Annotated in this window: 68 protein-coding genes, 1 tRNA gene, 1 other RNA gene and 2 pseudogenes (2 of these 72 cut by a window edge); 13 read left to right on the forward strand and 59 right to left on the reverse strand. The window is 36.3% G+C overall.

Annotated elements, in window-relative coordinates; translation table 11 throughout:
- The 22 genes from B5E95_RS00355 to B5E95_RS00460 all read right to left on the reverse strand — a co-directional run.
- Positions 1-251: the 5' portion of a hypothetical protein gene (locus tag B5E95_RS00355; protein ID WP_087235375.1), read on the reverse strand. The gene continues 214 nt to the left of window position 1, outside the view; 251 of the gene's 465 nt are visible here — the first part of the coding sequence; the start codon lies at positions 249-251; its stop codon lies beyond the left edge, outside the window.
- Between the two features lie 18 nt (positions 252-269).
- Positions 270-530 (reverse strand): hypothetical protein, encoded by a 261-nt coding sequence (locus B5E95_RS00360; protein WP_087235376.1) that lies wholly within the window; start codon positions 528-530, stop codon positions 270-272.
- Between the two features lie 134 nt (positions 531-664).
- Entirely contained in the window at positions 665-1,246 is a 582-nt protein-coding gene (locus B5E95_RS00365; protein ID WP_087235377.1) for a nucleotide modification associated domain-containing protein, read from the reverse strand.
- Between the two features lie 170 nt (positions 1,247-1,416).
- Positions 1,417-1,620 carry a hypothetical protein gene (locus B5E95_RS00370; RefSeq protein WP_087235378.1) on the reverse strand — a complete coding sequence of 68 codons (204 nt, stop codon included), beginning with the start codon at positions 1,618-1,620 and terminating at the stop codon, positions 1,417-1,419.
- A gap of 11 nt (positions 1,621-1,631) precedes the next feature.
- The gene (locus tag B5E95_RS00375; RefSeq protein WP_087235379.1) at positions 1,632-2,009 is read right to left on the reverse strand and encodes a hypothetical protein; all 378 of its coding nucleotides are present in this window, start codon (positions 2,007-2,009) and stop codon (positions 1,632-1,634) included.
- A 149-nt stretch (positions 2,010-2,158) separates the two neighbouring features.
- A complete protein-coding gene (locus tag B5E95_RS00380) occupies positions 2,159-2,347 on the reverse strand; it encodes a hypothetical protein (RefSeq protein WP_087235380.1) in 189 nt (62 codons plus the stop codon).
- Positions 2,328-2,666 (reverse strand): hypothetical protein, encoded by a 339-nt coding sequence (locus B5E95_RS00385; protein WP_087235381.1) that lies wholly within the window; start codon positions 2,664-2,666, stop codon positions 2,328-2,330. The genes B5E95_RS00380 and B5E95_RS00385 overlap by 20 nt, the downstream gene beginning before the upstream one ends.
- Before the next feature lie 19 nt (positions 2,667-2,685).
- Positions 2,686-3,114 (reverse strand): single-stranded DNA-binding protein, encoded by a 429-nt coding sequence (gene ssb, locus B5E95_RS00390; RefSeq protein ID WP_087235382.1) that lies wholly within the window; start codon positions 3,112-3,114, stop codon positions 2,686-2,688.
- A complete protein-coding gene (locus tag B5E95_RS00395; protein WP_087175687.1) occupies positions 3,104-3,301 on the reverse strand; it encodes a hypothetical protein in 198 nt (65 codons plus the stop codon). The genes ssb and B5E95_RS00395 overlap by 11 nt, the downstream gene beginning before the upstream one ends.
- The gene (locus B5E95_RS00400; protein ID WP_087175686.1) at positions 3,294-3,668 is read right to left on the reverse strand and encodes a hypothetical protein; all 375 of its coding nucleotides are present in this window, start codon (positions 3,666-3,668) and stop codon (positions 3,294-3,296) included. Before B5E95_RS00400 ends, B5E95_RS00395 begins: the two co-directional genes overlap by 8 nt.
- The gene (locus B5E95_RS00405; protein ID WP_087175685.1) at positions 3,661-3,942 is read right to left on the reverse strand and encodes a hypothetical protein; all 282 of its coding nucleotides are present in this window, start codon (positions 3,940-3,942) and stop codon (positions 3,661-3,663) included. The genes B5E95_RS00400 and B5E95_RS00405 overlap by 8 nt, the downstream gene beginning before the upstream one ends.
- Complete coding sequence (locus B5E95_RS00410) at positions 3,935-4,126, reverse strand: hypothetical protein (protein ID WP_087235383.1); 192 nt, start codon at positions 4,124-4,126, stop codon at positions 3,935-3,937. Before B5E95_RS00410 ends, B5E95_RS00405 begins: the two co-directional genes overlap by 8 nt.
- Entirely contained in the window at positions 4,126-4,998 is an 873-nt protein-coding gene (locus B5E95_RS00415; RefSeq protein ID WP_087235384.1) for an ATP-binding protein, read from the reverse strand. Before B5E95_RS00415 ends, B5E95_RS00410 begins: the two co-directional genes overlap by 1 nt.
- A 12-nt stretch (positions 4,999-5,010) precedes the next feature.
- Positions 5,011-5,847, reverse strand: coding sequence for a conserved phage C-terminal domain-containing protein (locus B5E95_RS00420; protein ID WP_087235385.1), 837 nt, complete (start codon positions 5,845-5,847; stop codon positions 5,011-5,013).
- 9 nt (positions 5,848-5,856) lie between these two features.
- A complete protein-coding gene (locus tag B5E95_RS00425) occupies positions 5,857-6,672 on the reverse strand; it encodes an ERF family protein (protein ID WP_087175681.1) in 816 nt (271 codons plus the stop codon).
- Positions 6,673-6,682: 10 nt separating this feature from the next.
- Positions 6,683-7,171 carry a siphovirus Gp157 family protein gene (locus B5E95_RS00430; protein WP_087175680.1) on the reverse strand — a complete coding sequence of 163 codons (489 nt, stop codon included), beginning with the start codon at positions 7,169-7,171 and terminating at the stop codon, positions 6,683-6,685.
- A 24-nt stretch (positions 7,172-7,195) separates the two neighbouring features.
- Complete coding sequence (locus B5E95_RS00435; protein WP_087175679.1) at positions 7,196-7,417, reverse strand: hypothetical protein; 222 nt, start codon at positions 7,415-7,417, stop codon at positions 7,196-7,198.
- A gap of 34 nt (positions 7,418-7,451) precedes the next feature.
- The gene (locus B5E95_RS00440; protein ID WP_087175678.1) at positions 7,452-7,676 is read right to left on the reverse strand and encodes a hypothetical protein; all 225 of its coding nucleotides are present in this window, start codon (positions 7,674-7,676) and stop codon (positions 7,452-7,454) included.
- Positions 7,677-7,689: 13 nt separating this feature from the next.
- Positions 7,690-8,121, reverse strand: coding sequence for a hypothetical protein (locus B5E95_RS00445; RefSeq protein ID WP_087175677.1), 432 nt, complete (start codon positions 8,119-8,121; stop codon positions 7,690-7,692).
- 2 nt (positions 8,122-8,123) lie between these two features.
- Positions 8,124-8,894, reverse strand: a complete 771-nt coding sequence (locus B5E95_RS00450) for a phage antirepressor (protein ID WP_087175762.1) — start codon at positions 8,892-8,894, stop codon at positions 8,124-8,126.
- Between the two features lie 16 nt (positions 8,895-8,910).
- Entirely contained in the window at positions 8,911-9,225 is a 315-nt protein-coding gene (locus B5E95_RS00455; protein WP_087175676.1) for a DNA-binding protein, read from the reverse strand.
- The gene (locus B5E95_RS00460) at positions 9,226-9,444 is read right to left on the reverse strand and encodes a helix-turn-helix domain-containing protein (protein WP_087175675.1); all 219 of its coding nucleotides are present in this window, start codon (positions 9,442-9,444) and stop codon (positions 9,226-9,228) included.
- Between the two features lie 254 nt (positions 9,445-9,698).
- Between B5E95_RS00460 and B5E95_RS00465 the strand changes: the two genes are divergently transcribed.
- The 4 genes from B5E95_RS00465 to B5E95_RS00480 all read left to right on the forward strand — a co-directional run bounded on the left by B5E95_RS00465 (position 9,699) and on the right by B5E95_RS00480 (position 12,419).
- Positions 9,699-10,028: a helix-turn-helix domain-containing protein gene (locus B5E95_RS00465; RefSeq protein ID WP_087175674.1), complete on the forward strand. Its 330-nt coding sequence runs from the start codon at positions 9,699-9,701 to the stop codon at positions 10,026-10,028.
- Positions 10,012-10,443, forward strand: a complete 432-nt coding sequence (locus B5E95_RS00470; protein ID WP_239442370.1) for an ImmA/IrrE family metallo-endopeptidase — start codon at positions 10,012-10,014, stop codon at positions 10,441-10,443. Before B5E95_RS00465 ends, B5E95_RS00470 begins: the two co-directional genes overlap by 17 nt.
- A 36-nt stretch (positions 10,444-10,479) precedes the next feature.
- Positions 10,480-11,163 (forward strand): hypothetical protein, encoded by a 684-nt coding sequence (locus B5E95_RS00475; protein WP_087235386.1) that lies wholly within the window; start codon positions 10,480-10,482, stop codon positions 11,161-11,163.
- 149 nt (positions 11,164-11,312) lie between these two features.
- Positions 11,313-12,419 carry a tyrosine-type recombinase/integrase gene (locus tag B5E95_RS00480; RefSeq protein WP_162606859.1) on the forward strand — a complete coding sequence of 369 codons (1,107 nt, stop codon included), beginning with the start codon at positions 11,313-11,315 and terminating at the stop codon, positions 12,417-12,419.
- A 99-nt stretch (positions 12,420-12,518) separates the two neighbouring features.
- Here B5E95_RS00480 and ssrA read toward each other — a convergent pair.
- From ssrA to B5E95_RS00540, 12 genes are all read right to left on the reverse strand, one after another.
- Positions 12,519-12,886: a transfer-messenger RNA gene (gene ssrA / locus B5E95_RS00485) on the reverse strand.
- 51 nt (positions 12,887-12,937) lie between these two features.
- A complete protein-coding gene (locus B5E95_RS00490) occupies positions 12,938-14,122 on the reverse strand; it encodes an acetate/propionate family kinase (protein WP_087235388.1) in 1,185 nt (394 codons plus the stop codon).
- A 45-nt stretch (positions 14,123-14,167) separates the two neighbouring features.
- A complete protein-coding gene (locus B5E95_RS00495) occupies positions 14,168-15,169 on the reverse strand; it encodes a class I SAM-dependent methyltransferase (RefSeq protein ID WP_087235389.1) in 1,002 nt (333 codons plus the stop codon).
- 170 nt (positions 15,170-15,339) lie between these two features.
- Entirely contained in the window at positions 15,340-15,840 is a 501-nt protein-coding gene (locus B5E95_RS00500; protein WP_087235426.1) for a ComGF family competence protein, read from the reverse strand.
- A gap of 7 nt (positions 15,841-15,847) precedes the next feature.
- Entirely contained in the window at positions 15,848-16,117 is a 270-nt protein-coding gene (locus B5E95_RS00505) for a hypothetical protein (RefSeq protein ID WP_025005116.1), read from the reverse strand.
- Positions 16,114-16,545, reverse strand: a complete 432-nt coding sequence (locus B5E95_RS00510; protein WP_025005117.1) for a prepilin-type N-terminal cleavage/methylation domain-containing protein — start codon at positions 16,543-16,545, stop codon at positions 16,114-16,116. The genes B5E95_RS00505 and B5E95_RS00510 overlap by 4 nt, the downstream gene beginning before the upstream one ends.
- A complete protein-coding gene (locus tag B5E95_RS00515; protein WP_025005118.1) occupies positions 16,514-16,861 on the reverse strand; it encodes a prepilin-type N-terminal cleavage/methylation domain-containing protein in 348 nt (115 codons plus the stop codon). Before B5E95_RS00515 ends, B5E95_RS00510 begins: the two co-directional genes overlap by 32 nt.
- Positions 16,862-16,871: 10 nt before the next feature.
- The gene (locus tag B5E95_RS00520; RefSeq protein WP_025005119.1) at positions 16,872-17,873 is read right to left on the reverse strand and encodes a type II secretion system F family protein; all 1,002 of its coding nucleotides are present in this window, start codon (positions 17,871-17,873) and stop codon (positions 16,872-16,874) included.
- Complete coding sequence (comGA, locus tag B5E95_RS00525; protein WP_025005120.1) at positions 17,842-18,816, reverse strand: competence type IV pilus ATPase ComGA; 975 nt, start codon at positions 18,814-18,816, stop codon at positions 17,842-17,844. Before comGA ends, B5E95_RS00520 begins: the two co-directional genes overlap by 32 nt.
- A 146-nt stretch (positions 18,817-18,962) precedes the next feature.
- The gene (locus B5E95_RS00530) at positions 18,963-19,691 is read right to left on the reverse strand and encodes a YebC/PmpR family DNA-binding transcriptional regulator (protein ID WP_003626106.1); all 729 of its coding nucleotides are present in this window, start codon (positions 19,689-19,691) and stop codon (positions 18,963-18,965) included.
- 90 nt (positions 19,692-19,781) lie between these two features.
- A complete protein-coding gene (locus B5E95_RS00535) occupies positions 19,782-20,297 on the reverse strand; it encodes a VanZ family protein (RefSeq protein WP_056945447.1) in 516 nt (171 codons plus the stop codon).
- A gap of 94 nt (positions 20,298-20,391) precedes the next feature.
- Complete coding sequence (locus B5E95_RS00540) at positions 20,392-20,577, reverse strand: type Z 30S ribosomal protein S14 (protein ID WP_025005122.1); 186 nt, start codon at positions 20,575-20,577, stop codon at positions 20,392-20,394.
- A 356-nt stretch (positions 20,578-20,933) separates the two neighbouring features.
- On the opposite strand from B5E95_RS00540, the gene B5E95_RS00545 reads away from it, so the two are divergent.
- The gene (locus B5E95_RS00545) at positions 20,934-22,559 is read left to right on the forward strand and encodes an APC family permease (protein WP_087235390.1); all 1,626 of its coding nucleotides are present in this window, start codon (positions 20,934-20,936) and stop codon (positions 22,557-22,559) included.
- 40 nt (positions 22,560-22,599) lie between these two features.
- On the opposite strand, the gene B5E95_RS00550 is transcribed toward B5E95_RS00545, so the two are convergent.
- The 4 genes and pseudogenes from B5E95_RS00550 to B5E95_RS00565 form a co-directional block, all read right to left on the reverse strand.
- Positions 22,600-23,556 carry an alpha/beta hydrolase gene (locus B5E95_RS00550; RefSeq protein WP_087235391.1) on the reverse strand — a complete coding sequence of 319 codons (957 nt, stop codon included), beginning with the start codon at positions 23,554-23,556 and terminating at the stop codon, positions 22,600-22,602.
- Positions 23,557-23,711: 155 nt separating this feature from the next.
- Complete coding sequence (locus B5E95_RS00555) at positions 23,712-25,187, reverse strand: glycoside hydrolase family 1 protein (protein WP_087175665.1); 1,476 nt, start codon at positions 25,185-25,187, stop codon at positions 23,712-23,714.
- Between the two features lie 47 nt (positions 25,188-25,234).
- Entirely contained in the window at positions 25,235-27,259 is a 2,025-nt protein-coding gene (locus B5E95_RS00560; RefSeq protein ID WP_087235392.1) for a beta-glucoside-specific PTS transporter subunit IIABC, read from the reverse strand.
- Between the two features lie 131 nt (positions 27,260-27,390).
- A pseudogene (locus B5E95_RS00565) lies at positions 27,391-28,211 on the reverse strand (PRD domain-containing protein).
- A gap of 214 nt (positions 28,212-28,425) precedes the next feature.
- Between B5E95_RS00565 and B5E95_RS00570 the strand changes: the two are divergent.
- A complete protein-coding gene (locus B5E95_RS00570; protein WP_087235393.1) occupies positions 28,426-29,580 on the forward strand; it encodes a glycerate kinase family protein in 1,155 nt (384 codons plus the stop codon).
- Between the two features lie 4 nt (positions 29,581-29,584).
- Here the strand turns inward: B5E95_RS00570 and B5E95_RS00575 are convergent, their stop codons facing one another.
- The 12 genes from B5E95_RS00575 to murB form a co-directional block, all read right to left on the reverse strand.
- The gene (locus B5E95_RS00575) at positions 29,585-30,052 is read right to left on the reverse strand and encodes a low molecular weight protein-tyrosine-phosphatase (RefSeq protein WP_087235394.1); all 468 of its coding nucleotides are present in this window, start codon (positions 30,050-30,052) and stop codon (positions 29,585-29,587) included.
- Positions 30,053-30,055: 3 nt separating this feature from the next.
- Entirely contained in the window at positions 30,056-30,769 is a 714-nt protein-coding gene (locus B5E95_RS00580; RefSeq protein WP_087235395.1) for a hypothetical protein, read from the reverse strand.
- Between the two features lie 9 nt (positions 30,770-30,778).
- Complete coding sequence (locus B5E95_RS00585; protein WP_087235396.1) at positions 30,779-31,606, reverse strand: Cof-type HAD-IIB family hydrolase; 828 nt, start codon at positions 31,604-31,606, stop codon at positions 30,779-30,781.
- Between the two features lie 9 nt (positions 31,607-31,615).
- Positions 31,616-32,431, reverse strand: coding sequence for a Cof-type HAD-IIB family hydrolase (locus B5E95_RS00590; RefSeq protein ID WP_087235397.1), 816 nt, complete (start codon positions 32,429-32,431; stop codon positions 31,616-31,618).
- Positions 32,432-32,524: 93 nt separating this feature from the next.
- Positions 32,525-33,877, reverse strand: a complete 1,353-nt coding sequence (glmM, locus tag B5E95_RS00595; RefSeq protein ID WP_087175660.1) for a phosphoglucosamine mutase — start codon at positions 33,875-33,877, stop codon at positions 32,525-32,527.
- A gap of 30 nt (positions 33,878-33,907) precedes the next feature.
- Positions 33,908-34,867: a CdaR family protein gene (locus B5E95_RS00600; RefSeq protein ID WP_087235398.1), complete on the reverse strand. Its 960-nt coding sequence runs from the start codon at positions 34,865-34,867 to the stop codon at positions 33,908-33,910.
- On the reverse strand, positions 34,864-35,706 hold the full coding sequence (cdaA, locus tag B5E95_RS00605) for a diadenylate cyclase CdaA (protein ID WP_025005134.1): 843 nt from the start codon (positions 35,704-35,706) through the stop codon (positions 34,864-34,866). The genes B5E95_RS00600 and cdaA overlap by 4 nt, the downstream gene beginning before the upstream one ends.
- A gap of 57 nt (positions 35,707-35,763) precedes the next feature.
- A complete protein-coding gene (locus tag B5E95_RS00610; RefSeq protein ID WP_025005135.1) occupies positions 35,764-36,837 on the reverse strand; it encodes an ABC transporter substrate-binding protein in 1,074 nt (357 codons plus the stop codon).
- Positions 36,834-37,649, reverse strand: coding sequence for an ABC transporter permease (locus tag B5E95_RS00615; RefSeq protein ID WP_087235399.1), 816 nt, complete (start codon positions 37,647-37,649; stop codon positions 36,834-36,836). Before B5E95_RS00615 ends, B5E95_RS00610 begins: the two co-directional genes overlap by 4 nt.
- Entirely contained in the window at positions 37,646-38,458 is an 813-nt protein-coding gene (locus B5E95_RS00620; RefSeq protein ID WP_025005137.1) for an ABC transporter permease, read from the reverse strand. The genes B5E95_RS00615 and B5E95_RS00620 overlap by 4 nt, the downstream gene beginning before the upstream one ends.
- Positions 38,448-39,545: an ABC transporter ATP-binding protein gene (locus B5E95_RS00625; RefSeq protein WP_014919107.1), complete on the reverse strand. Its 1,098-nt coding sequence runs from the start codon at positions 39,543-39,545 to the stop codon at positions 38,448-38,450. Before B5E95_RS00625 ends, B5E95_RS00620 begins: the two co-directional genes overlap by 11 nt.
- A gap of 64 nt (positions 39,546-39,609) precedes the next feature.
- Positions 39,610-40,506 carry a UDP-N-acetylmuramate dehydrogenase gene (gene murB, locus B5E95_RS00630; RefSeq protein WP_025005139.1) on the reverse strand — a complete coding sequence of 299 codons (897 nt, stop codon included), beginning with the start codon at positions 40,504-40,506 and terminating at the stop codon, positions 39,610-39,612.
- 97 nt (positions 40,507-40,603) lie between these two features.
- Here murB and B5E95_RS00635 point away from each other — a divergent pair, with 97 nt between their 5' ends.
- On the forward strand, positions 40,604-41,137 hold the full coding sequence (locus B5E95_RS00635; RefSeq protein ID WP_012211636.1) for a 3'-5' exonuclease: 534 nt from the start codon (positions 40,604-40,606) through the stop codon (positions 41,135-41,137).
- A 42-nt stretch (positions 41,138-41,179) separates the two neighbouring features.
- Here B5E95_RS00635 and tsaE read toward each other — a convergent pair whose 3' ends face one another.
- From tsaE to B5E95_RS00650, 3 genes are read right to left on the reverse strand one after another with little or no spacing between them, the layout of a single operon-like run.
- On the reverse strand, positions 41,180-41,659 hold the full coding sequence (tsaE, locus tag B5E95_RS00640) for a tRNA (adenosine(37)-N6)-threonylcarbamoyltransferase complex ATPase subunit type 1 TsaE (protein ID WP_087235400.1): 480 nt from the start codon (positions 41,657-41,659) through the stop codon (positions 41,180-41,182).
- Positions 41,659-42,648, reverse strand: coding sequence for a phosphate acetyltransferase (gene pta / locus B5E95_RS00645; RefSeq protein WP_087235401.1), 990 nt, complete (start codon positions 42,646-42,648; stop codon positions 41,659-41,661). Before pta ends, tsaE begins: the two co-directional genes overlap by 1 nt.
- Before the next feature lie 11 nt (positions 42,649-42,659).
- Positions 42,660-43,358, reverse strand: coding sequence for a uracil-DNA glycosylase (locus tag B5E95_RS00650; RefSeq protein WP_087235402.1), 699 nt, complete (start codon positions 43,356-43,358; stop codon positions 42,660-42,662).
- Positions 43,359-43,426: 68 nt separating this feature from the next.
- Between B5E95_RS00650 and B5E95_RS00655 the strand changes: the two genes are divergently transcribed.
- The 3 genes and pseudogenes from B5E95_RS00655 (at position 43,427) to B5E95_RS00665 (ending at position 46,421) form a co-directional block, all read left to right on the forward strand.
- Positions 43,427-44,308: a Cof-type HAD-IIB family hydrolase gene (locus B5E95_RS00655; protein WP_087235403.1), complete on the forward strand. Its 882-nt coding sequence runs from the start codon at positions 43,427-43,429 to the stop codon at positions 44,306-44,308.
- Positions 44,309-44,314: 6 nt separating this feature from the next.
- On the forward strand, positions 44,315-44,836 hold the full coding sequence (locus tag B5E95_RS00660; RefSeq protein ID WP_012211631.1) for an LURP-one-related/scramblase family protein: 522 nt from the start codon (positions 44,315-44,317) through the stop codon (positions 44,834-44,836).
- Between the two features lie 154 nt (positions 44,837-44,990).
- A pseudogene (locus B5E95_RS00665) lies at positions 44,991-46,421 on the forward strand (transposase).
- A 289-nt stretch (positions 46,422-46,710) separates the two neighbouring features.
- On the opposite strand, the gene tpiA reads toward B5E95_RS00665, so the two are convergent.
- From tpiA to B5E95_RS00685, 4 genes are all read right to left on the reverse strand, one after another.
- Positions 46,711-47,469 (reverse strand): triose-phosphate isomerase, encoded by a 759-nt coding sequence (gene tpiA, locus B5E95_RS00670; protein WP_023061659.1) that lies wholly within the window; start codon positions 47,467-47,469, stop codon positions 46,711-46,713.
- Positions 47,470-47,494: 25 nt separating this feature from the next.
- Positions 47,495-48,706: a phosphoglycerate kinase gene (locus B5E95_RS00675; protein ID WP_025005144.1), complete on the reverse strand. Its 1,212-nt coding sequence runs from the start codon at positions 48,704-48,706 to the stop codon at positions 47,495-47,497.
- A 112-nt stretch (positions 48,707-48,818) separates the two neighbouring features.
- Entirely contained in the window at positions 48,819-49,835 is a 1,017-nt protein-coding gene (gene gap, locus B5E95_RS00680; protein WP_025005145.1) for a type I glyceraldehyde-3-phosphate dehydrogenase, read from the reverse strand.
- A 55-nt stretch (positions 49,836-49,890) separates the two neighbouring features.
- A complete protein-coding gene (locus B5E95_RS00685) occupies positions 49,891-50,922 on the reverse strand; it encodes a sugar-binding transcriptional regulator (protein ID WP_025005146.1) in 1,032 nt (343 codons plus the stop codon).
- 246 nt (positions 50,923-51,168) lie between these two features.
- Between B5E95_RS00685 and B5E95_RS00690 the strand changes: the two genes are divergently transcribed.
- A tRNA-Arg gene (locus B5E95_RS00690) sits at positions 51,169-51,240 on the forward strand.
- Between the two features lie 44 nt (positions 51,241-51,284).
- Here the strand turns inward: B5E95_RS00690 and B5E95_RS00695 are convergent.
- On the reverse strand, positions 51,285-52,772 hold the full coding sequence (locus B5E95_RS00695; protein WP_087235404.1) for an LBA0864 family S-layer associated protein: 1,488 nt from the start codon (positions 52,770-52,772) through the stop codon (positions 51,285-51,287).
- Between the two features lie 155 nt (positions 52,773-52,927).
- Between B5E95_RS00695 and B5E95_RS00700 the strand changes: the two genes are divergently transcribed.
- Together B5E95_RS00700 and B5E95_RS00705 are read left to right on the forward strand one after the other, a co-directional pair.
- Positions 52,928-54,361, forward strand: a complete 1,434-nt coding sequence (locus B5E95_RS00700; protein WP_087175649.1) for an APC family permease — start codon at positions 52,928-52,930, stop codon at positions 54,359-54,361.
- 84 nt (positions 54,362-54,445) lie between these two features.
- Positions 54,446-55,261: a Cof-type HAD-IIB family hydrolase gene (locus B5E95_RS00705; protein WP_087175648.1), complete on the forward strand. Its 816-nt coding sequence runs from the start codon at positions 54,446-54,448 to the stop codon at positions 55,259-55,261.
- A gap of 55 nt (positions 55,262-55,316) precedes the next feature.
- On the opposite strand, the gene B5E95_RS00710 is transcribed toward B5E95_RS00705, so the two are convergent.
- Positions 55,317-55,327, reverse strand: the end of a protein-coding gene (locus B5E95_RS00710; protein WP_087235405.1) for an SH3-like domain-containing protein. 1,615 nt of this gene lie beyond the right edge of the window; only the last 11 of its 1,626 coding nucleotides appear in the window; the start codon falls outside the window, past its right edge; it ends in the stop codon at positions 55,317-55,319.

The raw sequence follows: 55,327 nt of genomic DNA on the forward strand, positions 1-55,327 counted from the left end.
TGATGGTCGTAAAAATACTTTAACTGTCTTTGAGTAACTCGCTTACGGCAATTAACACTAATCACCGCATACCATTTATTACTTTTCTTAATTTTAAAAATATTTTTACCGGCATTTTTAGCTATATAACCACGTTTATAGCCTAAAAAGTCATCAACTTGCTCATAATTTTTGAACGTAATGTCATCATCATCCAAACCGTAATAATGCAATTCTCTTAGAACTACTATCCTGTCTTTTTCTTCGACCACAACTAGACCTCCTTAAACCTAATCAATGGTTATACCGTACTTATTGGTAAATCTCTTAACTAACCATTCCTTCTTCGCGTCTGCGGATAAATTAATATTATTAACTCTGTTCTGTCTATCTATTTCTATCTCGATAATTCGAGTCAGTAGCAATTCTTCGTTGCAGTTTCCGGCATTGTTTTCTATATTCGTCTCTAGGACCGCTTTCAACTCTGATAATCTTTTTGCGCTCCAATCCTGCACGTTGTCGGGCGTAACTTGTACTCCATCTACTAACATGGCCTTTCCCTCTTAATTCATTAATTGCGTCGTTAGCTAGTAAACCAACCCAGTACACGACACTAATAGTTCCAATAACGATTATTAATTCCAGTAATCCCCTAATAAAACTCACTCTCATACTCCTATAATTACTATTTAGCGTTTAATTCATCTTTGTGTTCTTTTAAATACTTGATTCCTAATACAGCGTATCCGGCTAAATCTAGTAATGTATCCTCTAAACTTTCATCATTTTCTTTGAGTTTTCCTTGTTTAACCAGGGATGCAATTCGGCTAAGCTTGTCACTTAATCTAATACCTAGTGCTTCTAAGCCCCAGTTATCCATAGTTTTGGTAAAGGAATCGCCATAGGCTAAATTCTTTTCCTGGAGAGTATCAGCTAAATAGTTTGTATATTCGATAAATTTATTATTGTCTGACTTTTCTGTAGTAATATCATCATCGCCTTCAGTAGTGTTTACGGTATTGAATAGATCGTCTTCATTAAGAAATAACCCGTTTTCTACTAATAAGTGCTGCAATTGTTCTCGTTCGTGATCGCTTAAGAGTTTTTGAGTACAGCATTGCCATCCAACATCAATATCAAAAATCACATAGTAATGTAGCCGCGGAACTATGGATCCTCTATCATAAATAATTTGTTTTACCTTTCCCTCATTGGAAATTACAGCTAAAAAGGGATTGATTTCCTCTAGCTTTTTCTTTAAATTCATCTATATTCATAGCTGTCTTTTCTCCATTTTGTTCTATGCCCAGTTTGGTTAAGAAATTTAATGTCCCTAACCTTGCTGTTAGACTTATTTCGTTATCGCCAATTATTTATTGCCTACAATCTTCTTCATTTTTTCATTCGTAAATTACCTTGTTTTTAACCATGTCATTCTTACCCCATGTAATAACCGCGTTTCTTAACAACTGTCCATTCTTCAGCAGAAAATATTTTATGTACTTGTTGTACATTACCGTAGCAATCAACTTTACCTTTAAATTCGACAAATCCTTCATCATCATATTCAAAAGGGACTTCTTCACGTGACATCTTTCTTACTTGATAGCCAGGTAAAATATAATTTTCTAGTAAATTCATTGCTTTATTACCTACCGGACGAAAATAATAGCTTCTAGTACTCTAATTTGTCGATAATCGCCAAACCACGCGTCTTTAAAGTAAGTCTTATATTTATCATCAAATGGCTTCCAGTCGTCGAATTGCTCCTCATATTGCTCTTTTAATTCTTTTTCATGCTCGAAATCTAACAATAGTTGTGCAGCACCCCAGAAAGTTAGAATTGGTTCTCCAAGAGCATTTTCATTCCAGATATGATTAATAACCCAATCAACACGATCTTGTACATATTCTGGCAATTCAAAGCGTTTAGGAGATAAAGGTTTACCATCTTTATCAATAGTCCAGCCAAAAGTATATTTGCTTTCAAGCTTTCCTTGCTTTCTAACCATTTCTTTGTAGCTAACCATTATTTATCCTCCTCAAAAATATTTAGTACTGTATTTTTCATTTGATTCATAGTAAAAACGCAATCTGAAATATCAAAACTTACTTGTCTTTGATAAAGTCATTGATTTCTTTTTCAAATTCATCATGTCCATATGATTCAGCAATATATTTAACTTTCATCCTCATACTCCTTGGAATATTTCTTTATAAATTCTTCAGGCGTTAAACCATACCATCCATAAAATTCACCATCTAGTGCGCAATCCGATCTTACTCGCCAATCCATTGACATTAACTCCCGAGCATATTTCAAAGCTCGTTTAATGTCGTCGTCATTTTTATCTTTTGATTTCTTCATCTTCATGCTCCTTCATAAACTTATTAGCAACTTTTAGCATACCGATATATACGTGAAGACCATTTGCAGTAACTGCCGTAATGTCTCCCTCAAAATCTACATACCAGCAATTAATCCCGTCTTTTCGAGGTGGAACAAGAGAAAATATCAATCGTTCATCGATATATACACGAACAGTACCGGCATAAGAGTTCCCTAGTACTAGGCCATTGGAATCATGCCTTTTTACGCGAAACATATTTTTCTTTTCTTCCTCAACATGAACCTTTGAATCACTTGCACCGTGTTGAAGTTCTTTTTCAAATTCTTCAATCGTCATCTTAAATACCTCTCAATTTCTAAAATGGTAAATCGTCTTCAGTAATCTCAACAGGTCCGCTATTTCCCTCAAACGGATCATTTTTAGCAGTGCTATTGTTCCCAGCGTTACCAGTATTGCTATTAGCATCTTTTTTTGATTCTAAGAAGGTAACGTTTTCTACTACGATTTCTGTAACGTAAACTCTATTACCAGCTTTATCATCGTAGCTTCGTGTTTGCACACGGCCATCAATACCAACTAGAGAACCCCTATGAAAATAAGTACTAATTAGTTCCGCCGTCTTTCTCCATGCCACACATGAAATAAAATCGGCTCCACTTTCTTTGCCTTTATAGTGTGGACGGTCAACAGCTAATACGAATTGAGTTACAGATATACCGCTACCTGTGGTTCTTAACTCCGGGTCACGTGTTAATCTTCCGGTTAATACTGTTCTATTTATCATTTCTTAGCTCCTTGTATTCAATAAAAAGATAAAATTGTAATTTTTGATTGCCTAAAGTATCAGCGGGCGTCCAATCTTTAGTAAAAATGCGATTAATAATTTTTATATTGGAATGCTTTGCCAACCATTCATTTACTAAATTGTCAAAATTATCTGAATAAGCATAAAAAGTTTTAACTTTAATCATCACTTTCACTTCTTTCGTCTGTCATCCATGTCATTTCACCTGCTAAATGATTTAAGCCAAACATGCGCCAACGCAATTTATTTTCTTCGTTGATTTGAATTTCGAGGATTTTCCACTCAATAGCTCGATTACGCCCGATATACCAGTAAGTAGGAACGGCTTTATCTAGTTGTTCGGCATTCCAATACGGCTCGTTAGAGCTGCCTATCCACTCCCAGGATTCAACACTTTCTAGATGTCGTTTAGCAAAATCGTTGCTCTGCTTTAGGAGCTTATAAACTCCTATGCCATCTAATTCCTTCTTTTCTTGATTCATTTTTTCTTTTAAACCAAACTTTGCTTTTAAAATTTCTTTTTTACTAAGCATGTACTTCCTCCTGCACTTCTAGCATTGCTGTTAAATCAGCATTAATAGTAAGAATTTTTGACAAATTAGCACTAAATACAGTACCGGCTTCTATCTGCTCTTCTAGGCTGTTCTTAATGCTTAAAAGTACATATTCTTCACTCTCACCACGCAATTTTGCTAAATTTTTAACTTGTTCACTGATATACAAGCGGCGAAAATGGCTTTTCTCAATGATGCAACTTGCAAAAATGCGATTTAAGTACTTTCTTTGTAACTTGTCTTCTTTAGTCATCGTTTTCTTCCTCTTTGGTTTGATCCTGACTGCTTTGATTCATTAAGCAGGTAAAAACATGATCTGCTACCTTGTATGGGTCTTCTCCTAAAGGAGTGTGATGTTTGGCATATTTAAGAATGCTCAAATATTGCATCACGCTAGATTCAAACGCTATTTCTATTTCTGTTCTTTTATTTGTCATTAGAGTCCTCTCTTATCACTGATACCTGAAAAATCGATTCTGCGTCCATTTGAGTCAGACAGTAAACGGCTTACGATTTTAGGGTTATAAACTTCTTTTAGCTGCTGCAAAGTCAAATTCGTAGTTACAATAAGACGCTTCTGATTATCAAAAATCTGCTTTAAAATGTCTTGCCTAAATTGCGTAGCATTAGTTGTAACGCTGGTCATAGAGCTTTCGCTTCCTAGATCATCCAGGACTAGAACATCAACACCAGTTAGTAATTTTTGAGCGTTAAACTCTGTCCACCAGCTATTAGGATTCTGCTTACTTTCGTAAATTTTTCTAAAAAGAGTACTAATATCAATGAATAAACATTTTTGATCGCTCTTTTTATTAATCTCGTTAAGCATTGCCATAGCTAAATGAGACTTACCTTCTCCTGGAGTTCCATATAGTAGAGCTGTCAATGGCTTACCATGTTCTAACGGCAATAATTCCATTTTTTTGCGCTTACGTTCTCGATTTTCTTTTTTTATCCAAAAGTCCTTATATTTATGGCTCGGATTATCGATAAACTCTTTAGCGATTAAATAGGTTCCATTGCCTACTTGAGCTTCTTTGCTACCTTTTTCAGCTTTAAAATTAGCAAAAGTATTTTTAAAATCCTCTGGATCACTAACTAAACTGCGAGTAGTAAGCACTTCTTTAACTTGTCGTGTTTTAAAACTGGATACTAAGTCCTGCTGCTCTTTTTTTACTTTTTCTTGCGTGCATTTCAGGCAAAACGGCTCCCCTTTGCCATAGGAATCAACAATCAGGTTAATTCCGTGAATAGGGCATTTATCCGCTACTTTTTTGGTTTTAATCCTAATATCTGATAATCCTTGCATTTAGCTCACCTCCTAAAAAGGTAAATCATCGTCATTGATAGCTCGTATACCTAAATCGCCACCATAACCACCGCTAGATGGTGCACTATCAGGCTTACGCTTATTAGCGTTTAAGTAGTCATCAAAGTGACTAGCAGCAAACAAGGTTCTAGGGACCATGTATTTCCAAAACTCGGTACCTTGCCATTCAAATGCCTTATTATCGATAACAGTTTTAAAGTCTTTTAGCGTGTAGCCTTCATTCCATCTTGCTTTAATCAAACGTTGATAAGATTTAGTAGTAGAGTGTAGGTTTTGACCGGTCTTTTTATTGAGATAATCGATAATTTCTTTGTAAGGAATCGGCTCGGCACTTTGTGACGTGCCTTTTTTATTATTTTTACTCTTACCTAACCTAACCTTACCTAACCTAACCTCGGTATCCATTTTGTTATCATCTTGTATACATGATGTATCCACTCCGCTAGCATTCTCTTGAATCGTTGATTCAACAGGCTTTTTAGCTGGTTGAAGTTCATATTGCTTAGCATTGCTTAACTTTAATTTTTGTTTATCTTTCTCGTAGACCGTAGGATGATATCGGTCTTTTTGAATGTAATTATGTATATGCCAATCTCGTATAACTGCTACACCATCTGGAAAAATTAGAATAAATTGTTTTGCTACTAAAACTTTTAAGTCGTCTTCACTAGCACCGATCATTCTTCTGATAGTTTTCGCATTTCCTAAAAAGCCATCATCGTCTGCGTGCATATTCAGATGGAAATACAGGTTTTGCGCCGTGGCTGGCATATCTAAAAACGCATCTGTATCTGTAATCTGCTTACTAAACATTCTTCTTTGTGCCATATCGTTTCCCTACTTCATATTTTTTAATAGATAATTAAGGACTTTTGCGCTCTTATCATCTAAGCTATTAGCCCATGCTTTTGCATCTTGGTAGTGTGGTCCATTTTTATTTGAGAGATAAGTGGCCATAACCCCGACTGTAGTTTTTTTGCCTTTATAAGTCGTTGACCAGTTTTTTGCTTGTTGCAGCTTATTTTTATAGTTACTGTATTGTGCGTTTTGTGAATTTTGTTTCACACTTCGGCTCTTCTTATAACTCTCATTGCTGTCTGGATCATCTTGCCGGTTATCTAGCATAAAGAAACCGTCTAGTGCTCTTTTACGTGCATAACTGGATGATGAACCGGATAGCTGCGGCGCATCCATGCCTTTTCGTGTGTCATCTTCTCTTGCTACAGCACTAAAACGTTTAACTTCACCGCTTACCAAATCTTTAATAATCCAATTAGACTTAATGTAGTTAAATTTGCCTACACATATCGGTTCTTCATTTTCCATACGGACCATAACTCTTAGATCCTTTTCAAAGACTTTGAGCTGACTTTCAATGTCTTCTGCAGTCCGGTATTTAAAGCCACCGTAGTCATTGTCACGATCCTTAGGTACTTTTAGCAGGTATTGAATAGATACAATCTTTTCATCGAGCGTTAAAGTTTCTGCCTTACTCTTTTTAGGTGACTGTTTAAGTTTCTCTTTTACCTCTGGCTCGTTTTTTGGAGCTTCTTTGGTATCTTTATCAGATTTATTTTTATCTTTGTCAGTAGGCTCTAAATGAGTTGTTTTAGTTAGAGCATTGTCTAACTCTTTCTTCTTTTCAGCATCCATAGTTGACCTCCTACATGATTGTTGTCTTGCGGTTAGGCTCTAGGTGGGCACCTGGAACTAGTTTCCCGGCTGTTAGATCCGCATAAATCAATTTCTTATCAATCTTTTCAACTGTTTCCGTCTTCTTAAAGTCTTTAGGAATTAGCGCTTCATCATCGATGTAAGTAGAAGCTCTATAATTACGTGGTTTAAGAATATGGTTAGTAGTCTTAATCTGCTTAGCACCACTGGCATCAATGGTGTCTGTCATGTAAGACATGATTCTAGTGTTAAGATTTTCAAGACGCTTTTTTTCTTTAGACAGCGTTTTAATTTTTTCGGTTAAGAAGTCTTGAGTAGCTTTGTTGGAGTCATACCAGCCGGCTAACCCGTCTAACTTGTCATCTCTAGTAGCTTCTAGGCTATCTAGTGTGTCAATTAATACGGCAGGATCTAAATCGCCGTTGTCCATTTTTTCTTTGATTTTTTCGATAGAAGCGTTAATTTCAAATAAATTCATGTTATAATCTCCTTAGTTTTTCTGTTACCTAATAGGTAATTCGTAAGGATTCACTTGTACCACGAGTGAGTCCTTTTTTGTTTCATCAAATTCTAGTAAGTCCCGTTTAAAAATTCGGTGGGGTTGTTGACTAGATAAACTAGCAGTAGTCCCAAAACTATTGCTATTCCGCAAAAGATTAGCAACGCGCTTTTTTTCGTAACGGTCTTGTCTACGTCGAAGTAAGTATTGATGAAATCTGTCCATTTTTCTAAGCCTCTTTCTAAAATTCTCATTGTTGTTAGCCTTTCTTCTCTGCAAGCATTAATAAATTCCACTTAAGCCCTAAATCTAGTCCCTTATCTCTAATCTTGATAAGCTGATTAATAGTTAGGTTTAACTTTTCTAATGCACTTGGGTCATCTTCTACTTCTTTAAGTTCTCTTCTAGCCCTAAGAACTCCGTTAGCCCAAGCTACGCCTTGTTTTGTTATTTCTTCTTCGCATTTTTTAAGTTCGCTCTTCATCGTGCATCCCTCCTTAAATATCCTTAGTGTTAATGTGGTCTTCAATGAACTTGAAGGCTTCATAAGTACCAGCCCGTTTGCTTTCATCTTTTAATTGCTGATAAAGAGCAAGGACAGCAGCCGTAGCGTTAATGTTAGTAGCGTGGCTATTAGTTTGCATAGCAGGCAGATTTTCATGATTACCAGCTTCATAGAGCCGAACTATGATATATTCATCATGATTTTTAATAATCTTCTTAGTCATATCCATTAACTGACTATCTGGTAGTTCTCTAGTTTTGTCTTGTTTCCAGCAATCTTTAATAAAAGAAATCGCTTGAAAGTTAATGTCTTGTAGTTCTTTTAAAGAAGCTGCGTGTCCATCAACCATTAAGGCTCCTGGTTTATCTGAATCATTGATACTTAAAAGCCAGTTGAATGTTTCTTCAATACTGTTAAATTGCATTTTTATACCTCTTCCATTTCTGCTTTCAAAAACTTGTTAACAAAATACTGTTGTCCTCGACCGGTGACTTTAGGTGTTTTACTAATCGAAGTAGCACCGTTTGAGTGATTGATAGTAGTTTCTTTGATCTTGAATAATCCCATATTCATTGCTTTTTGAGTTGGCATATTCCAGTCACTACCTTTTCTATTAATGAGATAGCCATTTTCACGGAGCCACTTAAAAAGTCTTGTTGCTCCGATATCTACACCGTTACCGCGTAAGATTTTGGCGAGTTCTCCAACCAAAACAGTCGATTTACTTGTTGCTACCGAGTCAGCGAACAACGCCTTAGGCTTCATTTTTTCGATTTGAATATCTTTTTGTCGGAGTTGGTCGGCGGCTTGTTGTAGTAAACTTGCTAGGCCATCTTTGTTGTTCACAACGTCAAACGCCTTTTCATCTGTCATATATGCGCCATGTCTTCTAATTGTTGGCAGTACTTCAGAAGTTACCCAGCGCTTAAATCTTTTAGCGTTTGGCATTTTGCTTGCTAGGATTAAGCTATATAATCCGGATTCGTTAATAATGGTTAAATTTTGTTTTCCGCCAGGGGTCTGTATTTTACCGACCCCTTTATCTTCTTCATCAACGTGTTGTTTTATAGCATCTGCTGTTCTAGAATAGCCAAGAATTGCAGCTACATCTTTACCGACGAAGTAAGGCTCACCATCAATTTTTAAAGTTCTTACTTGCTGATTTTCAAAATTAAAAAGTTGAATTTGATCTTCCATTTTCTTTTCCTTTCCACTACGCATAACCCTTCACACAATTATTTTCGGCAAATCTTATTAAGTCCGATTTTTTATAACGCTTCATTCCGTCCATTACATAAACTGGCACGTTGTATTTTTGACGAATACGCCAAAATTGAGTCACGCTCATTCCCAAGACACTAGCTGCATCTGTAGCATTAAGAAATTCCATTAAGGTGTATTGCTTTGTGTATTTTTCAATAAGCTTTACAGCATCCTTTTTATTCAATAAGTTTTGCTCTCGTTTAGGTTGAGTGCGTTTAACTTCCTGCACAACTAGCTGATATATGCCTTTTTGCAAGTCATTCATTTATTTCATCCCCTCAATATTGAGAATTTGATAAATTTTCTTTCTAAGTTCGATTGACTTAGGGGCAGAGTCACCTTTGATCGCTCTATTTACTTGCTGTGGATTTTCTTTTATAAGCTTAGATAGTTCTTTTTGTGTCATTCCTCTATCTAAAAGAGCAATCTTGATCTTTTTTTCCAAGTTTTTACGTGATTCTGCTAAAGCTTCTTCAATTGGCATTAATTTCAACTCCTTATTTAAAACGGTTATTTTTTAATCAAATAATTGACAAATATTATCGAATTCAGTACTATTAACTTAAAAATAAAAGGGCTTAAACGCCTATTATTCTTATGTTTGGCTTAGTCACTGTTTCTTAGTTATTTGTTTATTAATTACTTGACGATTAAATAATAACTGAATTCAGTACTTTAGTCAATACATTTTTATCGAAAACAGTAATTTTATTTTTTAGAATGTGATGGAATGTTGACATGGAGCTAGTTGAGCGAATTAAAGAAATTGCTAAAAATAAAAAAGGATGGAGTTTAAAAGAAACCGCTCAACATGCCGAAATTGGTGAAAATAGTATTTATAGATGGAAAAAGCAAGTTCCAAATATGAATTCTCTTGCCAAAGTTGCGGATGTGTTGGGAGTTTCTGTTGACGAATTGCGAGGTATCGATCAAAAAGAAACGATTACTAACACTGATTTAGAAGAAATGTTAGATACTGCTCATTCTTATGATGGAAAGATAATGACTGAACACGACCGTGAAATAATCAAAAGTTACCTTAAAGGATATTTTGAAGGCAAGAACTAAGGTGAAAGTTATGCGTGCTCGCATCAAACATTTACTTAATAAATATCATTTGAAACTGGTATACAAAGATATTGAGGGCAAAGGATATATAATTCATACGCCTGCTAATGTACCTGATTTTATTTTTGTTAAAGAAAATCTATCCGATGAGGAAACAGAAAAAGTCATATTACACGAAGTTGGTCACGCTGAAAATGATGATAATGTGATTGGCAATTATAAAACTAACAGTCGTGCGCATGACTGCTATGAAAGTGGAGCCAATAAGTTTGTAGTTAGTGAGAAGGTTAAAGAATATGCTAATTTAGGCTATGACACTATGAATGCTAACTGGCTAAATTTAGCGCAGTATATTGGAACTGATAATTATTGGTTAGTTCGTGAAGAACTGCAAAAATATAGATTTAAAGGATAAAGATTAATTCTGTAATCTAAATGGAGGTTATTTACTATGATTTATGTTCTTGTTGCATTTTTTGACATTATTGTTATCGCATCAATCGTAGCTGCTATAGTTTTCTGGCGACGAAGTAAAAAATACAAAGATAATAAACAAGAAAAGAAGAAAGCGCTTTACTCTATCGTGACTGCTATTATTGCGTTTGTACTTTTTGTAGTAGCTGTACAACAGATGCCAGACGATTCCAGTAGCTCCAGTGAACCAACTACGCAGCAATCTTCATCTACTACTTCTAGCTCTAGTAGTCAAACTACAGAAGAAAGTAAAACTAGCAGTAGCAAAAGTGAGGATACTTCTAGTCACTATAGCCAAAAGCAAGTTAAAGCAATTAATAAAGAATTAGTTGCAGCTTTAAAAGACGATCAAAAAGATGCTACAGATGGAAATAGTAATTACAATTATGCTAATTATTTGGTAGGAATTAAAATTCAGCCTAACAAAACTGCATTGGTTTACGTTGATGGTGATAATTTCTTAAATCTAAGTGACGATGATAAACAAATAGTTGGAGAACGCACAAGCGGATTAATAGGTAGAGCTATTGTTACTGCCGGTGTAAATTACTCACCAGAAGAAAATAGAAATGGTGTTTATATGTCTTTCTATAATGGCCCACAAGCTATCGGACATTCTAAAACTTTTAATCACACTGAATTTAAATGGTATAAACAATAATAGGCTTAAAACGCCTTTTATTTTTACCCACTAAAAGAACATCAGTTTAATTTTGAACAAAAAATAAAAACCTACTAACGACTTGCATTAGTAGGCTCCACACGATTCACACATATTGTACCATGATTTTTTTGAAAGGAAGGATTATTATGCCTAAACGAAAAAATACCGCGATTAAGTCTTATAAGCTCAAGAACGGTAAAAGAAAATACATGTTTAGAATTTATCTCGGGATGAAAGGTACAAAGAAAGTAGAAACTACCCGGCGTGGTTTTAATTCTTACGAAGAAGCCGATGCCGCATATAAAAAAATGGCTGCTGAAGACGCTCAAGATTTTATTAAAGAAAAACAGATTACTTTTGATGAACTTTATAAAAAATGGCTGCCTTTTTATAGTCGAAATGTAAAAGAATCGACGCTATGGAAAACTGAAACAATGTATAAAGTGCACTTAAAAGATAAGTTTGGTAGTCAATACATCGATCAAATTACAACAGCAGAAATTGCTGATTATTTCCTTGAACTTTCGACAGAATACGTTAATTATAAGGTTCTATTCTGGTATATGCGCCGTATTTTTGAATATGCGATAGATATTAATCTGTTGAATAGAAATCCTGCTAGAGCTTCCCTATTGCCTAAAAAAGCAACTGTTGAAAAGCGACGTGATATAGCACATAACTTTTATACAGCAGATGAAATACATCAATTTCTTGATGCTGCAAAACAATATAACGAACGTGCTTATATTTACTTCTCTATCCTGGCTTCTACCGGTATGCGTAAATGTGAAGGTTTAGGACTGGAATGGCAAGACATCGAATTTGACAAACAAAGAATATACATCCAACGCACTACCGCATATGGCAAGGATAATAAATATATAACTCAACTCCCTAAAGGAAATAAAAAGCGTTATGTCCCTTTGGATGATCGTTTAGCAGCACAATTAAAACACTATAGAAGCGATCTTTCAGATAAATTATTCCACACTGCAGATAACAACTTTTTAAGACCCAGTAAGCCGGATCAATGGCGAAGAGCTATATATAAGATTGATCCTGATTTAAAACAAATAACTATTCATGGCTTACGTCATACATTCTCTACCCTGCTTAACCAATCCGGCATCAATCCTAAAGACGTTGCTTCGATTCTCGGACACACTAAAGTAGATTTAACATTAGATGTATACACTCACTCAACTAAAGAAGGAAGAGAGCAAGCGCGCCTAGAAATAAATAAGCTATTTTAGCCTTAAAAATCATCTTTTCGATCATTTTTCGGTCAAAATAGCTTAGATATATTTGAAAACCTTGATACAGCAAGGCTTTCACTTAATTTAAAGAAGTTAATATGGAGATGAGGGGAATTGAACCCCTGTCCAAACGCATTCCGTCACTGACCTCTACGATCATAGTTATATTACTTGAACTTCACTAGCCCAAAACGCCATATAACAGGGCTAGGATGAGCTAGCTAACCTGTTAAGACTCTTTTCAACTATTCAGGTGAGGTAGTTAAACGTAACTCGTTAAAGTTGATACTCAGTGTCAGCCACGAGTAAACCGACAAAGAGCAACGCATGCGCTAAATTAAGCAGCTAATGCGTAAGAATTTTTGTTATTTGCAGTTATATTTAACTGTAACGTTTTTACGTAGACGTAACCTACGAATCGCAGTCAATGCGAATCTACGCCTGTCGAATCCCAAAACATCCCCTTGAGACTCTACTATTGTAGCATAGACAAATGAATCCTGCGAATAAAAAGCTTAATTAATATCAGTTAAACGAACTACATCACGTTCAATGATTAATTCTTCGTTAGTTGGAATAACCATTGCCTTTACCTTAGAATCTGGCTTAGTAATGAAATGTTCGCCGTTTTCTTCATTTGCTTCGTAATCTGGTTCAACGCCCATGTATTTGAAAGCATCCATTACTTCTTTACGTACGCCCATATCATGTTCACCAATACCAGCAGTAAAGATAATAGCATCAACGCCGCCCATTTCAGCAATATATGAACCAACGTAACGCACAATTCTATTAATGAAGATTTTTCTAGCTAACTTAGCACGATCTGTGTCGCTTTCACGAACATCACGCATATCTGGAGAAATACCTGACAAACCAAGTAAACCAGATTTGTGATTCAAGATATGAATCATTTCATCCATTGACTTACCTTCAACATGCATCAAATGTTGAATAAGTGATGGATCAATATCACCACAACGAGTTGCCATCGTAATACCAGCAATTGGACTAAAGCCCATTGAAGTATCAAATGATTTACCGTCTTTTACAGCAGTAACTGAAGCACCTGAACCTAGGTGACAAATAATCAACTTCAAGTCTTTTAGATCTTTACCAAGCATCTTAGCAGCATGAGGTGCAGTATAACGGATTGATGTACCGTGGGCACCATACTTGCGGACGCCATATTTTTCATAATATTTATAAGGAAGAGAATATAAGTAATGAACTGGATCTAGAGCGCGGTGGTAAGTAGTATCAAATACAGCTACTTGTGGCACCTCTGGCAATACGTTCATAAATGCTTCAATTCCACGGCCTTCAGCTGGGTTATGAAGTGGAGCGTAATCTTCTAATTCATAAATCTTAGGCAAGTTTTCCTTAGTGATAATAGTAGAATCAGTAAAGTATTCACCACCATTAACTACACGGTGACCCACACCAACGATTTCATGTAAATCATCTACTACATTGAATTGCTTCAAGAATTTAATTAATAAGTTAACTGCAGCTTCTTGATCGGCAATTTCTGTTTTTTCTACATGCTTACTGCCATCAGCCAATTTAATTTCAAAGGAAGCATTGTCTAATCCAACACGATCAGCCATACCACTTGCAATAACTTTTTCATCTGGCAATGAGAATAATTTATATTTAAAAGATGAACTACCAGAGTTAATTGCCAAAACCTTTTTCATAAAAATAATTTCCTCCTCTTTCAATAAAAGTTAAGTAATCCCGAATTAATGATTGATTTTAGTATACCACTCGTTCAATTTGACATTAAAACGAATCAAAGCCTCTTCTTTCTTCAAAGAATCTAGTTTAGTTAACAAAACTTCACTAGCCTTGGCATCTTCTCCATGATTTTGGAAAACAAGGATCGACTTTTGATTAAATTTATTTTTAAACATATCATCAGGCAATTCGACAATGGCTTTCAAATATACCTTTTTCGTTAACCATGGCATAAAATCAGCACCAATCTTGCCTGATAAAATTGATTTAGGAACAACTAAAAATGCATAACCCGCAGGTTTTAAGTTCTTAATTATTTGTTCAATTAATAGTAAGTGTGCAAATGAATGACCTTTTTCTGCTCGATTTTCAAATTTTTTAGCATTTTCATCAACTGGATAATAGCCAATCGGCAAATCGCTTACTACTACATCCGGATTAGAACACATCCATGGCATTAATGCATCTTGACAATAAAGTTCAATGTCAAAGTCATTCAAGTGTGCTGCCACATCTGCTAAGTTAAGCATTTCTTCATCATTATCAATTCCGACTAATTGATAGTTATCTTTAGAATGGTTTAAGGCCTTTAATTGTGAAATGATTGAAAACAGCAGAATTCCAGTACCAATTGTAGGATCAACTATTTCAACCTTTTCATTCTTCACCAATTTATGCATTAACATTGCAATTACAGTTGAAATTGCTGGTGGTGTTGGCATCTTATTAACATCAAAGCCATCATCATTAATTGCTTTTAAAGTTAAAAAAGTAAAAACTTGCGCCTTATCTTTTTGACTAATCTCATCATAATCAAGTGACTGATATTTTTTACTTAATTCTGCAACAGTTTGTTCATCTGGTGCACCATTTTCGACTTTGATTTTACCTTGCTCTAAATTATCAAATGTTTCAACTAAGGCTTCTGTAAATGAAACATTCAGGGCTTTTTGCAAAGTTTGTACGCAATCTAAAAATTGATTAAAAAGTTTCTCAAATTTTCCCATAACGTCCCTCCATTACCTTCATTATTTTAAAGAAAGGAAAGAAGAGGTGCAAGGAAAGTTATTTACCAGACAAATATTTGATAATCATCAAATTATTCTCCATGCTTGCGCAATAGACTTCTTGATACATTTTGATAAAAAGCAAAGTCGTAATTAAAACTAAAATGCTGCTAAGCAATGCGCTTCCTTTTATTTTTAACAATCTTTTTCTCTCTTTCTGGTTTAGGTTCTTCATCAAGCTTGAAAACTAAATCTGATTTTCCTTTATTTTCTTCTACTACATGAATGATAATTTGATCTTTTTTAGTGACAAACTGAGCCGATTTTATATTGAAAATAAGCGGCATATATCCACCCCGCCCAGCTTCTGCTTTTGATACCTTTAAAACATGATTTTTTAAATAATATTCAATCGCATACTGTTCTTTTTCATCATTTTTATTAACTCGCATAAAAACTATCCTATTGCTTTTGGAATCTTTCACGATCGGATAAACAGTTTTCGTATCCTCAGTATGCATAAAATTATTCAACTGCACATATGCATAAGCAATATCATTTACATGCTGATTTTCATGCATGTTGGCTCTTTTAATACTTAACAGCAGATTTTGCAAAATGGAAAGGACCAGGATAGTAATAAAAAGAGAAAAGATGACTTCTGCTAACATGAATCCTTTAGTCTGCAATCTTGTATTTTTGGTTAGTATTTTTATCATTAAGATAATGCTGCCCTATCCTTTCATAAACGTGATCATGTACCGTTATCTGATCCAGATTGTTGGCCTTTAACACATGATAGGCATAGACACGATCAGTTTTTAATTCCATTTCACGACCATTTTTTTGACTTTCAGCAACAGTTAAGTAAAGGCAACTTACAGCAAATAGTGAAATGATAATGGCAATGGCGCTTTCGAATATAAAAAATCCCTTTACTTTTTTCATTTTGCCATTCGTCCCCATAGCATTTGATATTTCACAGCTTTTTTCATCCCATAACCGCTAAACGTTATTGTCCCAGGAACAGAGCGTCCAGTTTTAGTAAAAACAAATTTGTTCAAACCTTTAATATCAATATTTTTATCAATATTTACTTGCTTTTCATGACCACCACCGATTAATTTTATATAATGTTGATCCTCGGAAAAAATGACGGTAACGGCATGTCCCTTTATCGTGCTAATTCGAGATGCTTGATCAAGAGCAGCATTTACTTCTCTTACTGTATTATCAAAAATTAAACGGTGTTGATATTTTTGCAGTTGTAAACTGCCAATTAACAGCATCCCGCAACAAATAGCTAAAGTAATCATCGTTTCAATCAAAGTAAAAGCTCTATATTTATTTCTTATTAATATCAGTAACTTTGCCATTTTCTAATTTAAAACTCTTATTTGCCTTTTTTACTTGATCTTTAGTTAAAAATTCACCCTGTAAATCTTCAAATTTGCTAGGTGTATCGTGTCCATCATCTTTATACATTTCCACCTGTGTTTGCAAAGTAGTCTTAAAGGCATCTGAAGTTCTCGTTTCTGCCTTTTCCTTTTGATTCAACATATTTGGCACAATCAACACCATCAAAATGACGATAATAGCAATCACAACCACCATTTCAATTAGAGTAAAGCCTTCTTGTCTACGGCTTTTAGCTAAAATATTTAACAAATATTTCTTCATTTTCTTTTTCATATTTTTCTCCTTAAAGTCCTTGCATCATTGAATACATTGGCATTAATAATTTCAAATACATGCCAATCACGCAAAAGCCAATCAAGATAAAACAAAATGGCTGTACGTTAACAACTAATTTTTCTATTTTTTGAGTTAAATCAATAAATAAGCTACGCCCTAACATTAAGCAGCTTTGACTTAAGTTTTTTCTTTCCGAACCTGTTTTAAGCAAAACTAACAAGCTATTCGGTAAAAAGACTTCTTGTTCTACGATCTCTTCCAAATTTGTTCCTTCAGCTAATTGATGCCCTATTTTTTGTCCCAAGGCTTGCTGCAAGGATCCTTTTTCCTGCTTTGATGCGTATTCACACATTTTTTGCAATGAAAAACCACTGGCTAAAAGCATCCCGATGTCATACACGAGCAAATAATTCACATATAGCAAAATCACTGGTCCAATAATGGGATATTTAGTTAATCTTTGCATTGAGTCGTAATCCTGTTTGTTGAGTAAAACAATTATTCTTGCTAAAAAATATATTCCAGCAAGTACAACTCCAATCAATCCTAGCATGACCAAATCACCAGAATGCTCATTACCATCGCTAAATTGAGTAGAAATAAATGACTGCATAAAAGCAAGTAAAATCACCATCATAATTGCTAGGACAAATGGATAGGATAACTCTGCTCGCAATTTTTTAACTTGTTCTTGCTTGAGTCGACTAAGAATAGATAATTGATTCAAACATTCAATTAAGTTTCCTTGCTGCAATGCCAAATTAACCTGCGTCACCGTTGTTTTTGAGAAACCTAATTGAATTAATTCAGCACTAAAACTATTCCCATCTTTCATTCGCTTAACCAGTTTTTGCATTAGTTTCTTTTTCTTTGGCCACAAAACAGGCATCAGCTCTATCGAATTAATCAATGAAAAACCATTTTCTAAACTATGTTTTAAATAATCTAAAAAAACGAGTTGTTCTTCGCTATTTAGCCTATCCTTCTTTGAATTGCTCATATATTTCATCATCGATTTTCCCTCCTTTCCGCAACAACTGCATATTCTCTTGCCAATTAACGAAGTCACTGCGCACGCTTAGCTGCAATTCCTGATTTAAAAGTTCGCCTTTAGCAATATCCATTAGACACTGCATCCCTACTGCACTAGGCAACAGCCTTTGGTAAGACACAGCAGTCAAGCAATTAGCTAATTCATCATTCTTGATGCCTAAACTCTCCAAACGTGAGATAGTCTGCAAAGTACTTTTAGCGTGAACCGTCGCAAAAACTAAGTGTCCACTCAAAGCTGCATCAACTGCTAATCTTGCCGTACCTTGATCACGAATTTCTCCAATAATCAAAATATCTGGACGGTGTCTCAAAGCTGCTTTTAATAAACTTTGATAGTCAATTCCGGCTTCATTATTGACTTGTGACTGCAAAAAAGTAGGTTCATGAACTTCAACTGGATCTTCAATAGTCATTACTACTTTATTGGGACTTAATTTTTTTGCGACTTCATACATCGTAGTTGTTTTGCCTGACCCAGTGGGTCCACTAGTCACGATCAATCCTCGATGCAAAGCTGATCTTTCTAACGATTCTATTTGCTGAGGAAAGAAATATTTACTTTGCTTAATCTCATAAATTATTCTAATGACCAGTGATTCTTGATCTGAAAAGTCACCCAAACTAGAAAGACGCAAATAATATTCTTTTTGATCAACCTCGTAAGCCATTGCTCCTACTTGAGGTCTACGATGTTCTGCAATGTCCATCTGAGCGCTATATTTAAAGAAGTTAATAGTTTCTTGTCCCTCATTCAAGGAAAGGTCGGTTTGGGTAATTACACCTTGGTTAGTTCGAAACTGTACAACCATCGTTTCCTTTTTCGGAAAAAAGAAAATATCACTCGCCTTACTTGAAATTGCGGAAGTGAGTAATTCATTGATAAATTCCTTTGTTTTCATAAAAATCCCCCTTTTTTGCCTCACACTATTTAATACGCAAAAAAAGGCGATTTTTTTCTGAGAAATTTAAAAAATTTTATTCTTTTAGAAAAAAGAGCAAAAAAATAACCCAACCAAATTGGTTGAGTCATTTATCTATTTAATAATTAGTCTTCATCAGCTGCTGCAGTGTAAACATTTTGAACATCGTCACTATCTTCAAGAGCATCAACTAAGTGTTCAAATTGTTCCTTCTTGTCTGCTGGAACTGGAGTAGTGTTTTGTGGAATCATAGTCAATTCAGCATCTGCAAGCTTGTAACCATCTTTAATAAGTGCGTCACGAACATCTGCAAATTGCTTTGGATCAGTGTAGATTTCAAATGCATCATCACTGGTTTGAAGATCATCACCACCAGCATCCATTACATCAAGCAATACTTGATCTTCATCAGCATCAGTAGTTGAACGGTCAATTACGATGTAGCCTTTACGATCAAACATGTAGGCAACAGAACCAGTAGCGCCAAGTGAACCACCATTACGAGTGAAGGCAACACGAACATCTGAAGCAGTACGGTTCTTGTTATCAGTCAAAGCTTCTACAAAAACAGCAACACCACCTGGAGCGTAGCCTTCATAAGTGATTTCATCGTAGTGTTCTTCTGAACCACCTTCAGCTTTTTTGATTGCCCGCTTGATGTTGTCCTTAGGCATGTTGTTTGAACGTGCCTTATCAATTACCATACGTAAGGTAGGATTCCCATCAGGATCAGGACCACCACTCTTTGCAGCCATATAAATTTCACGAGATAACTTTTGGAAAATTTTACCTCTCTTTGCGTCTTGCGCATTCTTGCGGCCTTGAATATTGTGCCATTTTGAATGTCCTGACATAAGGATCCTTCTTTCTTTTTTCTAATATTAATTAACGATATTATCTTAACTCACAGCACCTCAAAATTCAATGGTGTCAAATATTTAAAACTATTTTTTCTTCGTCGAATACTTATTTTTCAAAAATAGAATTAACATTACTAAAATAATCGCCGTTAAGGCACCAGATGCATCCAATATTACGTCATGTACGCTCGGTGTTCTATCTCCAGTCAAAAACTGATGATATTCATCAAAAGCCGCAAAAGCAATAGCCGCAAACCAGGTCAAAATTGGAGCTAGCCATTTAATTTTAAAAATGCGGCGCAAGCCTAAATAGCCAAAGCCACCTAATAAAAAGTATGAGCCAAAATGGGCCATCTTACGCAGAACAAATTGAGCAAGTCCTGCTCTACCATCTAGTTGTGCATTATGAAGGCGCCCACCATATGTAAAATTCCAGCCAGCTACAATATTTTCAAGCCAGCCAAAATATTTACTAACTGTGCCATCATGCAATTCCTGTTCATGATATGTCATTGAACTAGAAATAAATAAAAATACCAATACCAATAAAGCTAACAACAAAAAAAGCTTTTCTCGTTTCGTAAAATGAAATTTCTCCATAACTCTTTCCCTTAGTTTGATTTGAATAACTTCTTTTTACTTTAACAAAAAAAGCGGACTACGTTTAACTTTTTCATGTATTTTATAATTATTTTTACCAACTAGCTTTCTTTACGCCTGGAAGTTGACCTTGATGTGCTAAATCACGCATGCATTCTCTGCAAAGTCCAAACTTCCGGTAAACAGAATGTGGTCGACCGCAGCGCTCACAGCGAGTGTATTCTCTAGTTGAAAATTTTGCTACTTTTTTATTACGAATAATTTGTGATGTTTTTGCCATATATAAATTACCTATGCTTTCTAACTCTCTCAGGGACAGGCTTTTTCTCTGGTTAAAAAGTTCAATCCCAAAATAATAATTTCAATTGCTACAAGTTGTGCTGTCATTCAAATCACTCCTTTTTTGTAGTGCTACTTACTTTTAATTAGTATTATACATACTTACACAAAATAAGTAAAGTGCTTTGTACAAAATAGTAACCGTTTTACTACTGGTCATGTTAAGTATCAACGGGTAGAATAAATAGGGATTGTATGAAAAGGATATTTATGAACGAGAAATATAAAAATAAATCGCCAGGAATTCTACTTAACTTATGTAAACTATTTTATTAAGTAGAAAAGGATGAAAATTACTTGGACGATTTAACATCAACAAATAAAATGAAAGCCATCACTTGGCCTGTTTTGACCTTGATGGCACTTTGTACTGTTATCGGCTTGGACGATATCATGTACAACTTCCAAAACCAAGGGATGCCAGTTATCACCTCTTGGATTATCATGTGTTTGCTTTATGTAACACCTTACTCATTAATGGTAGGACAATTAGGTTCTACGTTTAGTGAAGAAGGTGGTGGACTTTCATCATGGGTCCGCGGTACTGACGGAGAATTTTTAGGTTACTTCACTGCTTGGACATACTGGGCAGCCTCAATTCCTTATGCTGTAGACTCCGCTAACGAAATCATTGTCGACCTAGGTTGGGCATTGACCGGTTCAAAGGGATTCCAAGATAAAATTCCTACTACCATGTTTGCTGCTTTGACTTTCGTTGTGTTCATTGTTTTCATTGTCGTTGAACACCACTTTGCCAACTCAATGGAATTCCTTTCCAGTATTGGTGGTGGTTTGATGGTCATTATGACTGTCTTGTTTGTTTTCCTTGCCTTTGTTGGTTTGGCAAAATCAGGCGGTCACATGGCTACCCAACCATTTACTTGGCACACAATCATTCCTAAATTCGACTTGCACTACTGGTCAACCGTCGGAATGTTAATCTATGCCATGAACGGGTGTGAACTGGTTGCACCATATGTAACTAAGATGAAGAAACCTAAGTCAGACTTCCCTAAGGCAATGATTACTTTAGCTATCATGACTGCTTTCTTAACTATCCTTGGTTCATTTGCACTTGGTATCTACTTTGACGCATACCACATTCCAAACGACTTGAAGATGAACGGTGCTTACTACGTATTCGACATGGTTGGTAAACAATTCGGTATGGGTAAATTCTTGCTTTACCTCTGGGCTTGGACATCATTATTGTTCAACTGTGCCTTGGTTGCCGTATTGCTTGATGCCATGACTAGAATGCTTATCTCCGATACTGGTGATAAGTACATGCCTAAGTTCTTACGTAAGAAGGACAAAAACGGCTTACCAATTAACGGTTACATCTTAACTGTTGCCCTTTCATCATTCATCATGATCTTAGGTATCTTCTTACCTGACATGAACGATATCTTCAACTGGTTGCTTAACTTGAACTCAATCGTTTCACCAGGTGTTACCTGCTGGATCTTCTACTCATTCATGAGAGTAAGAAAGAACTCAAAGAAGTACCCATCAAAATATGTCTACATTAAAAACGATAAACTTGCTTGGCTTGTTGGTCTTGCCTTGTTAGTTGTTACTGCCGTAGCAACCATCCTTGGTTTTGCACCACAAGATGTTAAGCAAGGCAGTGGCCTTTGGTGGTACGAATTGATCATTAACATTGTAGCCGTAATCGTACTGATCGGTCTGGGTGCAATTTTGCCAGGTATTAGACGTCGTGAAGAAGAATACGGCATTGCCTTTGACAAATCTCAATGGATTTGGATGGGAATTATCATTATCGGTTCTATTATTCTTGACGTATGGCTTGGTAGTACCAAGATTCCAGCAAGAATCACAATGATTATAGTTGAAGCTATCACTGCATTAATCATTACTTGGATTATTGGACGAAGAAAACCTGCTAATGCGACAAAATAATACAACAAAAAGAAGCTAGAATTTGATCTAGCTTCTTTTTTTACAAATATTTACTTAAAAATTGATCTACACGTTTTTCATATTCTTTAGGGTAAGTTTCAAATGAACGAGCATGCGTTGCCTTTTTGGCTACCCACAGCTGCTTTGGTCCTTTAGCCGCAGCATAGTTTGCATAAACCATCTTGGTTGGTACAAATGGATCGTTGCCACCATGAATAAAGAACATCGGCTTATTATTCTTTTTCACTGATTTAACAGATGATGCATCTCCTAAATAAAAGCCTAGATTTGCCTTGCTAACAACGCTCAATAAGTCAACGGCTGCTGTAGCTACAGGTTTTGGCATATGGTATAGATCTTGTGCTTCATGCAAAAATTCATCTTTAACACTGGTATAACCACAATCTTCAATATAAGCCTTAACCTGCTTAGGCATCTTAATACCACTAGTCATCATAGTAGTAGCACCACCCATGCTGACGCCAAAGATTACTACTTTTTGATTCTTGCCTTCTTTAGCTATATCTTTTTCTACCCATTTACGAACGTCATACTTTTCAGGCCAGCCATAACCAATGTACTTACCTTGGCTTTGACCATGTGCACGAGCATCAGGAAGCAAAACGTTATAGCCTAATTCATGAAACATGCCTGCATATGGCCCCATGGTATCTTTATTGTTGCCAAAACCATGAAGAATCACTACAGTCTTATGCGAGTTCTTAGCTGGAATATAATTTGCATCTAAGCGATAATCACTTGTAGCCGACTTCATATACCAGTGTTGCTTCTTTACCTTGGCATACCATTTCTTTTTGGCAGCCAATGGATCTTTTTTCGTATTGTGCGAATATTTATTTAATACACTTTTTTCACCAGGCGTAAAAGCAACGTTAAAAAAGTATGCTTCACCTGCTCCAATTAGTGCTACAAGTACGGCTACTACTATCCCTATCGTTAGCCAAACTTTTTTGTGCTTTTTCTCATTCCTATTCAAAATGTCAACTCCTATACAAAATCGATAGAGTTTATTATACACTCTTTAGTTTTGTATGGAATATTGACATTTATTAAAAATAAGTACTCTGTCTATATATACAAAAAGAGAGATGAGCAAATCATCTCTCTTTCTTATACCCATATTTTATGCAATTAGCCTAAATCTTCACCGTTTGAAGCAATAACCTTCTTATACCAATCAAAGGAATCCTTAGGCATTCTCTTTAAAGTTCCTTCACCGTTATCATCACGATCAACATAAATAAAGCCGTAACGCTTAGACATTTGACCAGTACCAGCTGAGACTTCATCGATACAGCCCCAAGTAGTGTAAGCACGAACATCAACGCCATCTTCGATCGCACGATTCATGGCTTCAATATGCATTCTCAAGTAGTCGATTCTGTAATCATCATGAATCTTGCTGTCATCGCTAATCTTATCAACAGCGCCAAGACCATTTTCTACAACCATCAATGGCAATTCGTAACGATCGTACATTACTTCGAGGTAATATTGCAAACCATCTGGATCAGTTGCCCAGCCCCATTCAGAATACTTAAGGTATGGGTTCTTAGCACCGGCTGCGAAGTTACCACCAACTTTATCTTCAATCTTGTGCGTAGTCACCACATTACTCATGTAGTAAGAGAAGGTGTACATATCGACAGTACCTTCAAGCATATCTTTCTTGTCTTGTTCAGTAATATCAAGATGTACGTTATGTTCCTTCCAAAGACGCTTAGCGAACGTTGGATACTTACCCTTACATTGTGCATCCCCACAATAGAAGATATCTTGTTCCCACATATGACGGTTAAGCAAAATATCCTTTGGATCTGGAGTAAGTGGATAATCAACGATACCACAAATCATGTTACCTATTACATAGTTTGGATCAATTTCGTGAGCCAGCTTAACTGCACGAGCACTTGCTACAAATTGATAGTGCAACTTTTGATATGCGTGTTGGTAAACCTTATCATCATCTACTTTATTTCCGAATGAGTTAAGCATTAATAAAGTAGTATTAATTTCGTTGAAAGTTAACCAGTACTTAACCAATCCCTTGTATTCATTAAACAAAGTCTTGGCATATTTAACGTACATGTCGATCATCTTACGATCGCCCCAGTCATGGTACTTTTCACTGAGGTAAAGTGGATCTTCATAGTGAGAAATAGTAACTAATGGTTCAATGCCATACTTTTTACATTCTTCAAAGACATTACGATAAAAATCAAGTCCAGCTTGATTTGGCTTTTCTTCATCGCCCTTTGGGAAAATTCTAGTCCAAGCAATTGAAAGACGGAAAACTTTAAAACCCATGTCAGCAAACATCTTAATGTCTTCCTTATAGTGGTGGTAAAAATCAATCGCTACATGGTTAGGGTAATAACTATCAGGATCAATCGCACCAACAGCTCCTTCAGGCAACCCCGCACCTGGCATAGCTGGTGTTTTTTCTAACTTACCATTCAACTTATAAGTCAACATTCTTGGTGCATCAAGACTACCGGCAGTTGTTATATCAGTTACTGATAAACCCTTACCATCAACATCATATGCACCTTCAATTTGGTTAGCAGCGGTAGCACCACCCCATAAAAAATTCTTTGGAAATGACATCTTTATCTCTCTTTCTATTATTGTAAGCAGTTACAGTTCATTATAGCCTAATTAATTTGAACTTGACCAGATACTTTAGCTCCTTCATCTTCACCTTGCAAAGATAAGATTTCTTGACCAACTTTAACTGCACCGTTAGCAACTTGGTTAACACTTTCATATTTCTTTGAATTGGTTACTACAACTGGAGTAGTTACTTCATAACCAGCCGCCTTGATATCTTTAATATTAAATTCAACTAATGGATCGCCAGCCTTAACTTCTTGGCCTTTTTGTACAAGAGTCTTAAAGCCTTTTCCTTGTAAGTTAACTGTATCCATACCGATGTGCATCAAAACTTCTGCACCGTCAGTAGTGTTAATTCCAACAGCGTGACCAGTTGGGAAAACAAGAGCAATCTTACCATCAGCTGGGGCGTGAAGAACACCTTCGTTTGGTTCAATAGCTACACCTTGACCCATGGCACCACTTGAGAATACTTCGTCTTTAATTTCTGATAAAGGTTTTACGTCACCGTTTAATGGTGAAACTAATTTTGTAGATGGATTTAATTTTTCTTCATTTTCACTTGCAGCAACAATTGGATTATTAGCAACTTCTGTTGCTTCGTTAGCTGCTTCAGCAACCTTTTGAGCTTGTTTCTTGTTGTATTCAGCATCAACTGATTTCTTACCGAAGATTAATTGCAAAATAAAACCAACGATAAATGCTACGACTGCGGATACAATAACACCAATAACTGGGATCATTGAACCACCTTTTGGATTAATGTAGGCAGGAATTGCAAAGAATCCCATTGAAGGCATCATGTAAAGTACTGAATGGAAGATACCCATAATTGCACCAGAAACGGCACCACCAATACAACTTAAAACAAATGGAGTTTTTCTTGGTAAAGTTACACCATAAATTGCTGGTTCAGTAACACCGAAGAGTCCTGAGAAGAAGGCACCTATTGCTGTATCTTTTAACTTCTTGTCCTTAGTTTGTTTAATAATTGCCAATACAACACCAATCTGTGCGTAACAAACCATACAAGTAAGAGCCAAAATTGGATCATAGCCTAAAGCTGCAATATTAGTTGTTGATACAGCAACCAAGCCCCAGTGAACACCGAAGATAACAAGTACTTGCCACAATGCACCAACAACCACACCGGCAACAATTGGACTAAAGTTGTAGATACCGGCCATGACTGCACCAATGGCATCACCAACCCAAGTCATTACAGGACCGATAACAATAAATGCAACTGGTAAAGTAATAATCATAGTAAGCGCAGGTACAAGGAACATTTGCACAACCGTTGGAATCCATTTCTTTGCCCAGTGTTCGATAACGGAACCAAACCAAACAGCAAAGATAACTGGCAAAACAGTTGAAGTATAGTTCATAGTAACCACTGGAATGCCAAAGAAAGTTGTATGAATTTCAGAAGCAAATGGCGTACCTTGGAACAAAGTACCTAATACTGTTTTACTTGAAGCTAAACCAACCATCGTTGGGTAAGTTAATACAGCACCAATGGCTAAACCAATAAATTGATTCATGTGGAATCTTCTAGCAGTAGTTACACCCAAGAATATTGGTAAGAAGTAGAAGATACTATCACCAACGGCGTATAAAATTTGATATGCACCAGAAGTTTTTGAAAGCCAGCCCATTGCAGCTGCTAAAACAACTAAACCTTTGATAATACCGCCGGCACTAAGTGGTGCTAGGATATCAGTAAAGATTCCTGAAATTAAGGCAACAGCTTTATCAATGAAACTTGAATTATCATCTGCAACATCGTCATCAGGAACTTGACCACCGCCTGGGAAGCCTCCTTCCTTTAATACAGCATCGTAGACATCAGCAACCTCATTACCGATAACAACTTGATATTGTCCACCGGCCTTTACGACAGTAACAACACCGTCAGTATCTTTTAAGGCATCATCGTTTGCCTTTTTTTCATCCTTTAATTTAAAACGTAAACGTGTTGCACAGTGAACAACACTATTGACATTGTCTTTACCACCAACATCTTGAATGATGCTTTTGGCCAAATTGTCATAATTCTTAGCCATTAGTCTTTCCCCCCTCAAAATAAAAACCCAAGCTACTCAAAAACTAAAGAACATAAATCATGCTCAACGTCTTTCAGTAACCTGGGTTAATGCCTAATTCTCTTAGTAACATACCTAAGTAACTTAGATATTTAGTTTTCTTGGCGACTAGTTACTCGCCAAATATGTAAAACCAAGTAAAATTTGTCATCTGTATCTAATGTCCAATTCATCTTGGCTTGTAAGTAAGTTGCGATTCGTTCTGCGGTTTCATAAGCTTTGCTGTATTTGATCTTCATGAAACCAAGCATCGCTGGATCAAGCGGTGCCTCATCCTTATGCTTATTTCTTAAAAATCTAACCAATAGAATACGCAAATGTGAAATAAAGCGACTGTAATTAAAAGAACTTGTATCGAGCTGCATCGAATATTGCAGTTGAATAATATCAATAATTCCATTAATCAAATTAGTAATCTGAACAGTTTCCTGTACTTGTGCCACATCACTTTTAGCATTGACTAAGTGATATGTCATAAAAATAGATTCACTTTCAGGTAATTCAATTTGCATGTTTTGATTAATTAGCTTTACCACCTTTTTAGCTACCACATATTCTTTGGGGTATAAATTTTTAACTTCCCAATTATTATTGGCTGGATCAATATCGATATGATCCTTAACCCTGGTAGCTGCAAAGTCAATATGATCTGCTAAAGCAAGGTATTGAAAGTCATTAAACTTAACTTGAAGCAGCGGCTCAACCAACTAATTATTTTATCAGTGACTTCCATTGTCTTGGGGTTAAACCTCTTAACTTGGTCAACTTCGTCTTTAGTAACAAAACGACGCTCAATTTTACTTTCATCTATCGGATCGCCCTTCCCCACGCCCTTGCCTAAAACAATCTCTTCTTGACCTTGATCATTCATGGCTAAAGCAGCACTATTATTAAATGTTTTAAGAAATTTCACGGATACTCCTCACCACCCTGATATAAACAAAAAAGCTACTACGAAAATAATATACTCTAAGTATACTATAACTATTCGTAGTAGCTAAGACCTGATCGTATCAGTAATCCGCTCACTTACAGTTATTATAATAGCCAAAATTGTAAGCGGTGTCAATAGAACTTTGTAAAAAAGGGCAAATTATTTTAAAATATATGAAAAGCGAGGTATTCAAATGAAATTTGTCTTAGCGCCTGACTCTTTCAAAGAAAGCATGACAGCTTCAGAAGTATGTCAGGCAATGAAAAAAGGAATAAAAAAAGCCATTCCCGATGCAGAAGTAGTTTCTGTACCAATGGCTGACGGCGGTGAAGGTACAACCGATTCTTTAATTGATGCAACTAATGGTCAAAAACATTTTCTTAATGTGACTGATCCATTAGGCAAAAAAGTTAATGCCTATTATGGCATTTTAGGTGATCAAAAAACTGCAATCATCGAAATGGCACAAGCTAGTGGCCTAACGTACGTTGACAAAAATAATAGAACTCCTGAAACTATTATGAAGACTACTACCTACGGTACTGGTGAATTAATTAATGATGCATTAAAGCATAACGTAAATAAAATTATCATTGGTTTAGGCGGCAGTAGTACTAATGATGGCGGCGCCGGCATGGCACAAGCAATTGGTGTAAAATTTTTTGATCAAAATAATCATGAAATAACTAAAAAACTTGGTGGTGGTGATTTAAACCAAATAGCTAAAATAGATCTTTCTGCCATTAATCCTCGACTAAAAGACGTTCAAGTTTTAATAGCTAGTGATGTTACTAATCCGCTTACCGGACAAAATGGTGCTTCTGCCGTCTTCGGTCCACAAAAAGGTGCAGATGCTCAGGCAGTGAAAAAATTAGATCAAAACTTATCACACTATGCCGCACTCATTCAACAAACCTGCAAAAAAGACGTTGCCGCAATTCCGGGAAGCGGAGCTGCGGGCGGCCTTGGTGCTGGTCTTCTCGCCTTTACAAATGCCACAATTCATCATGGTGTAGAGCTTATCGCTCACGAAACTCATTTAGCTGACAAAATTAAAGGTGCAGATTTTGTTTTCACCGGTGAAGGTGGAACTGATTTTCAAACTAAATTTGGTAAGACCCCTTATGGTGTTGCTCAAATCGCTAAAAAAGATAATATTCCCGCTATTTCACTAGCAGGTTATTTGGGTGAAGGGATCGAACAACTATATGATGAAGGTTTTACCGCTATCTTCGGCATTCTTGATAAAGCTGAAGATATACGTCAAGCACTAAAAGACGGACCCAAAAATATTGCGCGTACTACCGAAAATATCGTGCGTTTAATCATAAGTACGAAAAAAGGATGAGCTTTTACTCATCCTTTTCATTTGCTAATTTTTTAACTAATGCGTCGCATCCCTTATAAATTTCATTATACGCAGTATCAAAATCATTCGTATACCATGGATCATCCACATCTTGGTAAGAACCTGCAAACTCTAGTAATTTATGTTCCTTATGTTGAGGATCCCCACCTGTAATGCGATTCATATCTGCAAAATTTTCTTCATCCATACAAATCAAATATTCATATTTATCATAATCAGCAGCAGTCATTTGACTTGCTCGATGACTACGATCGTATGGAATGCTATTCTTCTCTAATTCTCTTTGAGCTCTAGTATCAATTGATCTACCTATTGCATCTTGCGTTGTAGCTTTAGATTCTGCCAAATATGAATTTTCTAATCCATTTTCTTTAATTAAATGTTGCATAATTGCTTCCGCCATAGGTGAACGACAAATATTACCATGGCAAATAAACAAAATCTTTTTCATCTTTTATTTTATCCTTTTCATTAGACTAACGATAAATGGCCATACAATAGCAGTACCTATTGCAATTATTAGCCCTAACCATATATTAGAGGACAAGGTTACCAAAATACCACTATAAACTCTGCTTTGAAGTGATGTCATTGCTTCATTAGAGAAAATCCATAAAACGGCAAATGATCCTAGTGCTGCAATTGTCAACGGTATTGAGGCCCAAGCACGACCAAAAATAATTAGAATAGCTGCTAACAAAAATAATAAACCTACGCCAAAAATAGAATATTCATAAATAATGATAACATGAGAAATCTCTTCTGATTTTTCATCCAGTTTATTATTAATCTGTTTTACTAGATATTCATTAATTATTTCCTCTAATTTTGTTTTACTGGTCAATCCTAAATCCGTGGTTGATAATTTTCCTTTTTCATTATACTTTTCACATAATCGATATAAGTCAGCATAAGACATTTCAATTTGATATTTCTTAGGCAATTGATCTAATAAAGTTTGCTCTAGCCCTGTATCTTCTAGCAACTGCACACCGATTTTTAAGTTAGAATTATCAGACTCCTGAACAACTCGATTAATCACTTCTTTGCCCATTGCCTGCGTATCATTAATTTTTAAACTTACATTGCTTGTTAACAGTAGGAAAAAGGAAATCGCCGTACAAGCAACCATGATTAGGCGCAATAGTATGTTTACTATACTTTTCATATCATATATCTACCTTTTTTCTGCTTTTTCAAAAATCAATTTATTAATTGCATATGCTATTCCAGCTTCGTCATTAGACTTGGTAACAAAATCGGCTTTATCTTTAATTGCATCGATGGCATTACCCATAGCTACTTTGTTAAAATCAGCAACTTCAAACATTGACATATCATTGCCTTGGTCACCGAAAATCATCACTTCATTATCTTTAATATTTAATTTTTGAGCTAATTCATGCACTGCATTACCTTTTGAAGCATCCTTTTTATTAATTTCCCAGATTTTTGGATCGCTTCGTGCCACATTATAATTTTGTTTAAAATCTGGTGTAAATTGCTGACCTAATCGATCCAGCTTGTCTTCTTCTCCAGTAAATTCAGCTTTAATAAACGTGAAATCACGAGGTATTTCAGCGAAATCTTTAACTACAAAAGGAGTAGCACTAACCGCCGACATCTTAGCCATTTGCGTAGAAATTAATCGATCTAAAGTCACATAATCATGCTTTCTCATAAAGTGAAGATTAATCCCAAGATTTTGTTCTTGAATGCTCAGCATTTTCTTAAATTCGGCATAATCAAATTGATGACTAATTAAAACTTTTCCAGAAACAGATTGAACTAACCCACCATTATATAAAACGGCATAATTATCTTGACCAATTATTCCCAAATCTTCCATATACGGAACTACACCTGGAAGTGGGCGACCTGATGCTGGCACAATTTTTATACCAAATTGATCTGCTTTTTTTAATACTTCTTTGGTCTCTTCACCAATTTGATTATTGGACTGCAAAAGAGTGCCATCCATATCAACTGCAATTAACTTAATCATTACTTATCCTTACAAAACAAACTTCTTCAAAGCCTTAGCAATACCGTTATGATCATTATCATCAGTCACATAGTCAGCTTTATCTTTAATCGCACCAATAGCATTTCCCATTGCTATTTTCATAAAGTTAGGATTTGAAAACATAGAAATATCGTTTCCTTGGTCACCAAAGATCATCACATCTTTTTGATCAATCTTAAGTCTGCTTGCCAAATCCATCAAAGCATTCCCTTTAGAAGCGCCTAACGCATTTAACTCGATAATACTATCAAAACTACGTACGATATCATATGTGTCAAAAGCCCAGGATGGCAAATTATTCCAAAGTTTTTCAACTTGATCACTGCCTTCCCACGAAGTAAACCCTACTTTATTAAAGGTAAAATCTTGTGGAATATCCTTACGTTCTCTTACTTTCATAATATTGTTAGTCAAGGCAGCGTTAATTTGCATTTGGACAGATAAATCGTGATCACAGGTCAAGAAATACTTAGTAGTCTCAAAGTGCACATTAACATGACTTAAACGTTGGAAGCGAAGCATGTTGTTAAAATCTTGATAATTAAGCTCCTGACTCATCAATACTTTACCAGCAATAGTTTGAATAACCGCTCCATTAAAAACAATTGCATATTGGTCATCACCTGATAATCCCAATTGCTTTGCAAATGATAAAACGCCTGAAAGTGGTCGACCTGTTGCTAGTACTACTTTTATTCCATTTTCAGAAGCGACCCTGAGCATTCTTTGCGTTTCCGGTAAAATTGTATTACTACTTGATAATAAAGTGCCGTCCAAATCAACTGCAATTAATTTTATCGCCATTTTTATTCCTCCCTTGACTAAAAAACAAAGCTATTTTTAATTATACAAAAAGCCGTGAGCCAACTCACGACTTTTAGTTTGAATAAATAATTATTACTTACCCATTTCCTTTTCAACTACTTTAACGATGCGGTCAACATATGCATCAGTTTCTTCTTGAGTAGGACCTTCTGCCATTACTCTAAGAAGATCTTGTGTACCTGAAGGACGAACAAGTACACGACCATTGCCGTTCATATCTTTTTCAACTTCAGCAATTACATCAAGAATTGGTTGATGTTCTTTCCAGCTCTTCTTATCCTTAACTGGAACATTTACTAAGCATTGTGGGTAATCCTTGAAGTCCTTTAAAAGTTCACTAAGTGACTTGCCAGTCTTCTTCATAACTAACATCAAGTGAAGACCAGTAAGCATACCGTCACCAGTGTTGTGGTAGTCGCTCATAATAACGTGACCTGATTGTTCACCACCAAGGTTGTAACCATGAGCACGCATTTCTTCAGAAACGTAACGGTCACCAACTTGAGTACGGATATTCTTTAAGCCTTCCTTTTCAAGAGCCTTAGTAAATCCGAGGTTACTCATTACAGTTGTAACGATAGTATCCTTCTTAAGACGTCCATGTTCAGCTAAATATGAACCGATAACGTACATAATGTGGTCACCGTCAACTTCATTACCGTTTTCGTCAACAGCAATACAACGATCGGCATCTCCATCAAATGCCAAGCCAAGTTGTGCACCTTGCTTAACAACTTCTTTTTGTAAGTTCTCAGTATGAGTTGCACCACAGTGATCATTGATGTTTAAACCATTTGGATGAGTGTAAATAGTAGTAAAGTCTACGCCACAGTCAGCAAACAATCTAGAAATAAGAGCACTTGAAGCACCATTAGCACCATCAATTACTACTTTAATACCACTTAAATCTTCTGGAATAGTATTTTCGATAAATTGTAAGTACTTAGCACTACCTTCATGGAAGTCAGTAACAGTACCTAAGCCTTCTGCAGAAGGACGTGGTAAAGTATCTTCCTTAGCATCAATTAACTTTTCAATTTCTTCTTCCATTTCGTCTGAAAGTTTCAAGCCATCGCTACCAAAGAACTTAATACCATTGTCTTCAACAGGGTTGTGAGATGCTGAAATTTGGACACCAGCATCTGCACCTTGTGCTCTAACCAAGTATGAAAGCCCTGGAGTAGTAATTACACCAACTTCAAGAACTTCAATACCCACTGAAAGAAGACCTGAAATAAGTGCATATTCAAGCATTTGACCAGAAATACGAGTATCGCGAGAAACTAAAACTTTAGCTTGTTCGCCTTCCTTTTTGTTCTTAGTCAAAACATATCCACCATCACGACCTAATTTAAAAGCCATTTCTGGAGTTAAGCCTTGATTAGCTACGCCACGAACACCATCAGTTCCGAAATATTTAAGCATTTAATAAACAACCTTTCTTGCTACCTAAATTTAATTATTTACGCTCTTCGCTTTAATCACTATCTGTACATATGAAGGGTCAGCTCGAGCAACACCCTTAGGCAATACCAAAGGATAGTTCTTCACTGTTGAAGAATGAATCTCCTTCAAATCAACATCAACATCCAATTTCTTTATTTTAGCTAATGTTGACTCTTGCCCATAGAGAGTAACTTCATCATTCTTAGCTGTCACCGAATATACCTTATTACTATCTTCGTTTTTAGGTTTCAAATTCAATTTGACCTTTTTATGTGATAAAGAAATAGGAAGTCTTGCTCTTACTGTAGATGGATTAATTACCACATTTAGCTGACGCCCCTTATTATCTTTAGCTACCAACATCACTTGTCTCTCATAGGAGTGATTAATGCCATTAGGCAAACCTAATTTAGCTACAATTTGATCAATTTGATTAACTTCGCCTTTTGCTCCTGTGACTTCAACTTTTTGTGGATCGACGCTGGCCGTTCCAATATCATATCCATCTGCAACAGCATTTTTATTATACTCTATTTGCACTGGCATGGTACTAGATTTTCGTCGTTCAATGTCTACATTAACGGTAGCCGGGTTAATCGTATACGAAAGTTGACTATTGAGTCCAGTAACTTGAACTTTAACCGTTTGTTTTCCTGTCTTTTTATGAGTTAAATCAATATATGCTCTAAAACTTTGAGTATTAACAGTTGAAGTCACCAATGCATTTGATCCCTCTAAAGTAATCTTAACTTTTTCGGGATAGCCAACTACGTAATACTTATCAGTATCTACAGATACTTGCAAGGGTACACTAATTGTCTGAGTTTCACTAGCTGTTTGCCGAGTTTTCTTTGGTTCACCTTGAGTGACAAAACCCGTTTGGGTTGAATCAATATAAACTACTAACAAAATAGCAAATAATAGCGAGACCACTCTGATAAACCAACGTTTATCCCAAAAATCTTTCATCGGCCCGCACCCCATTTCCAAACTTTGTTAATTACTCGACGAATCCAAGGAATTTTCTTTTCTTCTTTAGGTACCAGTTGCGCATTAAGATATTTAAGATACTCTTCTCTAGTTAAATCTAGTAAGAAGCGTCCATTTTTAGTAATTGTAACGCCACCGGTTTCTTCTGATACTACAATTGTCACAGCATCTGTAACTTCAGAAATTCCGACGGCTGCACGGTGTCTAGTTCCCAATCTTTTCGGAATCATGCTGCTATCAGATAAGGGCAAATAAGCTGCTGCTACTGCAATTCGGTTATTATTAATAATAACCGCACCGTCATGGAGTGGCGTATTAGGAATGAAAATATTGATTAATAATTCACCGGTAATGTCAGCATCAAGCTTAATCCCAGTTTCAATATAATCATCTAAACCCGTATCCTGCTGGATAGTAATCAATGCACCGATACGTCTTTTAGACATATACTGAATAGCCTTGTCCAATTCTTGCACCATCTTCACAGACTTAGCATGAGCACTTTCACCACGCCCACTAAAAATTGGTGTCCGACCTAATCTTTCTAGTCCACGTCTAATTTCTGGTTGGAATATTACAATAATTCCAATTACTGCCCAGGATACAATTTGATCGACTATATACGTTACGGCATGCAATTGTAATAAACCAGCGATAATTCTCACAATAAAGATAAAAACTATCCCTTTGGCTAATTGCACTGCTTTGGTACCCCGAATTAGCATAATCAAGCGATAAACTAAATACCAAATGATTAAAATATCGAGAGCAATCGAAAAATTATTCCATGTAAATAAGTTAGAGAAATTAAAATGCATTTACGACTCCTTTCTATCTTGATTATAACTGACCAGCTGTAAAAAACATATCCACTTTTAGCGGGCATACATCTTAAATTCTAAAAACAGGTCATTATATTCTTGCGTCTTCTTAGGACCTAAATCTTTAAAGACTTGCAAGTTTCGCAGCGTTTTTTCATCAGGATAAAATTGCTTATCTTCTCTTACTCTCTTTGGCAACAAATGCTGCGCCTTAATATTTGGCGTTGCATATCCTACATATTCCGCATTTTGTGCCGCATTTTCAGGTTTAAGCATAAAATTGATAAATTGAAGAGCCGCTTTTTTATTTTTGGCAGTTTTAGGAATAACAAAGTTATCAAACCACAAGTTGGAGCCTTGTTCTGGCACAATATAGTGTAGATGTGGATTATTTTCCATCATTTCATGTGCTTCCCCTGACCAGGTTAACCCAATAGCGGCTTCATTTTGAATCATATACATCTTCATCTCATCAGATATAATCGCTTTAATATTAGTACCTAAACTATCTAGCTTTGTTTGCGCTAGACGTAATCTTAAACTGCTCGTAGTATTCATAGAATAGCCTAATGAAACTAAAGATATTCCCATCGCATCCCTAGCAGAATCCACTAATAAGATCTGATTGCGATATTTTTTAGACCAAAGATCATTCCAATTTTTAATGGCACCTTTTTTGACAAATTTATCATTATAAACAATTCCCAACGTTCCCCAGAAATAAGGGACTGAGTAATCATTGTTTTGATCAAAAGATTTGTGCAAAAAACTCTTGCCGATATATTTCATATTAGGGATTTCTTTTTTATCCAGTTGATCTAGTAAATGAGCCTTGCGCATTTTGGTAACCATATATTCAGAAGGAATAGTTAGATCGTAAGCTGTTCCTCCCTGCTTAATCTTGGTATACATTGCTTCATTAGAATCAAAGGTTTCATATACCACATGATAACCAGTCTGCTTTTCAAACTTTTTTACTAATTGCGGATCTAAATAATCGCCCCAATTGTAAATGATTAAGTTTTGTCCGTTACCTGCAGCAGCCGGCTTTTCTAATTGATGAGCCCAAAACGCAAGTCCTAAACATGCTAGAAGAATTGCTCCAATGGCAATGATGATTTTTTTCATCTGACCAATCCTCCTATTACCCTATGATTCTTGCGTCTGCTCTTTTTAGTGGTAATAAAGTAATATATTCCTACTAAAAGTAAGACGAACAAAAACATCACTGTACTTAAGGCATTAACTTCTAGATCAATCCCTTGACGTGCTCTTGAATAGATTTCTACAGACAAAGTTGAAAAGCCATTTCCAGTAACAAAAAATGTCACGGCAAAATCATCTAGTGAATATGTTAATGCCATGAATAAACCGGAAAAAATGCCCGGCATGATCGTCGGAATCAATACGTGACTAACCACTTGCCATGAATTAGCACCTAAATCTCGTGCGGCATCGATCAGAGAGTAGTCCATTTCGTTAAGTCGCGGCAAGACCATCAAAACTACGATTGGAATAGAAAAAGCAATGTGACTAAGTAAAACGGAGCCGAAATTTAATCCTATTCCTAATGCAGTAAAGAAAATCAAAAAACTAGCACCAATAATCACGTCAGGTGAAACCATCAATACATTATTTAATGCTAAAGTAGTATTTTTATGTGCTTCTTTTTTCATGGCACTAATCGCAATCGCACCAAAAGTACCAATAATCGTCGCAATTAAACTAGAGAGAAGTGCCAATAAAATCGTCTCTAAAAATATTGCTAGTAAACGATTATCTTGAAATAAAGTTTGATAATGAGCAAAAGTAAAATGCTCAAACTTATTCATATTTTTTCCACTTGAAAAAGAGAAATAAATCAAATAAAAAATAGGCACATATAATAAAACCAATGTGAAAGAAAGATAGATTCTAGCTATTAAATGCTTGTTTCTCATAGATTAACCTTCTTTCTCTTAGTCTTCTTATTGGTAAGAAGCATTACCAATATCATCAATACGATCAAAACCACACCAATCGTGGCACCCATGTTCCAATTCATGGTTGTCATGAAATACTCTTCGATTGCGGTACCTAAAGTTATAACTTTGTTACCACCAATTAAACGCGTCAACATAAATAGTGATAACGATGGAATAAAGATCGCTTGCACACCACTTTCAACTCCAGGACGGGACAATGGCCATAATACATAGCGAAATGTTTGCCACTTGCTTGCTCCCAGATCTTCTGATGCTTGGATTACCGCTGGCGAGATTTCTTTAATTGCATTAAAAATTGGCAAAATCATGAATGGAATTTCAATGTAAGTTGCAACAAAAATAAAAGCGAAGTCGGTAAATAAAATATTTACGGGGCCGATGCCAAACAAGTGCAAAAACTTATTTACTAGACCGTTATTACCCAAAATCCCAATAAAAGCATATGCTTTCAATAATAAATTAATCCAAGTTGGCAAAATAATTAACAAAAGCCATAACTGTTGATTTTTCATCTTGGTTAAAAAATAAGCCGCAGGATACGAAATCAGTAGTGTAATTAAAGTAATTAAAAAGGCATACCAAAACGAATTAATCATCATTTTAAGAAAAGTACCGTTCTTAAAAAATGTAACGTAATTACTTAAAGTAAAGCTATGACTACTATCTGTGAACGAATACCATAAAATAAGCAAAATTGGCAAAATGACAAATAAAATAATCCAAGCCAAATATGGGACTAAAAAGAAAGCTTTTTTAGTTTTCATTTTCATCCCCCTCATACTTCTCTATCCGCGCATCAAAGTCTTCCTGACTTTCATTAAGCCGCATAACGTGAATATCTTCGGGATCAAAGAACAAGCCCACGCGTTCACCCAATTTCACTCCATTAGTTGAATGAATTAGCCACTCATTTTCATTAGCATCTACAGCTTTGATCTCAAAGTGATCACCTAAAAATAATTGTGTTTGCGCAGTAACTACAATATTGCCTTTTTCAGGTGCAACAATATCCAAATCTTCAGGCCGAATTACCACTTCAACCTTTTCGTTTGGTTTAATCCCACCATCCGCACATTTAAACTTATTATTAGCAAATTCAACTTCATAATCTTTAATCATTCGTCCTGATAAGATATTAGAATCGCCAATAAAACGCGCAACAAAATCATTAACCGGTTCATCGTAGATCGCAACAGGACTACCGCTTTGTTGGATCATGCCATCGTTTAAAACAAAAATTTCGTCACTCATCGAAAGAGCTTCCTCTTGATCATGAGTAACAAAAATAAAAGTAATCCCAAGCTTCTTTTGAATAGCTCTCAATTCAAATTGCATGTCTTTACGCAAACGCTTATCAAGAGCCGACAGCGATTCATCAAGTAGCAACACTTTTGGTTCATTAACAATTGCCCGGGCAATTGCGACACGCTGTTGTTGACCACCACTAAGTTCAGAAATCTCACGATTAGCATACCCATCCAGGCGCACCATATGGAGGGCCTCTTTAACAGCGGGCTTAATTTTATCCATCGGTTGCTTTTTAATCTTTAGACCAAAAGCAACATTTTCAAAGACATTTAAATGCGGAAAAAGTGCATAATTCTGAAAGACAGTATTAATATGTCGCTTAGCTGCATCTAAATCTGTAATGTCTTTTCCATCGAAAAAGACTTGCCCACTACTTGGTTGTGAAAAGCCAGCAATAATACGCAAAATAGTTGATTTACCAGATCCACTTGGGCCAAGCAAAGAATAAAATTTTCCCGATTCAATTGTTAAATTAATATCCTTAAGCGCAACGAAACCATCATCATATTGCTTAGTAATGTGCTTTAACTTAATAATATCCATTTCCATCCCCACATGAAAACAGCTACAAGTTTGATAGCCTGTAGTTTGTTTTAGTTAATCTATTCTATTTTTCTTTACCGATGATTCTTACTTCCGTATGTAAATCAATATCATATTTTTCTTTGATTACTTTTTGAATCAAATGAATCAAATTAAGATAATCTGTGGCAGTAGCTCCGCCCTTATTAACAATAAAGCCAGCGTGTTTGGTTGAATCTTGAGCACCACCAACTTGTTTACCTTGCAAACCTGCTTTAATAATCATTGGCCCTACGAAGTGACCTGTTGGTCGTTTAAATACACTACCACATGAAGGATACTCAAGCGGTTGCTTATAGCGACGCAATGCATTTAAATAATGCATATGATCTAAGATTTCCAACCTATCTCCTGGAGTTAATGAGAAGGTAGCGCTAAGTACGATGTCACCATTATCCTGCACTAAAGAATGACGATAACTGAATTCCATTTCTTTATTGGAATAAGTCTTAAATTCTCCGGCTCTTGTTAAAACATTGACACTTTCTACTACTTCTTGCATTTCACCGCCATAGGCCCCGGCATTCATAAATACGCCACCGCCTATACTACCTGGAATTCCTGCAGCAAATTCCATGCCGCTTAGTCCATGATGGGCTGCTGTAAAAGCAGTATCAACAATTTTTGCGCCTGCATCAGCTGTTACTTTATTATCTTTTACTTTTATTTCTTTTAAATCCGTTAAAATAATAACTAAACCATCTATTCCGCCATCGCGAATAATCAGGTTTGAGGCATTACCAATAATCGTTAATGGAATCTTATTTTCACGAGTAACTTTCACTAATTTTTCTACTTCATCAGTGCTCTTAGGAAAGGCTAAGTATTCCGCTTCCCCACCAGTTTTAGTAAAAGTATATCTACTTAATGGAATTTGCTCTTTAATATTAATTCCTTGTTTTTTCAGATCAAGTAATTCCACAATTTTGCCCCCTTATAGTTTCTTGTTTTATTTTACATCATATAGAGCCTAGCTTCACCCATAATAATGTGATACTTTATTTTCAAAGGAGAAAATTATGAATTTTATTGCAATGGATTTTGAAACAGCTAATCATTTTCCTGAAAGTGCTTGTTCTTTAGCTTTAGTAATGGTTAGAGACAATAAGATTGTAGATCGTTTTTACACAGTGATTAATCCGCAAATGTCTTTTGATGCTCGCAATATTCAAGTACATCAAATTACTGCCGATGATGTCAAAAATGCACCGACCATGGCTGAGGTTTGGCCAAAAATAAAGGGGTTATATCAACCAGGTATGTTAGTCGCTGCTCATAATGCTAGATTTGATACCAACGTGATGCGTCAAAGCCTAGCTCGTTATAACATCGAAGAACCTCATTATTTGGTCATCGATACTTTAGCTACAAGCAAGTTATTTGAGCCTGAACTACCTAATCATAAGTTAGATACAGTTTCAGATGCTTTAGATGTAGAACTATGGCACCATCACAATGCTCTAAGTGATAGTGAAGCATGTGCAGGAATTTTAATTAATCAAAATAAAAAATTCGGTGACGAAGCAATTAAAAATTTGATTTATCAAATATAAAAAATGATCTAGGACATGAATAATCCTAGATCATTTTTTATATTATTTTTCGTATTCGGTTAAAGCATCCTTAACCCATTCTTCGTTGCGTTCACCATGTGCATTCAATTCAACTACACGCTTAGTTGAATCCCAACTATCATCTACTCGTGTAATAGTTAGTTGCAAATATTCATCAGGCAAATCGTTCATTACCAACTGAGGCCATTCAATTACTACCAAGCCAGGTTCAGCCAAATAGCCATCTAAGTCAATTGATGATAAATCATCATTCTCTAAACGATAAAAGTCCATATGGAAAAGCGGTAATTCAGCTTCACGGTATTCACGCACAATAGTAAAAGTTGGGCTTTTTACAGGTCGATGTATGCCTAGTGTGCGTCCTAAGCCCTGCGTAAGAGTGGTTTTCCCGGCACCCAAATCACCATTTAATAAGAGCAAATCATGCGGCTTAGCCGTTTTGGCCAAAGATGCACCTAACTTTTGCATCTCCTCTGCAGAATTAATTTCTAACTTAGTCATTATTTTTCATCCTTTGCTAAAGCTTGAGCAGCTGTAACAATTGCTAAATCATAAATATCTTGTTCACTACAGCCACGAGATAAGTCATTAACTGGTGCAGCCAAACCTTGTAAGATTGGACCTACAGCAGTGAAGCCGCCCAAACGTTGAACCATCTTGTATGCAATATTTCCTGATTGAAGCTCTGGGAAGACAAAGACATTTGCATGTCCTGCTACTTTAGAACCAGGTGCCTTCTTTTCACCAACAGCTGGAACAAATGCGGCATCAAATTGCAATTCACCATCTGCTGGAATTTCCGGATGACTCTTTTGGAACATTGCGGCTGCATCATGAACCTTATCAACCATTGGTCCTTCAGCTGAACCTTTAGTAGAAAAGCTTAAAAAGGCTACTTTAGGATCAATTTCAGCCATCTTAGCTGTTTGTGCTGATTGATAACCAATTTCAGCCAAAGTCTCTTCATCAGGCTCAATATTAATTGCACAATCAGCAAAAATATATCTTTCATCATCTTTTTCCATTACAAAGGCGCCAGATACACGATGCATCCCTTCAGCAGCATGGATTAATTGCAAAGCCGGCAAAACAGTATTGGCGGTTGAATGAGCTGCACCGGATACCATTCCATCTGCTAAGTCCATCTTTACTAACATTGTACCGAAATAGTTTTCCTTAGCTAATTTGGCTTTAGCCTCGGCTGCACTAGTATCTTTTCTTCTAGCTGCTATAAATGCCTTTACCATTTTATCTAAATCCGCATAATTATTTGGATCATAAATCTTTACCCCGGTAAGATCCAAATTATTTTCTTCCGCTATTTTGGCGACATTTTCTTTTTTGCCAATTAAAATTGGCTCAACTATCCCGTCTTTATTCAAATTAGAAACGGCAGTCAAAATTCTTAAATCGTCACTTTCAGGAAAAACAATTCTTTTTTTGTCTTTTGCTGCTTCAACTTGCTTTTTAAATAATGAAAATACACTCATATATATACCTCTTATGCTAAATCAGATTTATTCACTGTTTCTGGCAATTGCCAATCAATAGGCGTCTCGCCAAAATTAAGCAATGCCGTATTACAACGTGAAAATGGTCGAGAACCAAAAAATCCTCGATCAGCTGAAAATGGACTCGGATGAGATGATTTTATAATAAAATTCTTACTTTGATCAATTAATGGGATTTTATTTTGAGCAAATCTACCCCATAAAATAAAAACAACCTTTCCACGTTCACTTAAAGCCTTAATCGCAGTGTCTGTTACATCTTCCCATCCCTTACCTTGATGGCCGTTAGCATGACCATAAGGAACAGTTAGCACAGCATTTAAAAGCAAGACGCCTTGGTCGGCCCATTTCTTTAAATAGCCATGGTTAACCGGACGAGCACCAACATCATCATAAAGTTCCTTATAAATATTTCTAAGTGATGGTGGCAATGGTGTACCTGGCATAACTGAAAAGCTCATGCCATTTGCTTGTCCCGGATTATGATATGGATCTTGGCCCAAAATCACTACTTTAGTTTTGTTAAACGGTGTTAATTTAAAAGCAGTAAAAATATGATACATATCTGGAAAAATACGTTTAGTAGAATATTCTTCTTTTAAAAAATTATGTAATTCGTGATACTTATCACTTGCAAAAACTGGATCTAAAATTTTATCCCAGTCATTACCGATTAATTCTTTAGCCAAGTCTTACACCCTCTTTTCTAATCTCCTTTATGGTATCATTAATTTAATAGTAATTGGGAGGAAATTTTATGATCAAATTGGTGGCTTGCGATCTTGATGGTACATTATTTAATTCTAATATGTCCGTTTCTGAAGCAAATATTCAAGCTGTGAAAAATGCACAAAATAACGGTATTGAATTTTTAATTGCTACCGGTCGAGCTCCACGTGAATCTCGCGCAGTTCTAAAAGATGCTGGTTTACATACTGGTTTTATCAATTTAAATGGAGCCCTAGTTTTCGATGAAGACGGCAAATTAATGGTCAAACATAAAATCCCAACTTCTAAGGCTTTAAAACTTGTTGAATTATTACATCAGGCAGGATTTTATTTTGAAATCATCACTGCTGATCAAGTTTATACTGAAGACCTTAACCAGCGTATTTCTAATGTAGCGCATTTAATGGTCGATCTAAATCCTTTACTTGATTTTAAACAAGCAGTCGCAATCTCTGCCGGAAATAAGACTATCATGAACATGAAACAAGTTGACCATTTTGAGGACCTATTACATGATCCTGATGTTGAAGTAATGAAAATCATTGCATTTGATTCACGTGGTCATGAAGCCTTTGATAATGTTAAAAAAGAAGTGGCAAAAATTGAGGATTTAGTTGTTACTTCTAGTTCATCATCTAATATTGAAATCAATGCTCACCAAGCACAAAAAGGGATCGCCCTTCTTGATTACGCTAAACTAAAAAATATTAAACGTGACGAAATTGCGGCTATCGGAGATAATTTAAATGATGAAAGCATGATTCGTGAAGCTGGAACAGGAGTAGCCATGGGTAATGCCATTCCAGCAATAAAAAAGTTAGCACAAATCACTACTAAAACTAATAACGAAGACGGTGTAGCTTATATCTTAAATCAATTTATAAAGGAAAATAAACAAGATCAGAGGTGACAAAGTATGTTGTTTTGGCTGGAACTTAATCAAGAAAAAGATTATGGTCAAATTCCTGTGATCAATCCTAAAGGAAAAATTGAATTTATTATTCAAGGAAATCTCGATAACCCAAATCATACTTTATATTTATATGACACTAACAGAAACGAAATTGGACGCTTATTTACTGATGGTACTGGACTGATTGCATCCTTTACTATTGACGTAGTAGATCACTCTCTAGTTAGTGTCAAAAAGCTTAATACGCCTAATACTAATATATTTTATCTGACTCAACTAAAATATATCGTTACGGGAAGTATTAAACGAGGGACCTATACTTTTAGATCGGGCTTTAAAAGTATTGCTAACGTCAAGACAATCGTTGCAGAACATGGGGTTGTCCTAACATGCAATATCACCAAGCCAGAAGATATTCCATTTATTTTACTTACTTCAGTATTATTTACCCAATGGCACGTAACCCCATTAAAATTACCTACATTTCCACCAATAGCAAAAAAATTAGAAATTAATCCTAATTAATCAGAAAAAGTGTCTGGGAAAAAACTAATTCCTAAGACATAAAAAAAGAACGATGATTTCCTATTCGATTTCATCGTTCTTTTTCTATACTTTTAGTTTCTGCCTTGATATTATTAAATCACCACAATATAAAAATAAGAAGGTGGAAACTATCATGTACAAGAATTATATCACAGGCCAAACGGCTTTAACACTTAATTTAGACTTTGCTATACCTAATAATCACTTAGCTAACGCCATTAGCTGGTTCGTCGATTCGATTCCAGAAGACGTCTTGTTTGGCGATACTGCCAAAACCGGACGTTCTGCCTATCACCCAGCCATGATGCTCAAGATCTTGCTCTTTGCCTATTCTCGCAGAGTATTCTCAGGCAGAAAAATTGCGCTGATGCTAGAAGAAAATCTGCCGATGATGGTACTGGCAGAGCATCAAAAGATCTCATACCATACTATCAATAATTTTAGATCGAGCGACTACGCCAACGAATTGATTAGAAAAGCTTCCTTTACTTTACGAACCTATTAGAGCAGGAAGGTCTATGAAGGAGCTATCTTTATTGATGGCACCAAAATTGAAGCTGATGCCAATCTCTATACTTTCGTTTGGCGCAAGGCAGTTGAACTATATGATGAACTGATTGCCAAAGAAGTCGTCAAAGCAATGGCAAAAGAGCAAGTCCAGACCAGTCAAGGATTGGCAGAGCTAGCGCAAGAAACGGAAGCTGAAATTGAAAAGCTGACTGAAGAGATTGCCCGAGAGCCTAAAGCCATTCCTGGTGGATCGCCTAGAAAAGCAAGAAGGCGCGGTCTTAAGAAGCTGCTTCATAAACTCAGAAAAGACTATGTTCCTAGAATGAAGAAATACGAAGAGGCAAAAGCAATCTTTGCTGGGCGCAATAGCTATTCCAAGACCGACCACGACGCGACTTTCATGCATATGAAAGAAGATCACATGAGAAATGGTCAGCTTAAGCCAGGCTATAATATTCAAGTCGCTACGACGGATCAGTATGTAGTTGATTTCGCCTTGTATCCTAATCCGACTGACTTTAAGCAGTACTATATCCCTTATACCATGTATGAAAAGGAACAAACCAGAAAGTACAAAAACGATCCATCTAAGCTAGCTAACTGGTTCTATGATGAACAAGACGATTACTACCTTGATCAAAACGGCGTTAGATTTAGCTTCAAATATTATAGTCGGGGTAAAGATAAAACGACTGGTCAGGGTCGCTATAATCCTAACTGGCAATACTTAAAAGAAAAAGTCAAAGCAGTTCTCCAAAGTCCTGAAGGCAGTCACATCTACAGAATGAGAAAGTATGATGTGGAGCCGATTTTTGGACATTTGAAGAATGTTTTTGGCATGCGTCGAACTCATTTAAGAGGCAAAAAGAAGGTTGAAACCGATGTGGGAATAGCCTTCATGATGATGAATTTAAGCAAATATTGGAACAGAAGGTGGTCAAAGGACCAATTTTGTTTAAGCGAAAAGAAAAAGACGGTCAAGCAACTCAAATTAAGAGTTAGGTTGATCGTCTTTTTGTATCTGAGAGTTAGTTTTTTCCCAGACACTTTCTAGAAAGTGATATAGATATAGATGTATCTTCTGCCATAAAGTTTGTATTTATTAAGTAATAAGGAATTATTAGACAGAGACTGAATAATGAAGGTTTACTCTGTAATATTTCAACCTCCATTACTTATTATACTTTTTTAGGTAAAAAATACAAGGGGTTAAATGTTATTATTTCTTAATGTATTCCTTTACATTTGGGCATTTAATAAAAGTTTTAGGCTCTATTGTCTGTTATCAAATGCATAATAAAAAAGAACTCCTTAATTAAGAAGTTCCTTTTTTAATAATCAGATTAGTCTTGGTAGTTTACCAATTCTAAGTATGATTCAGGCTTAAGTGAAGCACCACCAACTAAGCCACCATCAATGTCAGGCTTTGACATTAATTCCTTAACGTTAGCTGGCTTTACAGAACCACCGTATTGAATACGAACGTTTTCTGCAGTTTCTTCGTTGTACAAGTCCTTAACAGTTTCACGGATAGTCTTGCACATTTCTTCAGCTTGGTCTGATGAAGCAGTCTTACCAGTACCAATAGCCCAGATTGGTTCATAAGCAATAACAAGGTTTGAAACTTGTTCAGCAGTAAGACCATCTAAAGCAGCCTTAATTTGACCAACAACCCAGTCTTCTTGCTTGTTTGCTTCACGGGTTTCAAGTGATTCACCACAGCAAATGATTGGCTTCAAGCCATTAGCAAAGATTGCCTTAGCCTTCTTGTTAATGTCTTCATCAGTTTCGTGGAAGTAACCACGACGTTCTGAGTGACCAATAATTACGTAGTCCATACCCATTTCTTTCAAGACCTTAGGTGAAGTTTCACCGGTGTAAGCACCTTCGTCTTCAAAGTAACAGTTTTCAGCACCGATGTGTAAGTTTGAACCTTTAGCTGCTTTTCTTAAAGCATCAAGGTCAACTGCAGGTGCACAAATAAGTGATTCTACCTTACTTGGATCTGGCAACTTGTCCTTAACAGCGTCAACGAATTCAGTAGTTTGTTCTGGATTCATGTGTAACTTCCAGTTACCAGCAATAATTGGTGTACGGCTCATTAGTCTATTATCTCCTTAACTTAAATTACTTGTCTTGTACGCAAGCGATACCTGGCAATACTTTACCTTCAAGGTAGTTAAGTGAAGCACCACCACCAGTTGAAATGTGGCTGATCTTAGGTGCAATACCCAATTGCTTAGCAGCAGCAGTTGAGTCACCACCACCGATAATAGTGGTTGCGTCAGTAAGATCTGCTAATGCACGACCAACTTCCAAAGTACCTTCTGCGAAGTTAGGCATTTCGAAAGCACCCATTGGTCCGTTCCAAACAACAGTCTTAGCATCCTTTAAGATGTCCTTGAACTTAGCAATAGTCTTAGGACCAATGTCAAGACCCATCATGTTGTCAGGAATGTCATCACCAACAACTTCACGTGAAGCATCGTTTGAGAATTCAGTTGCAGCTACGTTGTCAACTGGAAGAACGATCTTGTCGCCAGCCTTTTCAAGCAATTCCTTAGCAAGGTCTACCTTATCAGCTTCAAATAATGATTTACCGATCTTGTGGCCTTGAGCTGCTAAGAAGGTGTAAGCCATACCACCACCGATTAAGATGTGGTCTGACTTAGGAATCAAGTTGTTAATAACACCAATCTTGTCTGAAACCTTAGCACCACCCAAGATAGTTACGAATGGGTGTACAGGGTTATCAACAGCGTCACCTAAGTACTTGATTTCCTTTTCAAGTAAGTAACCGGCAGCTGCAGGCTTGCCGTTTTCCTTCATTGCAGTAGCGATACCAACGTTTGATGCGTGACTTCTGTGAGCAGTACCAAATGCGTCGTTTACAAACATGTCACCAAGGCTTGCCCAGTATTCGCCAAGCTTAGGATCGTTACCTGATTCACGCTTACCAAAGTCATTGTCGATATCTTGGAATCTAGTATTTTCAAGAACAACAACGTCGCCATCTTTCATGTTGTTGATAGCATCTTCAACTTCTTTACCTTCGTTTGATGGTACAAAAGTTACAGGCTTCTTAAGAAGTTCACTTAAACGTTCAGCAACTGGCTTTAATGATAATTCCTTCTTGTCAGCATCTGACTTAATACGGCCCAAGTGACTAAGCAAAATAGCCTTACCACCGTGTTCAATGATGTACTTGATAGTTGGAAGTGCAGCAACGATACGGTTGTCATCACCGATAACGCCGTCCTTAATTGGAACATTGAAGTCTACACGTACTAAAACCTTTTTGCCTTTAACATCAAGATCGTCAACGATTAATTTAGCCATTATAATCCTCCGATTATTTTGATATTTTTCCTTCAAAAAAAGGCGGAAGGAAGAATCTCCCTCCGCCTTCTCAATTACCACTTAACTATAATCAGTTAATTTAAATTAATGATTAAAGAGTAGCAAAGTGTAATAAAGTACGAACCATTTGGCAAGTGAATGAGTATTCGTTGTCGTACCAAGCAACAGTCTTAACTAATTGCTTGTCACCTGCAGTAGTTACCATAGTTTGAGTTGGGTCAAAGATTGAACCAGCAGTCATGTTCAAAACATCGCTTGAAACAATGTGGTCACCATTGTAAGCAAATGATGGGCTTTCGTACTTCTTCATAGCTTCGTTAACTTCGTCAGCAGTAACCTTCTTGCTCAAGATTGATACTAATTCAGTTTCTGAACCATCTGGAACTGGAACACGTTGTGCGTGACCGTTCATCTTACCGTTCAAGTTAGGCAATACCAAACCGATAGCCTTAGCTGAACCAGTAGTATGAGGAATGATGTTTTCAGCAGCAGCACGAGCGTCTTGTTCCTTACCACTACGAGCAGGACCATCCAAAGTCATTTGAGTACCAGTGTATGCGTGGATAGTAGTCATAGTAGCAACTTCGATACCGAATTCCTTGTCCAAAGCGTTAGCCATTGGTGCAAGTGAGTTAGTAGTACATGAAGCAGCTGAAACAATCTTGTCGTCAGCAGTCAAAGTGTTTTCGTTTACTGAGTAAACGATAGTCTTCAAGTCGTTACCAGCTGGAGCTGAGATCAATACACGCTTAGCACCTGCGTCAAGGTGAGCTTGTGACTTAGCCTTGCTAGTGTAGAAACCAGTACATTCAAGAACAAAGTCAACACCATCGTTCTTAACCCAAGGAATGTTTTGTGCTTGTGGTTCAGCGTATACGTGGTACTTCTTACCGTCAACTACGATAGCATCTTCAGTTGATGAAACTTCGTGGTTGAAAGTACCATGAGTAGTGTCGTACTTAAGTAAGTAAGCAAGCATTGATGGAGTAGTCAAGTCGTTGATAGCAACAACTTCGATGTCCTTACTCTTTTCGCCTAAGTCCATAATACGACGGAATGCTAAACGACCGATACGGCCGAAACCGTTAATACCAATTTTAACTGTCATAACCTAAAAGTCCTCCTTTAAGAACTATAAACAACAATTTATTTTAAACGGGATTTTATTTCCCCTTTAAAATCATATTTGAGGCACCCTCATCAGTAATTAACCAGGTTTGATGAGGTGCATTGGGCATATATGCTTTTATTGCTTTGGCTTTTCTTGCACCACATGCAAAAGCAAATATGTGGGGTATTTTATATAGGTTCTCAAACTGTAATCCAACCTGGGTGATACGGTCGACAACCTTGCCTTTTTCATCGAAGAAACACCCGAAACATTCGGTGACGGCCTTCTTTTCACGAAGCTCCGAAAGTCTAATTGAATTATACCCTCTACGCTGCGCCATTTCTTGGGCTAACCCAATACCATGGATCACTGCATCGCTTTGTGAAATATCTTGCAGAACATCCGCAATCGAGGATTCACGTATCAAAGATTTATACGCTGCAGCTGAAACCTGTTCAGGTAAATACAATGTCTTATACGTACCCGAAGTTTTAGCCGCCATTTCTTGGACGATTGTATTACTTTGCGTTTCTACATTTTCGCCCAAGGCTCCTCGACCAGGAACAAATTCTAACTGGCGGTTATTCCCTAAACTAGGAGATAAATACTTAGCAGATTTTGCTAAAGCCGCTCCACCTAGAATTGTAACTATTGAATGACCTAATGGCAAGAGTAAATTTAAAGCTGAACTTAACTCTTCTCCCATCTCTTCATAAACGCGATCTTGCAAATCAGCATTACCTGGTACAATCAAGGTTCTTTCAATCCCTAATTTCTTAGCCAGTGCTAATTCTGTTTCACCCGCATTAAAGAGACGGTCAATCAATGGCCCCGCATCTTGTAATGTTTTCTCGCCCTTTTCAGTTAAAAACATTCCAAAACTTTTAGTTTCAATCAAACCTAATTGACTCAAATATTCAGTTTCGGTTCTAATGTTTCTTTCTGAAAGCCCTAAATGTTGAGCTACACTTCTACGCCCAATCGGCGCATGCAGTGCTATCTGCTCAAGGACAAGATACCTTTGTCGAAGAATCTTTAAGACGTCGGGAACGAGCGCTTCGAGCAAAGAAAAGTCCGAATTCATCGTTCCCTCCTTTCCCTGGGACGCTTAATGACCACATCTGTGTCGATTGCTGTCCCAGAATACTTAAAAATATAAGAGAAACGTACAACTATTTCAAATTCATACATTTCCCAATCGACACTGTTAGTATAACAATGTATTTTTCGTAATTCAAGAAAAAGATCGGCTATTTTAAAAAAATTGTAAGGCTCACAAAATCATTTCTATTTATATTCTTTTTCTGTTATACTAGAGGCTGCGTAGTTTGGGTCCTTAGTGTAATGGATCGCACGTAAGATTCCGGTTCTTAAAATCTGGGTTCGACTCCCAGGGGACCCATACAAAAAAGGCTAGAGCAATTGCTCTAGCTTTTTCATTTACTATTAAAACTTACCTGAAGTCAATTCAGCACGTTGTGCAAATTGTACATACAATCTTGAACCAGTTGCTGACATACCTTCAATTTCACGTTTAGTGTTGAAACGGTAATGCTTTTGTGCAGAGCCATTTTCACTTACCTTAAAGATGTTGTCATTAAAGCCAATGAAGAAGTGACCGTCGCCATAAGCAAAGCCTTGAACTGGTGAATTAGAAATAAATCTACCTTCAGTTGCACCAACTTCAGTAGCATTCCAAGTATCACCATCTCTAGTTAACTTCCAGTATTCATAGCAGTTATGACCACCATTGTGGAATAAAGCGTACATAGTATCGTCGCCTACAAAAGTAGCGTTGTGAATGTAACGATTATCTGAAATTCTAAATGTCCAAATCTTGTTAATCTTCATATCGCTCTTGCGAATTTGTAAGATTTCTTCTGAAGCAGGACCATTATTGTATTTATTGTCATTAGCCAATACGTAGATGTAACTTGATGAAGAACCTAATGATTGACCGTGACCCAATTTAATATATGGACTTACTTTAATGTTTTTAGCGTATGACTTAAAAGTGCTCCACTTCATAGTAGTAAGATTTTGTGCAGCATACTTGCTCTTTAATGCATTCAAGTTATATGAAACTAAGTGTCCATATTGACTATTGCTGCTTGTAAATAATGAAGTAGTGAAAATACCGCCGTTAACTGTCATACCTTCAGGAATTACACCAACTTGGCCCATTGCATCCCCAGCTTGACCATAACCTAAACTCAAAAATCTAGGTTGGAACAAACGAGTTCTAAGAGTTAAGCCATTGCTCTTAATGGTGTTGCTAGTAGTTTCTGAACGGTATCCATGTGCACGATTCCAGTTTCTAGATGAGCCCTTTGAGCCACCATTCCAAGTAGAAGTAGTCTTAAAGCCCTTCTTCGGAGTAACACTTGGAGAAGCCATATCACCATCATGAACGTCAATATTAACTTCTGCCTTTGCTTTACCATAACTATAGGTTACTTTGTCTGGATTAGTACTTACATACTTTCTAGAAACATGAACCTTATTAGGATTAATTGCAGTACCATGTGCATCTGTAGCGTAGTTAATCGCATCTCTAGTAGGGAAGCTGTAATCACTATTTTTAACTAAGCTTACCTCATTAGCAACAGAGATTTGGTTACGTGCAAAGAATTTTTCACTTACCCAACCAACATTGCGACCATCAACAATAATCTTCCAGAAAGTACCTTTTCTGGTTGATCTAGATTCCTTTGATTGAATTTGACCATGTTTAAAATACTTAGTTGAAGTAAACTTGCCGCTTGGTCCCTTGCTTGAAACATTGTGATAAATTGCATAATTACCATTACCTGCAATTTTAGTAACAGCCTTGCCGTAGCTTTTAGCTTGAACAGTGTTTGCTTGACCATTAATAGTTAATAAACTTCCAGCAATCAACAAACCAGCTAAAATTAGCTTTTTATTGTTTCTCATTCATTCTTCCTCCTTAAAAAAACAACATATACTCATATCCTAGCACCAATTCATCAAAAATGTTCTTATATTATTAAAAAAAAATTAATATAAGAACATACTAATGGCATTGTTATATAATGAAAGGGTTCACAATTTATATTAGGAGTGTTTTTATGGTCGAATCACAAAACAATCCCAAAAAGATGATGTGGACTACTCTGGCAATGATGGCGTTCTCCACTGTTTGGGGATTTGGTAACGTTGTTAATGGGTACGTCTACTTTGATGGAACAAAGGTCATCTTCAGTTGGGTAGTCATGTTCCTTCTCTACTTTGTTCCCTATGCACTGATGGTTGGTGAACTAGGTGCTACATTCAAAAATACCGAAGGTGGGGTATCATCTTGGGTAAATGCCACAATGGGTGCAAAATGGGCATATTATGCAGGTTGGACTTATTGGGCTTGCCACGTCGTATATATTTCTAGTAAAGGTACCGGTGGCTTAAGAGCTATGGCTTGGGGCATCTTTGGTAACACCAGATGGTACGACGGATTACCTACTGCTTGGACACAATTTGCAACATTAGTTGTATTTTTATTCTTCTGCTGGGTAGCAAGTCGTGGTATTCCTGTATTAAAGGGCTTAGCAACTATCGCAGGTTCTTCAATGTTCATCATGTCAATTTTGTTTATCATCATGATGTTTGCCGCTCCGGCTATTAATCCAGGAGCAGGATTTTACCACATTGATCTTAATTGGAAGAATTTAATGCCAACTTTCAACGTTAAATACTTTACTTCTCTTTCAATCTTAGTATTTGCCGTTGGTGGCTGTGAAAAGATTTCGCCTTATGTTAATAAGGTAAAAGATCCTTCCAAGAATTTCCCTAAGGCAATGATGGCATTAGCAATCATGGTTATGGTATCAGCAATTTTAGGTACCTTTGCCATGGCATTGATGTTTGATCCGAAGGTCGTTAATGCTAATTTGAATGAATATATTTCAAATGGTGCCTACATGGCCTTCCAAAAACTAGGCGAATACTACCATGTTGGTGGATTATTCATGTACATCTACTCATGGTGCAATGTAATTGGTCAATTCTCCACCTTAGTAATTAGTATTGACGCACCGCTTAGAATGCTTTTGGGAAGTAAAGAAGCAAAAGAATTTATTCCTAAAGGTTTATTCAAGCTTAACAAGCATGGTGCTTATATCAATGGTATTTGGATGATCGTTGTTTTATCAGGTGGTTTAATTGCTATCCAAGCATTTGTTCCTAACGCACAAGCTGTAATGGCTCAATTAGTTAAGTTAAACTCAACTACCATGCCACTTCGTTACCTTTGGGTATTTGCAGCTTATATTGCTTTAAGAAAGCATCAAAAATCATTTGAAACCACTTATCAAATGACTAAATCTCAGGGATTAGCTTATACCGCAGGTATTTGGTGTTTCTTAGTTACTGCAGCATGTTGTATTTTTGGTATTTATTCACCAGATCCATTTACATTAATGCTCAATATCTTAACACCAATCATCTTAATCGCATTGGGATTGATTCTTCCTGGTATTAAAAAATATCAAGAAGCAAAGGCCAATTAGATATAGATATAACAAAAAAGACCGTTGACAGCGGTCTTTTTTTATTTTTTAATTTCATTTAGATTAAAAATGAGGTGGAAAAATATGACATTACCTTTTAAAGCTGTTGCAGTTGACATGGATGGGACATTCTTAGATGATCGTAAGCAATTTAATCATGAACAATTTGATCAAATACTTACGGAATTAGAAAAAAGAAACGTTCATTTTATCGTAGCTTCTGGTCGGCCATACACTAGATTAAAGCAAGACTTCGGTGATTTTGCTGAACGCATGGATTTTGTTTCTCTCAATGGTTCTATGCTAGTTGTTAACGGTGAAACAGTTGCTTCTTATCCGCTAAAACGTGAAACTGCTCTTAGTCTACTTAAAGAAGTCAGTGACAAATATGGTAAAGTAGCTCCTATGGTCTTCGAAACCGATGTAGCCTACTTCCACAAAGCTATTCCTAAAACTGAGCGTGACTTCTTAGCATACTTCGCTGGCAAAAGTGCAGTTGTTGATCATTGGTCAGATTTACCCAACAAGGATATCTTGCAAATCACTTTTAGTTTAGACAATTCTAAGGCGCCAGAAATTGAAAAAGAATTCAATGAAAAGCATGAACAAAAAATTTCTGCATTTGGATCTGCTAATACTGCTATTGATACTAATGTTTATGGTATCAATAAAGGCGCCGGTTTAAAGCATTTATTAGCCAAATTAAACTTAACTGGTGATGATCTAATCGCATTTGGTGATGGCGGCAACGATATTGCTATGCTTGATTTTGCAAAATACTCTTATGCTATGGCTAACGGGATGCCAAGTGTTAAAGAACATGCTAAATATATCGCACCTGCCAATACTGAAAATGGTGTCTTCAGGGTCCTACAAAAATATTTAGACGCTGAGAAATAGATATACAAAAAAGGCAATGAACCTAAACGTTCATTGCCTTTTTTAATGAAATAAATTATTTGGTCA

The sequence above is a fragment of the Lactobacillus gallinarum genome (assembly GCF_002160635.1).
Classification (GTDB): domain Bacteria; phylum Bacillota; class Bacilli; order Lactobacillales; family Lactobacillaceae; genus Lactobacillus; species Lactobacillus gallinarum.

What these genes read in the sequence shown, in the direction of transcription:
- B5E95_RS00410 (WP_087235383.1), bottom strand. Translation starts at nt 4,126, where the DNA reads ATGACAAATAAAAGAACAGAAATAGAAATAGCGTTTGAATCTAGCGTG.
- comGA (WP_025005120.1), bottom strand. Translation starts at nt 18,816, where the DNA reads ATGAAAACAAAGGAATTTATCAATGAATTACTCACTTCCGCAATTTCA.
- B5E95_RS00620 (WP_025005137.1), bottom strand. Translation starts at nt 38,458, where the DNA reads ATGAAAACTAAAAAAGCTTTCTTTTTAGTCCCATATTTGGCTTGGATT.
- B5E95_RS00475 (WP_087235386.1), top strand. Translation starts at nt 10,480, where the DNA reads ATGATTTATGTTCTTGTTGCATTTTTTGACATTATTGTTATCGCATCA.
- B5E95_RS00425 (WP_087175681.1), bottom strand. Translation starts at nt 6,672, where the DNA reads ATGGATGCTGAAAAGAAGAAAGAGTTAGACAATGCTCTAACTAAAACA.
- ssb (WP_087235382.1), bottom strand. Translation starts at nt 3,114, where the DNA reads ATGATAAATAGAACAGTATTAACCGGAAGATTAACACGTGACCCGGAG.
- B5E95_RS00505 (WP_025005116.1), bottom strand. Translation starts at nt 16,117, where the DNA reads ATGAAAAAAGTAAAGGGATTTTTTATATTCGAAAGCGCCATTGCCATT.
- B5E95_RS00500 (WP_087235426.1), bottom strand. Translation starts at nt 15,840, where the DNA reads ATGTTAGCAGAAGTCATCTTTTCTCTTTTTATTACTATCCTGGTCCTT.
- B5E95_RS00465 (WP_087175674.1), top strand. Translation starts at nt 9,699, where the DNA reads ATGGAGCTAGTTGAGCGAATTAAAGAAATTGCTAAAAATAAAAAAGGA.
- B5E95_RS00460 (WP_087175675.1), bottom strand. Translation starts at nt 9,444, where the DNA reads ATGCCAATTGAAGAAGCTTTAGCAGAATCACGTAAAAACTTGGAAAAA.
- B5E95_RS00535 (WP_056945447.1), bottom strand. Translation starts at nt 20,297, where the DNA reads ATGGAGAAATTTCATTTTACGAAACGAGAAAAGCTTTTTTTGTTGTTA.
- B5E95_RS00360 (WP_087235376.1), bottom strand. Translation starts at nt 530, where the DNA reads ATGTTAGTAGATGGAGTACAAGTTACGCCCGACAACGTGCAGGATTGG.
- B5E95_RS00400 (WP_087175686.1), bottom strand. Translation starts at nt 3,668, where the DNA reads ATGCTTAGTAAAAAAGAAATTTTAAAAGCAAAGTTTGGTTTAAAAGAA.
- B5E95_RS00560 (WP_087235392.1), bottom strand. Translation starts at nt 27,259, where the DNA reads ATGGCTAAGAATTATGACAATTTGGCCAAAAGCATCATTCAAGATGTT.
- B5E95_RS00625 (WP_014919107.1), bottom strand. Translation starts at nt 39,545, where the DNA reads ATGGATATTATTAAGTTAAAGCACATTACTAAGCAATATGATGATGGT.
- B5E95_RS00610 (WP_025005135.1), bottom strand. Translation starts at nt 36,837, where the DNA reads ATGAAAAAAATCATCATTGCCATTGGAGCAATTCTTCTAGCATGTTTA.
- B5E95_RS00555 (WP_087175665.1), bottom strand. Translation starts at nt 25,187, where the DNA reads ATGTCATTTCCAAAGAATTTTTTATGGGGTGGTGCTACCGCTGCTAAC.
- B5E95_RS00675 (WP_025005144.1), bottom strand. Translation starts at nt 48,706, where the DNA reads ATGGCTAAATTAATCGTTGACGATCTTGATGTTAAAGGCAAAAAGGTT.
- B5E95_RS00635 (WP_012211636.1), top strand. Translation starts at nt 40,604, where the DNA reads ATGAATTTTATTGCAATGGATTTTGAAACAGCTAATCATTTTCCTGAA.
- B5E95_RS00520 (WP_025005119.1), bottom strand. Translation starts at nt 17,873, where the DNA reads ATGAAATATATGAGCAATTCAAAGAAGGATAGGCTAAATAGCGAAGAA.
- B5E95_RS00430 (WP_087175680.1), bottom strand. Translation starts at nt 7,171, where the DNA reads ATGAATTTATTTGAAATTAACGCTTCTATCGAAAAAATCAAAGAAAAA.
- B5E95_RS00590 (WP_087235397.1), bottom strand. Translation starts at nt 32,431, where the DNA reads ATGGCGATAAAATTAATTGCAGTTGATTTGGACGGCACTTTATTATCA.
- B5E95_RS00580 (WP_087235395.1), bottom strand. Translation starts at nt 30,769, where the DNA reads ATGAAAAGTATAGTAAACATACTATTGCGCCTAATCATGGTTGCTTGT.
- B5E95_RS00515 (WP_025005118.1), bottom strand. Translation starts at nt 16,861, where the DNA reads ATGAAAAAGAAAATGAAGAAATATTTGTTAAATATTTTAGCTAAAAGC.
- gap (WP_025005145.1), bottom strand. Translation starts at nt 49,835, where the DNA reads ATGACAGTTAAAATTGGTATTAACGGTTTCGGCCGTATCGGTCGTTTA.
- glmM (WP_087175660.1), bottom strand. Translation starts at nt 33,877, where the DNA reads ATGCTTAAATATTTCGGAACTGATGGTGTTCGTGGCGTAGCTAATCAA.
- B5E95_RS00540 (WP_025005122.1), bottom strand. Translation starts at nt 20,577, where the DNA reads ATGGCAAAAACATCACAAATTATTCGTAATAAAAAAGTAGCAAAATTT.
- B5E95_RS00415 (WP_087235384.1), bottom strand. Translation starts at nt 4,998, where the DNA reads ATGCAAGGATTATCAGATATTAGGATTAAAACCAAAAAAGTAGCGGAT.
- B5E95_RS00365 (WP_087235377.1), bottom strand. Translation starts at nt 1,246, where the DNA reads ATGAATTTAAAGAAAAAGCTAGAGGAAATCAATCCCTTTTTAGCTGTA.
- B5E95_RS00660 (WP_012211631.1), top strand. Translation starts at nt 44,315, where the DNA reads ATGTTGTTTTGGCTGGAACTTAATCAAGAAAAAGATTATGGTCAAATT.
- B5E95_RS00695 (WP_087235404.1), bottom strand. Translation starts at nt 52,772, where the DNA reads ATGAGAAACAATAAAAAGCTAATTTTAGCTGGTTTGTTGATTGCTGGA.
- tsaE (WP_087235400.1), bottom strand. Translation starts at nt 41,659, where the DNA reads ATGACTAAGTTAGAAATTAATTCTGCAGAGGAGATGCAAAAGTTAGGT.
- B5E95_RS00575 (WP_087235394.1), bottom strand. Translation starts at nt 30,052, where the DNA reads ATGAAAAAGATTTTGTTTATTTGCCATGGTAATATTTGTCGTTCACCT.
- B5E95_RS00655 (WP_087235403.1), top strand. Translation starts at nt 43,427, where the DNA reads ATGATCAAATTGGTGGCTTGCGATCTTGATGGTACATTATTTAATTCT.
- B5E95_RS00435 (WP_087175679.1), bottom strand. Translation starts at nt 7,417, where the DNA reads ATGGACAGATTTCATCAATACTTACTTCGACGTAGACAAGACCGTTAC.
- B5E95_RS00615 (WP_087235399.1), bottom strand. Translation starts at nt 37,649, where the DNA reads ATGAGAAACAAGCATTTAATAGCTAGAATCTATCTTTCTTTCACATTG.
- B5E95_RS00490 (WP_087235388.1), bottom strand. Translation starts at nt 14,122, where the DNA reads ATGAAAAAGGTTTTGGCAATTAACTCTGGTAGTTCATCTTTTAAATAT.
- B5E95_RS00405 (WP_087175685.1), bottom strand. Translation starts at nt 3,942, where the DNA reads ATGACTAAAGAAGACAAGTTACAAAGAAAGTACTTAAATCGCATTTTT.
- B5E95_RS00705 (WP_087175648.1), top strand. Translation starts at nt 54,446, where the DNA reads ATGACATTACCTTTTAAAGCTGTTGCAGTTGACATGGATGGGACATTC.
- B5E95_RS00450 (WP_087175762.1), bottom strand. Translation starts at nt 8,894, where the DNA reads ATGGAAGATCAAATTCAACTTTTTAATTTTGAAAATCAGCAAGTAAGA.
- B5E95_RS00585 (WP_087235396.1), bottom strand. Translation starts at nt 31,606, where the DNA reads ATGATTAAGTTAATTGCAGTTGATATGGATGGCACTCTTTTGCAGTCC.
- B5E95_RS00480 (WP_162606859.1), top strand. Translation starts at nt 11,313, where the DNA reads ATGCCTAAACGAAAAAATACCGCGATTAAGTCTTATAAGCTCAAGAAC.
- B5E95_RS00530 (WP_003626106.1), bottom strand. Translation starts at nt 19,691, where the DNA reads ATGTCAGGACATTCAAAATGGCACAATATTCAAGGCCGCAAGAATGCG.
- B5E95_RS00370 (WP_087235378.1), bottom strand. Translation starts at nt 1,620, where the DNA reads ATGAATTTACTAGAAAATTATATTTTACCTGGCTATCAAGTAAGAAAG.
- B5E95_RS00445 (WP_087175677.1), bottom strand. Translation starts at nt 8,121, where the DNA reads ATGCAATTTAACAGTATTGAAGAAACATTCAACTGGCTTTTAAGTATC.
- pta (WP_087235401.1), bottom strand. Translation starts at nt 42,648, where the DNA reads ATGAGTGTATTTTCATTATTTAAAAAGCAAGTTGAAGCAGCAAAAGAC.
- cdaA (WP_025005134.1), bottom strand. Translation starts at nt 35,706, where the DNA reads ATGCATTTTAATTTCTCTAACTTATTTACATGGAATAATTTTTCGATT.
- B5E95_RS00375 (WP_087235379.1), bottom strand. Translation starts at nt 2,009, where the DNA reads ATGGTTAGCTACAAAGAAATGGTTAGAAAGCAAGGAAAGCTTGAAAGC.
- B5E95_RS00455 (WP_087175676.1), bottom strand. Translation starts at nt 9,225, where the DNA reads ATGAATGACTTGCAAAAAGGCATATATCAGCTAGTTGTGCAGGAAGTT.
- B5E95_RS00570 (WP_087235393.1), top strand. Translation starts at nt 28,426, where the DNA reads ATGAAATTTGTCTTAGCGCCTGACTCTTTCAAAGAAAGCATGACAGCT.
- B5E95_RS00395 (WP_087175687.1), bottom strand. Translation starts at nt 3,301, where the DNA reads ATGATTAAAGTTAAAACTTTTTATGCTTATTCAGATAATTTTGACAAT.
- B5E95_RS00385 (WP_087235381.1), bottom strand. Translation starts at nt 2,666, where the DNA reads ATGACGATTGAAGAATTTGAAAAAGAACTTCAACACGGTGCAAGTGAT.
- B5E95_RS00495 (WP_087235389.1), bottom strand. Translation starts at nt 15,169, where the DNA reads ATGGGAAAATTTGAGAAACTTTTTAATCAATTTTTAGATTGCGTACAA.
- B5E95_RS00700 (WP_087175649.1), top strand. Translation starts at nt 52,928, where the DNA reads ATGGTCGAATCACAAAACAATCCCAAAAAGATGATGTGGACTACTCTG.
- tpiA (WP_023061659.1), bottom strand. Translation starts at nt 47,469, where the DNA reads ATGAGCCGTACACCAATTATTGCTGGTAACTGGAAGTTACACATGAAT.
- B5E95_RS00600 (WP_087235398.1), bottom strand. Translation starts at nt 34,867, where the DNA reads ATGAAAGATTTTTGGGATAAACGTTGGTTTATCAGAGTGGTCTCGCTA.
- B5E95_RS00685 (WP_025005146.1), bottom strand. Translation starts at nt 50,922, where the DNA reads ATGAATTCGGACTTTTCTTTGCTCGAAGCGCTCGTTCCCGACGTCTTA.
- B5E95_RS00440 (WP_087175678.1), bottom strand. Translation starts at nt 7,676, where the DNA reads ATGAAGAGCGAACTTAAAAAATGCGAAGAAGAAATAACAAAACAAGGC.
- B5E95_RS00510 (WP_025005117.1), bottom strand. Translation starts at nt 16,545, where the DNA reads ATGGCAAAGTTACTGATATTAATAAGAAATAAATATAGAGCTTTTACT.
- B5E95_RS00380 (WP_087235380.1), bottom strand. Translation starts at nt 2,347, where the DNA reads ATGAAGAAATCAAAAGATAAAAATGACGACGACATTAAACGAGCTTTG.
- B5E95_RS00420 (WP_087235385.1), bottom strand. Translation starts at nt 5,847, where the DNA reads ATGGCACAAAGAAGAATGTTTAGTAAGCAGATTACAGATACAGATGCG.